At 69.5% G+C, this 56,313-nt stretch carries 51 protein-coding genes and 3 pseudogenes (2 of these 54 cut by a window edge); 30 read left to right on the top strand and 24 right to left on the bottom strand.

Going from position 1 to position 56,313, the window contains the following annotated elements:
* Positions 1 to 1,861: the 5' portion of a GMC family oxidoreductase gene (locus ACFWXC_RS14480; RefSeq protein ID WP_384478339.1), read on the bottom strand. 101 nt of this gene lie to the left of the window's left edge; the window shows 1,861 of its 1,962 coding nt (coding positions 1-1,861); its start codon is at positions 1,859 to 1,861; its stop codon lies beyond the left edge, outside the window.
* Positions 1,858 to 2,262 (bottom strand): hypothetical protein, encoded by a 405-nt coding sequence (locus ACFWXC_RS14475; protein WP_384478336.1) that lies wholly within the window; start codon positions 2,260 to 2,262, stop codon positions 1,858 to 1,860. Before ACFWXC_RS14475 ends, ACFWXC_RS14480 begins: the two co-directional genes overlap by 4 nt.
* 441 nt (positions 2,263 to 2,703) lie before the next feature.
* On the opposite strand from ACFWXC_RS14475, the gene ACFWXC_RS14470 reads away from it, so the two are divergent.
* Together ACFWXC_RS14470 and ACFWXC_RS14465 are read left to right on the top strand one after the other, a co-directional pair.
* Positions 2,704 to 3,330, top strand: a complete 627-nt coding sequence (locus ACFWXC_RS14470) for a lasso peptide biosynthesis B2 protein (protein ID WP_384478333.1) — start codon at positions 2,704 to 2,706, stop codon at positions 3,328 to 3,330.
* A 1-nt stretch (position 3,331) separates the two neighbouring features.
* A complete protein-coding gene (locus tag ACFWXC_RS14465; RefSeq protein ID WP_384478330.1) occupies positions 3,332 to 5,149 on the top strand; it encodes an asparagine synthase-related protein in 1,818 nt (605 codons plus the stop codon).
* Between the two features lie 3 nt (positions 5,150 to 5,152).
* Here ACFWXC_RS14465 and ACFWXC_RS14460 read toward each other — a convergent pair whose 3' ends face one another.
* From ACFWXC_RS14460 to ACFWXC_RS14450, 3 genes are all read right to left on the bottom strand, one after another.
* Positions 5,153 to 6,463 (bottom strand): hypothetical protein, encoded by a 1,311-nt coding sequence (locus ACFWXC_RS14460; protein ID WP_384478327.1) that lies wholly within the window; start codon positions 6,461 to 6,463, stop codon positions 5,153 to 5,155.
* Positions 6,464 to 6,840: 377 nt separating this feature from the next.
* Positions 6,841 to 7,725: a hypothetical protein gene (locus ACFWXC_RS14455; protein WP_384478324.1), complete on the bottom strand. Its 885-nt coding sequence runs from the start codon at positions 7,723 to 7,725 to the stop codon at positions 6,841 to 6,843.
* A gap of 243 nt (positions 7,726 to 7,968) precedes the next feature.
* Entirely contained in the window at positions 7,969 to 9,843 is a 1,875-nt protein-coding gene (locus ACFWXC_RS14450) for a DNA/RNA non-specific endonuclease (protein ID WP_384478321.1), read from the bottom strand.
* A gap of 597 nt (positions 9,844 to 10,440) precedes the next feature.
* Between ACFWXC_RS14450 and ACFWXC_RS14445 the strand changes: the two genes are divergently transcribed.
* Positions 10,441 to 10,629, top strand: coding sequence for a hypothetical protein (locus ACFWXC_RS14445; protein WP_384478319.1), 189 nt, complete (start codon positions 10,441 to 10,443; stop codon positions 10,627 to 10,629).
* A 28-nt stretch (positions 10,630 to 10,657) separates the two neighbouring features.
* On the opposite strand, the gene ACFWXC_RS14440 is transcribed toward ACFWXC_RS14445, so the two are convergent.
* On the bottom strand, positions 10,658 to 11,947 hold the full coding sequence (locus tag ACFWXC_RS14440) for a wax ester/triacylglycerol synthase domain-containing protein (RefSeq protein ID WP_384478316.1): 1,290 nt from the start codon (positions 11,945 to 11,947) through the stop codon (positions 10,658 to 10,660).
* 61 nt (positions 11,948 to 12,008) lie between these two features.
* Here ACFWXC_RS14440 and ACFWXC_RS14435 point away from each other — a divergent pair, with 61 nt between their 5' ends.
* The 5 genes from ACFWXC_RS14435 to ACFWXC_RS14415 are packed head-to-tail and all read left to right on the top strand — an operon-like array spanning position 12,009 to position 17,093.
* A complete protein-coding gene (locus ACFWXC_RS14435) occupies positions 12,009 to 12,791 on the top strand; it encodes a PEMT/PEM2 family methyltransferase (RefSeq protein ID WP_384478313.1) in 783 nt (260 codons plus the stop codon).
* Positions 12,770 to 13,672 carry a phosphatase PAP2 family protein gene (locus tag ACFWXC_RS14430; RefSeq protein WP_384478310.1) on the top strand — a complete coding sequence of 301 codons (903 nt, stop codon included), beginning with the start codon at positions 12,770 to 12,772 and terminating at the stop codon, positions 13,670 to 13,672. Before ACFWXC_RS14435 ends, ACFWXC_RS14430 begins: the two co-directional genes overlap by 22 nt.
* The gene (locus ACFWXC_RS14425; protein WP_384478307.1) at positions 13,647 to 14,945 is read left to right on the top strand and encodes an aminotransferase class I/II-fold pyridoxal phosphate-dependent enzyme; all 1,299 of its coding nucleotides are present in this window, start codon (positions 13,647 to 13,649) and stop codon (positions 14,943 to 14,945) included. The genes ACFWXC_RS14430 and ACFWXC_RS14425 overlap by 26 nt, the downstream gene beginning before the upstream one ends.
* Positions 14,946 to 14,991: 46 nt before the next feature.
* Positions 14,992 to 16,119, top strand: a complete 1,128-nt coding sequence (locus ACFWXC_RS14420) for a GNAT family N-acetyltransferase (protein ID WP_384478304.1) — start codon at positions 14,992 to 14,994, stop codon at positions 16,117 to 16,119.
* Positions 16,120 to 16,127: 8 nt separating this feature from the next.
* Positions 16,128 to 17,093, top strand: coding sequence for an NAD-dependent epimerase/dehydratase family protein (locus tag ACFWXC_RS14415; protein WP_384478301.1), 966 nt, complete (start codon positions 16,128 to 16,130; stop codon positions 17,091 to 17,093).
* Here the strand turns inward: ACFWXC_RS14415 and ACFWXC_RS14410 are convergent.
* From ACFWXC_RS14410 to ACFWXC_RS14390, 5 genes are all read right to left on the bottom strand, one after another.
* Entirely contained in the window at positions 17,074 to 18,324 is a 1,251-nt protein-coding gene (locus ACFWXC_RS14410) for a beta-ketoacyl-[acyl-carrier-protein] synthase family protein (protein WP_384478298.1), read from the bottom strand. The two genes, ACFWXC_RS14415 and ACFWXC_RS14410, sit on opposite strands and share 20 nt — an antisense overlap.
* Positions 18,324 to 18,608, bottom strand: a complete 285-nt coding sequence (locus ACFWXC_RS14405) for an acyl carrier protein (RefSeq protein WP_384478295.1) — start codon at positions 18,606 to 18,608, stop codon at positions 18,324 to 18,326. Before ACFWXC_RS14405 ends, ACFWXC_RS14410 begins: the two co-directional genes overlap by 1 nt.
* 156 nt (positions 18,609 to 18,764) lie before the next feature.
* Positions 18,765 to 19,562 carry an ABC transporter permease gene (locus ACFWXC_RS14400; RefSeq protein WP_384478292.1) on the bottom strand — a complete coding sequence of 266 codons (798 nt, stop codon included), beginning with the start codon at positions 19,560 to 19,562 and terminating at the stop codon, positions 18,765 to 18,767.
* Between the two features lie 29 nt (positions 19,563 to 19,591).
* A complete protein-coding gene (locus ACFWXC_RS14395; protein WP_384478290.1) occupies positions 19,592 to 20,287 on the bottom strand; it encodes an ABC transporter ATP-binding protein in 696 nt (231 codons plus the stop codon).
* 323 nt (positions 20,288 to 20,610) lie between these two features.
* Positions 20,611 to 21,222, bottom strand: coding sequence for a TetR/AcrR family transcriptional regulator (locus tag ACFWXC_RS14390; protein WP_384478288.1), 612 nt, complete (start codon positions 21,220 to 21,222; stop codon positions 20,611 to 20,613).
* A 146-nt stretch (positions 21,223 to 21,368) separates the two neighbouring features.
* Between ACFWXC_RS14390 and ACFWXC_RS14385 the strand changes: the two genes are divergently transcribed.
* Entirely contained in the window at positions 21,369 to 21,956 is a 588-nt protein-coding gene (locus ACFWXC_RS14385) for an ester cyclase (protein WP_384478285.1), read from the top strand.
* Positions 21,957 to 22,284: 328 nt separating this feature from the next.
* Here ACFWXC_RS14385 and ACFWXC_RS14380 read toward each other — a convergent pair.
* The 3 genes and pseudogenes from ACFWXC_RS14380 to ACFWXC_RS14370 form a co-directional block, all read right to left on the bottom strand.
* Positions 22,285 to 22,796, bottom strand: a pseudogene (locus tag ACFWXC_RS14380) (phospholipid carrier-dependent glycosyltransferase); the annotation flags it as partial.
* Positions 22,797 to 22,913: 117 nt separating this feature from the next.
* Positions 22,914 to 23,543, bottom strand: coding sequence for an HAD-IA family hydrolase (locus tag ACFWXC_RS14375; RefSeq protein WP_384478282.1), 630 nt, complete (start codon positions 23,541 to 23,543; stop codon positions 22,914 to 22,916).
* Positions 23,544 to 23,736: 193 nt separating this feature from the next.
* Positions 23,737 to 24,327: a TetR/AcrR family transcriptional regulator gene (locus tag ACFWXC_RS14370; RefSeq protein ID WP_384478280.1), complete on the bottom strand. Its 591-nt coding sequence runs from the start codon at positions 24,325 to 24,327 to the stop codon at positions 23,737 to 23,739.
* A gap of 139 nt (positions 24,328 to 24,466) precedes the next feature.
* On the opposite strand from ACFWXC_RS14370, the gene ACFWXC_RS14365 reads away from it, so the two are divergent.
* From ACFWXC_RS14365 to ACFWXC_RS14325, 9 genes are all read left to right on the top strand, one after another.
* Positions 24,467 to 25,129: an isochorismatase family cysteine hydrolase gene (locus ACFWXC_RS14365; RefSeq protein ID WP_384478277.1), complete on the top strand. Its 663-nt coding sequence runs from the start codon at positions 24,467 to 24,469 to the stop codon at positions 25,127 to 25,129.
* Positions 25,126 to 26,709 carry an aldehyde dehydrogenase (NADP(+)) gene (locus ACFWXC_RS14360; RefSeq protein WP_384478274.1) on the top strand — a complete coding sequence of 528 codons (1,584 nt, stop codon included), beginning with the start codon at positions 25,126 to 25,128 and terminating at the stop codon, positions 26,707 to 26,709. The genes ACFWXC_RS14365 and ACFWXC_RS14360 overlap by 4 nt, the downstream gene beginning before the upstream one ends.
* Before the next feature lie 73 nt (positions 26,710 to 26,782).
* Positions 26,783 to 27,268: a lipocalin-like domain-containing protein gene (locus ACFWXC_RS14355; RefSeq protein WP_384478271.1), complete on the top strand. Its 486-nt coding sequence runs from the start codon at positions 26,783 to 26,785 to the stop codon at positions 27,266 to 27,268.
* On the top strand, positions 27,250 to 27,426 hold the full coding sequence (locus ACFWXC_RS14350; RefSeq protein WP_384478268.1) for a hypothetical protein: 177 nt from the start codon (positions 27,250 to 27,252) through the stop codon (positions 27,424 to 27,426). The genes ACFWXC_RS14355 and ACFWXC_RS14350 overlap by 19 nt, the downstream gene beginning before the upstream one ends.
* A 583-nt stretch (positions 27,427 to 28,009) precedes the next feature.
* Entirely contained in the window at positions 28,010 to 29,572 is a 1,563-nt protein-coding gene (locus tag ACFWXC_RS14345) for an ABC transporter substrate-binding protein (RefSeq protein ID WP_384478265.1), read from the top strand.
* 42 nt (positions 29,573 to 29,614) lie between these two features.
* Positions 29,615 to 30,538, top strand: coding sequence for an ABC transporter permease (locus ACFWXC_RS14340; RefSeq protein WP_384478520.1), 924 nt, complete (start codon positions 29,615 to 29,617; stop codon positions 30,536 to 30,538).
* A gap of 17 nt (positions 30,539 to 30,555) precedes the next feature.
* Positions 30,556 to 32,544, top strand: coding sequence for a dipeptide/oligopeptide/nickel ABC transporter permease/ATP-binding protein (locus ACFWXC_RS14335; protein WP_384478262.1), 1,989 nt, complete (start codon positions 30,556 to 30,558; stop codon positions 32,542 to 32,544).
* Positions 32,541 to 33,356 (top strand): ATP-binding cassette domain-containing protein, encoded by an 816-nt coding sequence (locus tag ACFWXC_RS14330; protein ID WP_384478259.1) that lies wholly within the window; start codon positions 32,541 to 32,543, stop codon positions 33,354 to 33,356. Before ACFWXC_RS14335 ends, ACFWXC_RS14330 begins: the two co-directional genes overlap by 4 nt.
* Positions 33,357 to 33,396: 40 nt before the next feature.
* Positions 33,397 to 34,650, top strand: coding sequence for a serine hydrolase domain-containing protein (locus tag ACFWXC_RS14325; RefSeq protein ID WP_384478255.1), 1,254 nt, complete (start codon positions 33,397 to 33,399; stop codon positions 34,648 to 34,650).
* A 33-nt stretch (positions 34,651 to 34,683) separates the two neighbouring features.
* Here the strand turns inward: ACFWXC_RS14325 and ACFWXC_RS14320 are convergent, their stop codons facing one another.
* Complete coding sequence (locus tag ACFWXC_RS14320; RefSeq protein ID WP_384478252.1) at positions 34,684 to 35,937, bottom strand: ROK family transcriptional regulator; 1,254 nt, start codon at positions 35,935 to 35,937, stop codon at positions 34,684 to 34,686.
* Positions 35,938 to 36,076: 139 nt separating this feature from the next.
* On the opposite strand from ACFWXC_RS14320, the gene ACFWXC_RS14315 reads away from it, so the two are divergent.
* Entirely contained in the window at positions 36,077 to 37,363 is a 1,287-nt protein-coding gene (locus ACFWXC_RS14315; RefSeq protein ID WP_384478249.1) for an MFS transporter, read from the top strand.
* A gap of 13 nt (positions 37,364 to 37,376) precedes the next feature.
* Entirely contained in the window at positions 37,377 to 38,825 is a 1,449-nt protein-coding gene (locus ACFWXC_RS14310) for a carboxylesterase/lipase family protein (protein ID WP_384478246.1), read from the top strand.
* A 165-nt stretch (positions 38,826 to 38,990) separates the two neighbouring features.
* Here the strand turns inward: ACFWXC_RS14310 and ACFWXC_RS14305 are convergent, their stop codons facing one another.
* Complete coding sequence (locus tag ACFWXC_RS14305; RefSeq protein ID WP_384478243.1) at positions 38,991 to 39,266, bottom strand: ester cyclase; 276 nt, start codon at positions 39,264 to 39,266, stop codon at positions 38,991 to 38,993.
* Between the two features lie 91 nt (positions 39,267 to 39,357).
* Positions 39,358 to 39,909 (bottom strand): hypothetical protein, encoded by a 552-nt coding sequence (locus tag ACFWXC_RS14300; RefSeq protein ID WP_384478240.1) that lies wholly within the window; start codon positions 39,907 to 39,909, stop codon positions 39,358 to 39,360.
* Between the two features lie 14 nt (positions 39,910 to 39,923).
* Here ACFWXC_RS14300 and ACFWXC_RS14295 point away from each other — a divergent pair.
* Positions 39,924 to 40,133 (top strand): annotated as a pseudogene (locus ACFWXC_RS14295) (transposase); the annotation flags it as partial.
* A 66-nt stretch (positions 40,134 to 40,199) separates the two neighbouring features.
* Here the strand turns inward: ACFWXC_RS14295 and ACFWXC_RS14290 are convergent.
* Complete coding sequence (locus ACFWXC_RS14290; RefSeq protein WP_384478237.1) at positions 40,200 to 41,654, bottom strand: RNB domain-containing ribonuclease; 1,455 nt, start codon at positions 41,652 to 41,654, stop codon at positions 40,200 to 40,202.
* 343 nt (positions 41,655 to 41,997) lie between these two features.
* On the opposite strand from ACFWXC_RS14290, the gene ACFWXC_RS14285 reads away from it, so the two are divergent.
* On the top strand, positions 41,998 to 42,987 hold the full coding sequence (locus ACFWXC_RS14285) for a helix-turn-helix domain-containing protein (RefSeq protein WP_384478234.1): 990 nt from the start codon (positions 41,998 to 42,000) through the stop codon (positions 42,985 to 42,987).
* A 147-nt stretch (positions 42,988 to 43,134) separates the two neighbouring features.
* Here the strand turns inward: ACFWXC_RS14285 and ACFWXC_RS14280 are convergent, their stop codons facing one another.
* The 3 genes from ACFWXC_RS14280 to ACFWXC_RS14270 are packed head-to-tail and all read right to left on the bottom strand — an operon-like array spanning position 43,135 to position 45,892.
* Positions 43,135 to 44,553 (bottom strand): DHA2 family efflux MFS transporter permease subunit, encoded by a 1,419-nt coding sequence (locus ACFWXC_RS14280; protein WP_384478231.1) that lies wholly within the window; start codon positions 44,551 to 44,553, stop codon positions 43,135 to 43,137.
* 17 nt (positions 44,554 to 44,570) lie between these two features.
* On the bottom strand, positions 44,571 to 45,377 hold the full coding sequence (locus tag ACFWXC_RS14275; protein WP_384478228.1) for an alpha/beta fold hydrolase: 807 nt from the start codon (positions 45,375 to 45,377) through the stop codon (positions 44,571 to 44,573).
* Between the two features lie 56 nt (positions 45,378 to 45,433).
* The gene (locus ACFWXC_RS14270; RefSeq protein WP_384478226.1) at positions 45,434 to 45,892 is read right to left on the bottom strand and encodes a cupin domain-containing protein; all 459 of its coding nucleotides are present in this window, start codon (positions 45,890 to 45,892) and stop codon (positions 45,434 to 45,436) included.
* Between the two features lie 168 nt (positions 45,893 to 46,060).
* Here ACFWXC_RS14270 and ACFWXC_RS14265 point away from each other — a divergent pair, with 168 nt between their 5' ends.
* Together ACFWXC_RS14265 and ACFWXC_RS14260 are read left to right on the top strand one after the other, a co-directional pair.
* Positions 46,061 to 46,681 carry a TetR/AcrR family transcriptional regulator gene (locus tag ACFWXC_RS14265; protein ID WP_384478223.1) on the top strand — a complete coding sequence of 207 codons (621 nt, stop codon included), beginning with the start codon at positions 46,061 to 46,063 and terminating at the stop codon, positions 46,679 to 46,681.
* A gap of 413 nt (positions 46,682 to 47,094) precedes the next feature.
* The gene (locus ACFWXC_RS14260) at positions 47,095 to 48,048 is read left to right on the top strand and encodes an alpha/beta hydrolase family protein (protein ID WP_384478220.1); all 954 of its coding nucleotides are present in this window, start codon (positions 47,095 to 47,097) and stop codon (positions 48,046 to 48,048) included.
* A 267-nt stretch (positions 48,049 to 48,315) separates the two neighbouring features.
* Here ACFWXC_RS14260 and ACFWXC_RS14255 read toward each other — a convergent pair whose 3' ends face one another.
* Entirely contained in the window at positions 48,316 to 49,236 is a 921-nt protein-coding gene (locus tag ACFWXC_RS14255; protein ID WP_384478517.1) for a LysR family transcriptional regulator, read from the bottom strand.
* Between the two features lie 137 nt (positions 49,237 to 49,373).
* Here ACFWXC_RS14255 and ACFWXC_RS14250 point away from each other — a divergent pair, with 137 nt between their 5' ends.
* The 5 genes and pseudogenes from ACFWXC_RS14250 to ACFWXC_RS14230 all read left to right on the top strand — a co-directional run bounded on the left by ACFWXC_RS14250 (position 49,374) and on the right by ACFWXC_RS14230 (position 53,139).
* Positions 49,374 to 49,457, top strand: coding sequence for a putative leader peptide (locus tag ACFWXC_RS14250; RefSeq protein ID WP_350760414.1), 84 nt, complete (start codon positions 49,374 to 49,376; stop codon positions 49,455 to 49,457).
* 138 nt (positions 49,458 to 49,595) lie between these two features.
* Positions 49,596 to 50,155, top strand: a pseudogene (locus tag ACFWXC_RS14245) (LLM class flavin-dependent oxidoreductase).
* Positions 50,156 to 50,217: 62 nt separating this feature from the next.
* Positions 50,218 to 50,772: an NADPH-dependent FMN reductase gene (gene ssuE / locus ACFWXC_RS14240; RefSeq protein WP_384478217.1), complete on the top strand. Its 555-nt coding sequence runs from the start codon at positions 50,218 to 50,220 to the stop codon at positions 50,770 to 50,772.
* A 4-nt stretch (positions 50,773 to 50,776) separates the two neighbouring features.
* Positions 50,777 to 51,961, top strand: a complete 1,185-nt coding sequence (locus ACFWXC_RS14235; RefSeq protein ID WP_384478214.1) for an SfnB family sulfur acquisition oxidoreductase — start codon at positions 50,777 to 50,779, stop codon at positions 51,959 to 51,961.
* A 35-nt stretch (positions 51,962 to 51,996) separates the two neighbouring features.
* Positions 51,997 to 53,139 (top strand): LLM class flavin-dependent oxidoreductase, encoded by a 1,143-nt coding sequence (locus tag ACFWXC_RS14230; RefSeq protein ID WP_384478211.1) that lies wholly within the window; start codon positions 51,997 to 51,999, stop codon positions 53,137 to 53,139.
* A 13-nt stretch (positions 53,140 to 53,152) separates the two neighbouring features.
* On the opposite strand, the gene ACFWXC_RS14225 is transcribed toward ACFWXC_RS14230, so the two are convergent.
* Together ACFWXC_RS14225 and ACFWXC_RS14220 are read right to left on the bottom strand one after the other, a co-directional pair.
* Positions 53,153 to 54,043 carry a YncE family protein gene (locus tag ACFWXC_RS14225; protein ID WP_384478208.1) on the bottom strand — a complete coding sequence of 297 codons (891 nt, stop codon included), beginning with the start codon at positions 54,041 to 54,043 and terminating at the stop codon, positions 53,153 to 53,155.
* Positions 54,043 to 55,032 (bottom strand): 3-hydroxyacyl-CoA dehydrogenase NAD-binding domain-containing protein, encoded by a 990-nt coding sequence (locus ACFWXC_RS14220; protein WP_384478205.1) that lies wholly within the window; start codon positions 55,030 to 55,032, stop codon positions 54,043 to 54,045. The genes ACFWXC_RS14225 and ACFWXC_RS14220 overlap by 1 nt, the downstream gene beginning before the upstream one ends.
* A gap of 263 nt (positions 55,033 to 55,295) precedes the next feature.
* Between ACFWXC_RS14220 and ACFWXC_RS14215 the strand changes: the two genes are divergently transcribed.
* On the top strand, positions 55,296 to 56,313 hold the 5' portion of the coding sequence (locus ACFWXC_RS14215) for an acyl-CoA dehydrogenase family protein (RefSeq protein ID WP_384478202.1). 260 nt of this gene lie beyond the right edge of the window; 1,018 of the gene's 1,278 nt are visible here — the first part of the coding sequence; the start codon lies at positions 55,296 to 55,298; its stop codon lies beyond the right edge, outside the window.

Genomic DNA, 56,313 nt, shown 5'->3' with positions numbered 1-56,313 from the left:
CCATGTAGATGGGGGCGGCGACGAAGAATCCGGGAATGCGGGGGAAGACCGAGGCGTCGACGATCCGCAGGCGGTCCACTCCGCGCACCCGGAACTCGCTGTCGACGACGGCCGAGGGATCGTCCGGACGTCCCATCCGGCAGGTGCAGGACGCGTGGTGGCCCCAGGCCTCGTCCTGCACGAAACGGCGGATGCCGTCACGGCCGTCGATCTCCTTGCCGGGCCACAGCTCCTCCAGGATCACGGAGCCGGCCTTGCGGTTCATCCGGCGCACGAACTCGACGGCACCGGCCATGGCGTCGAGATCCACGGCGTCCTTGTCCGTGCCCTCGCCGAAGTAGTGGAAGTTCACCAGTGGGGTGTCACGGGGGTCGGTGGAGCGCAGCCGCACCCGGCCCCCGGTGTTGTGGGTGCGGCTCTTGAGGATGGCCCAGGTGAAACGGTCCTTGTGGAGTGTCAGGTCGAGCGAGTAGCCGGGCCGGTAGCCCCGGAAGTCGAAGGGGCCGCCGAAGATGAACAGGTCGGGTGCGTCCAGCTCCGGACGGGACTTGCGGGTGACACCGACGACGGCGCCGTTGGTGGTGTACAGACCTTCGCCGCGCCGCCAGGCCCGGTAGCAGTGGTCCGGTTCGGTCCCGGGTCGCGGCGCGTGGAAGTCGCAGTCCTTGAGGACCGGGAACTCGCGGTCCATCCGGCTGACCACGCCGACCTCGTACCGGTCCTGGAGATTCGCGCCCACACCCTGGAGGTCGACCCGTACGGGGATGCCGTGCCGCCGCAGCTCCTCACGGGGTCCGATGCCCGAAAGCATCAGCAGCTGGGGAGTGTTGAAGGCACCCGCGGCCAGGATCACCTCACGGGAGGCGAGGACCCTGCGCAGGACCGGTGGCCCGGCGTCCGGCCGGCTCGCGGGGTCGGCCCGGTAGGCGTGCGCCCCGTCCAGATAGTCGACGCCGGCCGCGGTTCCGTTCCCGTCCAGTACGACCCGGGCCGCCAGAGCGTTCGTCCGGACCACCAGGCTGCCCGGATGGCTTCGCTGTACGGCCCGGACCCGCTCGCGTACGGCGCTGCGCCGCCCGTCCGCGGTGGAGAGGGGGATCTGCCACAGCCCTTGCAGGGCACGCGTCTGAGCCCGCCAGTCGTTGGGGTCGACGAAGGAGCCGAACCCCTCCAGCGGGGACAGCGGCCGGTCGAGGAAGTCGGCCAGCGTGTCCTCCGCCGCCGAGAGGATGACCTTCAGCAACTGCTCGTCCTGGACGGCCAGTTCGGGGTCCGCGAGGGCGGTCGGCAGCCAGCCGTCGAATCCGTGGCGTGCGTCGTTGCGGTACCGGGCGCCCGTGACGGGCAGGATCTTCAGCAGCGCGGCCAGCAGCGGGCCGGCGGGCGGCTTCTTGGGTCTCGGCCGGTAGGTGCAGCGTTCCAGCCGCTCGAAGTACCGGCGCATGGCCGTGCTGTGCCACGTCGCGTCGCCGGTCTCCTCCGCGATCGCGTCCCAGTCGCGGTTGTACGGATAGACGGTGATCAGCGCGTGGTGCGCGGTACAGCCGCCGACCGTCCCGGCACGCGGGTAGAGGATGCCCCGGTCCGGGACGAGTTTGCTGTCGCGCTGTTGCTGCGGCTCGTCGGCGTAGTGCCGTACGAAGTAGTTCCAGCACTGGACGGGGTCCTCGGAGGCGTCCGCGTGGAAGGCGGGCACCAGGTAGTTGTCGTTCTCCGGGGCGCCGCCCGCGTCGAGCAGCAGGGTGCGCATGCCCGCGACGGCGAGGTTGGCCGCGAGCGGCCCGCCGCCCGCCCCCGCGCCGACGACGACGTAGTCGAAACCCGTCTCGGCCGGGGAGTCGGCACCGGGCCCTCCCGTCACTTCCGCTTCCCCTTCACCGAGTTGGCGAGCGAGGCGGCGGCCAGGACCGTGTTGGCGGCCGAGATGAGCGTGGTCAGCGCGGCGGTACGGGGTGGCAGCCGGCCGCTCAGACCCAGCGTGGCCGCCGTCGCGGTGTCACTGCCGTGGATCAGGACGCCGTCGCGCAGGTCCTCCCGCAACCGCTCGTCGCGGTTGGTCAGCAGATCGAGGCCGAGCAGGATCGTACGGATCCCGAAGAGCCGGAACGCGTACACCGCCGCCGGACTGGGCGGCTCACGATCGGGGTCGAGACGCCGGATGAGCAGGCCGGGGGCGAACAGCCCGGCGACCCCGTTGAAGAGCCGGATGCCGGCGAGTGCGTAGACCGGGACAGCGCGAGAGCGGGTTTTCTGGGTGGCCATCAGGTCTCCTGACGGTGCGGTGATTCTTGCGGTGACGGGAACTACCGCCGAACCCCCCGACGAGGGAGAAGACACCCCGAAAACAGTCCAATTGTTACATTACGGGAATCATGGCCCCCTTGCATCTCGAGCCCCAGGGTTTCACCGGGGACGACCACGTCTGTCTCGGGTACTACGCGGCGGTACCACCGGCGGCGGACCTGGCTGCGTTCCCGCCGGCAGTCCGGTTGCGGGCCATTCGTTGCGGCGTAGCTTGGAGCTGATCGGTCCTGCCTGGCTCCGGAGGTGGCGATGTTTCTTCGATTCCTGCGGCGTCGTAAGCCGCGCCGGCTGGTTGTTCTCGGCAACGGCCGTCTGATCCGGGGTTTCAGCGGCGGACTCTACGACGGTCACGGTTACCAGTCCTGACACCCGTTCGCGGAGGATTCTGGAGGAGGTGCGGTGGCGGAGGACGTCGACGACCTGGCAGCCATGGCGAGGATGCTGTCGCCGTACTGCCGTGTCAGCCGGATGTCCGACGGAGCGCTGATCGCCGACTGGAAGCGGACGCGTTTTCTCGGGATGGCGGCCGCGGACGTCCGCAAGTTCGCTGAGGGAAGCCCTGAGGAACGCTCCGAGCTCGTCACCGTTCTTGTGCGGGCCGGATGCGCCCCGGGTCGCCGAAAGAAGCACGCTGACACCGGCGCCGTAGGCCTGTGGCTGCGTGGAGTGCACCTGCTCATCCGGACCCTGGGATTCGGGCGGGTCCTCCGGCTGCTGTCCTTGGCTGCCCCGGGTTACGCGCGTGCCGACCTCCCCTCCGTCCAGGAGCTGGAACACCTGAAACGAGCAGTGCAGAGACACAGCCGCCGCAGCTGGTTCGTCAATGGCGACTGCAAGTCCGAGGCCGTGACGGCCTTCCTGTTGCTGCGGCGGCGCGGCCTGAAGGCCGTACTCCACGTCGGTGTCCGCGAACACCCCTTCGCCCTGCACGCCTGGACGGCGTCGGCCGACGTGTGCATCCCGGATGCCGATCCGCGAGGGCACGCCTTCACCTCGGTGCTCGCGATCGACTGCGGGGGACGGTGACATGGATGCGCTCCGCCTCGAGTGGGCCGACGGCGCGCCGAGGTTCCGGACCTCCGACGTCATGGAGCGCCAGGGACTCGTGACGACGGTCTCCTCGCCGGCCGGCACCGCGGGCGTCGTCGGCTGGGTCGGGTCGGCCCGCGACCGCCGGGCGGGGGCACACGGCCTCCTCGACGTTTTCGGCCGGAAGGGAGCCGTCCCGCCGCTGCCGGTCGGCGACTACGCGGCCGTTCTGGTGTGCCGCGACCGCATCCTTCTGCTGCGCGACGGACAGGCACGCATCCCCCTGTTCTTCCGGGTGTCGGGCGGCCTCGTGAATGCCGTGAGCACCTCCGCACGCAGCCTGGGGAACGCCAAAGAGCTGGATCCCCGCTACTTCTGCCGGTACCTCACCGGCAACATGGCGCAACCGCACACGGACCTCACGCCGTTCGCCGGGGTACACCGCGTGCTCGGCGGAGAGGCGGTGGAACTGTCCCTCACCGGGCAGCTGCGCCGCCGTACGCCGCGACCCGTCCGACGGACCACGGACCCGCCCACGCCGCCGGCTGACGGCCCCCACCCCGGCGAGGCCGCGCAGCAGCTGCGCCTGGCGCTCGAGAACGCCGTCGGACGCCGTATGGGCACGACGACCGCATGCCATGTCTCCGGCGGCACCGATTCGACCAGCGTCGCGCTGCTCGCCGCACGTCTGCTGGCCGAGAGGCGCGTCGGCCCGGGGAACCTCGTCCTGATCGCCGGGCGTTTCTCCCGCGGCGAGCTGGCGGCGGAGCAGCCGTACCTCGACATCGCGCTGGAGGAGATCCGCCGGCACACACCCGCGGCGCGCCCGGTCGTCGTCGATGCCGACGACGTCGCCGACTTCGACGACTTCCAGCACCACGCGGGAGACGCGGACGAGCCTTCTCCGCACGCGTTCCGTGCCCCGTTCTGGAGCAGACTCCACTCCGAGGCCGCGGAACTCGGCTGTGACACCCTCCTGACCGGTTGCGGCGCCGATCCCGTCGCCGACGCCAATCCGTTCCACCTGCACAGACTCGCCCGCACGGGCCGGCTGCGGCAGATGACCCAGCAGGCACGTGCCTGGGCCGTCGGGAGCGAGCGGGGCCTGCGGGACATCGTCCACGCCTACGTGGTCCAGCCGGCCTTTCCGCTCGTGGCCGAACGGTTCACCGCACCGGTCCGAGGCAGGACGGTGCTCGGCGGTCTCGGCACCTTCAACCGCCCCCCATGGCTGCGCTCGGGATTCGCACGGGCTCACGGCTACCGGCAGGCTGGCATCGCCGAGAGCCGCTTCGCGTTCGGGCACCGGCCGGAACAGTCGCTGTACGACGCCGCCAATTACGTCGCCGCGCCCGACCTGTTGTCCTGGCACCGCGCGTCACGGGACGGGTTCTTCCTCTCGCACCCTTTCCTCGACCCGGACGTCATCGCCACGATGAGCTGCCTGCCGGCCGCGGTCACGTTCCGGCCGGGCCGTCCGAAGGCCGTCCTGCGTGCGGCCATGGCGGGCCTGCTCCCCGCCCCGATCAGCGACAGGGTGGCCAAGGTCCCCTTCGACGACCTCTACGCACGCGGCCTGCGGACGCACGGCGACGAACTCGTCTCCCTGTGCCGCTCCGCCCGCCATCCGCTGATCGCGGAGATGTTCGACGTCGAGACGCTGTGCCGGGCGGTGCGGGAGGCTCAGCTCGGCATCGGGGACGCGCACGCATGGGACCGTCTGAACAGCTCGCTCGCCCTGGTGGCCTGGCTGGAGCGGCTGGAGCGGCTGGAGCGGCTGGAGCAGCCCGCGCCGGCGCGACCGGTGCGGCACTGACCGTCAGTGCTGGCTCTTGATGTCCCACAGGTTCCGCACGTGAGCACCCGTCACGAGGTCGACAAGGCCGTACCGACTGGTCACCTCGCGTTGTTCCGAAGTAGTGGTCCTGCGGCCCTCCTCGCCGTCGCGCGTGATGGACGTCGCCACCGACGCGCCGTGTTTGCCGAACCTCCAGTAGACGGTGACGAAACGCGCATCCCTCGTGTATTTGTCGATCGCGTTGTTCTCGTGCACCCTGGCACGGTAGACGAGGAAGTCGCTTTCATTTGTCTGTTGTTTCTTCACCCATGCGGGAACCTTTTTCCCGCCCCAAGAATTCGTCAGGTACCGGAGTGGTGGCTCCAGTTCGAGCCGGTCCTTACGCGCAAGGCTCGCAGTGGCATAGAACGTCACTTGGTCGTAGGACGTGTTGATGGGTAGTTGTACTACCAGTCGCGTGGTGAAATTGTCGGTCGACTCGATCCAGTGGCCGAAGGGCATCCACGGTTGTGCCGTCAGCAAGTCGCCCTCCTGATGCATCTCCTTGCGGGAGAGCGGGTTCACTTCCGTGACTTTGGGCCACTTCTCGGCATCGAGTCGCCACTGCTGGCGGAGCCGATCCTCTCGGCTGAGCGGCACCTTTTGCGCCATCGCGTGGAATTCGGAGCCGAGCACATAGAAACCTCTCGTACCGGGATTCTGGATGGTGACGTCGACCGGTACGGCGAAGGCCTTACGGTCCTGGCTCAGCACCGCTTTCCCCATGGACAAGGTGATGACGGGGATGGTTTCACGCTCGTACGGCTGATAAAGGTTCTGGTAGCCGAAATTGGCGACCGCGATGACCGAGGGAATGATTACCGCGACGGCCACCCGCCTGGGAGTGGGGACCATGACCGACGTCCGCCACACCGTGAAGGCGGCCACTGCCGAACCTGCCGCGAGCACGCCGAACAATGCGTTGTAGAGCAGGGAATCGCCGTCCTTGCACGTCGTGACCAGGAGCATGACGTTGGCCAGCAGGGCGGTGAACGCGCCGAACAGCGCGACCAGGCCGGAGTACGGGAAGGTGTGCCGGATCCAGTGGTCCAGGACGGCGGCGGCGCCCACCAGCGTGGTGAGCGAGACCGTGAGGAGAACGGCACCGGTGAACCGGCCCGGGAAGGTCAGGGCGTGGAGGAAGTCCTCGATGCCGAACCGGGCCAGCAGCACCGTCGTCGTGAGAAGGACCAGCTCGATCAGTACCAGGGCCACCCGTGACCGCCAGGTCTTGAGCGAGGGCCGTCGCACCTTGGGGCGCAAGCCCGCATGAGGCTTGGGGGGAGTCGGCACCTGGTCACCTCCTGAGGTCGCCGGTCGTGTCGTGCACAGACACACATATGCGGCGCGGCCGGAGGAGATCCGCTGCCGCGCCGGAGGTTTCGAGCATCATCGTCCCCGGTCATCGACCGACTCTCCGTCGGGACGCGCCCGGACGTGGCACTTTTCCGGTGCCTGTGCGTTCACCGGCCGGACCGTCGCGGGGTACCGGGCGGCCAAGCAGTGCAAGCCACCTGCGGCAGAGCCTTTTGAACCACACCCGGTGCCCCTGGGCGGGCGAACCATATGAAGGGCTCACCGCCTCGTGAGGGTCGCGACGGCCCGTTTCTGACATGCGGCGGGGCGGTGGCACCCATGAGACGGTCAGAAGAGTCCGCAGCGGTGTGTGGTCATGGGCCGGCCGTCGCAGTGGAACGCACGCCGGGCGTCGGAGAGGCGGACGGCGGCGGATAACTCGGGTGCAGTGAGGGGGACAGCGGAGCCAGTGACTCGCACAGCGAGGACGGGAAGCCGGGCTCCTTGCGCTGCACGTCCCGGCAGCCTCCGGCCGAAGTCCGGATGATCGACTCCCAGCCCGGCTTCTTCGCCCGGAAGAACCAGCGGTCGCCCAGCCGGGAAGAGCAGGCAGGGTCCGTCGAGTCGCCGCAGGCCGGTCCCGTGCGCCAGGAGAAGTCCAGCACCAGCCACTTCCCGTCGCAGTTCTCCGAGTCCAGGTACGTGTGCTCGGGCGCGCCGACCGCCATCAACGCCTGATCGTAGGAGGCGGTGGTGCAGCCGGTGGCCGGCGGTGTGCAGCCCAGCTTTCCGCACAACCGCAGCGCGGGCGGCTTGGCACCCTGCGCGGTGAAGCGTGTGTAGTGGTCGACGATCACGTCCCGGTCGCCCAGCGGCTCGGGCAGCCTGACCTTTGCCGTGGCCGTGCTCTCCTTGGTGCACCCGGAAGCCCTGTCCATGGACGGCGAGGTGTAGGTGACCTGTACCCACACGAGGTCCGTCATCGGCTCGGTGAGCACTGCCTTGAGCTTGCGCACGCACGCGTGAGCGCCACTGGGCACCTGCGTGTCGAGGAGCAGCGTGCGCCGGTCCTCGCTGAGATGGACTCCGGTGACCGCGGAAGGCTGCATCGTGGTCCACGGGATCGGCTCGCTTGCCGCCGGTGAGGGTGACCTCTCGTCTCCCTGACCGGCCACCTGTGTCCCGCACGCGGCGAGGAACAGCACGGCAACGGCGCCGAGCAGGGCGGCCGCTCGACGCGTTCTGCCTGATCGTCGCAAGAGTGCTCAATCCCCCCGGCACGCACGGACGTTTCCCACGCCAATATAGGACCGTGGCCGGGAAGGCTCACCAGTTGGGTGGGTGGGCTACCGGGCCGACGCTCTGTGGCAGGCCGCATTGTGCTGTGAGAGAGCAGGGCGGGGGCTGCGCACCACTCCCGCGCCCGGCAAACCCGCCGTACGCGAGGAGCTGGCGTGTCCCACGCGCTGTTGCTCGACGGGACACGCCGGCGGGCCGTCCGGTCAGTCCCAGTGGATGTCGGCCAGGTCATCCAATGGCCTGCGCTCAGCCACCGCCTCCGGCACGAGCAGGTGGTCGCCCTTGTGAAGGGCGGTGGGGAAGCGGATGTGGGCTCGCTCCTCTATCTCGTCGAGGGTGACCTGGAAGACGCGGAACTCGTCGAGGTCCAGGGCTTCGAGCTGGTCCAGGTTCTGCGTGAGCAAGAACGCCTTGGCCTTCAACTCACCTCGCTCGACGAAGGCGATGACCTTCCAGAACTCACGGGGGACCTTCACGTCCCGGTAGACGCGGTCGTCGTCCTGGAGGACAGGTCCTCCGAACACACTCACCTTGAGGTCGTCGACGTCGACGTCGGCGAAGACGGCGTCCTCCAGCTCGCCCCACAGGCCCCTCTTGGAGCTCTGGTTGAAGTCGTCCATCTGCGGGGTGATGTTGGTGTAGAAGAACGAATCGGTGTTCGCCTTCTGAGCCTCGGGCATGCTGCCCCAGATCAGGTCCGCACGGCGGGCGATGTGGCCTCGGTCGAGCCGGTTGGCCTCATACAGTTCGTTCCCGACCTGCGTGTTCGCGGGAAGCCGCGGATCCTTGGTGAAGGGTATGCCGGACCGGCTGAGCTTCTTGAGGCTCCCACCGTCGATGTTCCAGCCCACCCAGAAGGGGAAATGCCGCTTCTTGCTGAGGGTCAGCGAGAAGTGCGTGTACGGGATGACCTCGGAGCCACCGAGGCGTATGGCCTCCCCGCCGATCTCTGCGGTCAGCTGCGGTATGTCGATCTGCTCGCTGAGGAAGTCCGGGTTGTAGCCCTGCAGGGGCAGTACATCCTCGGGAGAGGGCTGCTGCAGGGTGATGTCGAGCTTCTCGAAGACGGAGCCGGCGAGGCAGGCCAGCGCGTGGTCGTCGGGGTCGCCGGCGCCTTCGCCGCCGAAGTGCAGTCCGGCGATGACCTTGCTTATCCGGCCGTTCTGCTTGAACAGCCAGACCGCACCCGAGTCGCCGCCGCTGCTGATCTGCTTGTCTGCCGCCGGATGCTCGTTGTCGGGCCCGATCTCGAAACAGCCGATGATTTTCTCACCGACATCGCCACCGTAGTCGATCTTGGCCATCGTGTGGATGCGGCGGACGATCCCGTGGGTGACGCCCGTGGTCCGTCCACTCTTGACGACCTTGTCTCCCAGGGCCGCCTCACCCAACTCCTGGGGTGCCACGTCAAGGTCCAGGATCTTGGGATCGAAGGTCCGACCCTCTTCGATGGTGGCCACGGCGCAGTCGCCGGCCGGGCCGAGGTGGGACCGCTTCAGGACGCCGAGGCGGTTGTGGGAGATCTGGTTGTCGTCGAACGGGCCGGGCTGGACGACTTCCTCGCCCAGCTGACCGTCCGGGCCCTGCAGTACGTGCCAGTTGCTGAGCACGTACGGGGTGCCGTCAGTTCTGTCGAACACGATGCAGCCGATGCTGCCGGCCGTGACCGTCTCACCGCCGACACTGGCCCCGGGGACGATGGGGTTGAGACGGGTCTTCCGCTGCGGCGTCTCGGCCTCCGCGACCACGCGGAACTGGGGCTGGTAGCTGCGTTCGATGACGTCGGTCGGCACCTCCACCCCGTCCACCGTGACGGTCTCCGGGATCCGGGTCGTGCCCAGCGCCTCGAGGGCTTCCGGCTCGGCCTTCCTGTTGACCGTGAACTGCAGTGCGATCTGTTTCCCGCGGGTGCCGTTCTTGAGCTTGTGACCGATCCCGACGGACGACACGTTGGGGTCTGCGAGCAGGTCCGGACCGCGCGTGCGGATGTACTGCTTCAAGGACTCGATCAGCTTGTCCTGGGAGGACGCCGATTTCTTCGGCGCCGACGCAGTGCGGGTCTTGTTGTTGGTGGGCATGAAAGGGAGACGTCCCTTCGCGGAGGAGGGAGAACGGCTCGCGCAATGCACCGCGGACCAGCCAGAGCGAGTGCGGCGTCGCTGCGAGCGTCCGCTGGCCATCACTCATCGAAACAGGGACACGGGGGATGTGTCTCGATATATTGACCCAAAAGGGGCACGGTCTGGAGGCCCCTCGTGGGCAGGGCCTCGGGGGAGCGGGGTGAACAGCGGAGCGTCGTGGTTTCGAACCGCATCAACCAAACAGGGAGCGAGTGCTCGATGCCCGTCCGCGTGCCCCTGGGCCGGCTGCTGGGTGCTCAGCTCTCCCTATCATCGGACGGAGGCCGGCCCGCGATCCTCTGGCGCTAGCTGCCGCCCGGTCTCACTTCAGCCGCGACTTTGGGGCGTTCATCTCCCGCACAGTGCGTCAACGCACATCTGCCGCAATCGAACCTGGTCCGCCCGGGTCGGGGCGCTGAGGCTCCCTGGCATGAACATCGCCGACGTGCTCCTGGTCAACGGGGCCGACCTCCTGATCGGCATCGACAACCGCACCCGCGCGGAGGGGCTGCGCAACCAGGCCGGACCGTCCGGGGCCAGGTCTCGGAGGCCCTCTTGCGTGAACTGCGCGAGGACGGCAAGTGCCGGGCCCGGCCCTATTTGGGGATCCGGGTCACCGGCTGGAGCGGCGAACTGGTCAGCACGCTGTTCTTCGGTATCTGGCCGGCCATTGAGTCGCTCGACCTCTGCACGGCCGCCGCGCAGGTGCTGGGTGAGAACTCCTGCCAGGAACCCTGGAATTGAAACCCGTCAGGTCCTCTCCTTCGGATGCCTAGGAAGGCCGCACCGCCATCGTCTCCAGTTCCGACCTGATCGCGTCCGCCAGGGTCCGGGCGGTGCCGGGCGCTGCGTGGCTGACGACGGTGAGTGTCGTGGTCTGGCCGTGGGAGGTTGCCAGGAAATTCACGGTGCCTGGTTTGTGTAGCGGTGGTAGCCCGGCGATCCGGAGCAGAGGCCGGTGGTGCAGGGAGGGGCGCGGGTACTTCCATTTGAGTGCCGTCATTCCGACTGCCGCGTAGGTGGGTGAGTAACCGCGTGACGCGACGAAGCTCAGGGTCCAGGGCCTCAAGTGGCCTGCTGCTTCGAGGGCGCGGACGATCTCGCATTGATCGGCGATCTGCGGGCCGACGCCCGCGAGCAGTTGTCGGCAAGCCCTGAGCCGGGCAAGCGGGGCCGATTCGTGCAAGGGCAGCGGGACGCGGACGGACCCGACGAGGTTGCCCAGCTGACGGGCAGTCTGTCCGGTGCGCAGATTCACGGGAATCGTGGCTTGGAGCGGTGGCTTGCCACGCCGGGCTGCCTCATCGTCGAGGTTGTAGGTTCTCCGAAGGGCTCCGGTGGCGCAGCACATGAGCAGTTGGCCGGTGGTCGCTCCTGCGTCGTCCGGCAGCCTGCGTGCGGCGCGCACGTTCTGCTGATCCAGGACGCACACGGAGACTTCCGGGGTGGCGCCTTCGCGCGGGCCGGGGAGGGGGCTTCCGGGACGAAGTTCGGCGCGCAGGCTCCGGGTCAGCCGAGCCCAGTTGATCGGTCGCCTCGGAGTCCTGTCCTGCGAGCTCGGAGGGCGGCCGGCCGTCGGTCTGGTGGAGTCGTCCATCAGCTGTCGGAGCAGTTCACCCGCCGAGGTGCCGTCGAAGAGAGCGTGGTGGGCGAGGAGAACGAGGGTGAATTCGCTGTCCTGTGGGGTGCGCAGGGTCAGCAGGCGCCATGGCGGCAGGCCGGTGGGCATCGGCCTGCGCAGTTGCCGGGCGAGCCACTCGTCGAGGTTGCGCACGGGGTCCTCTTCGCCCGGGCCGGCGGCTCCGGTGACGGACCGCACATGCTCGGCCGGATCGAAGCTGTGCGTCAGGGTCCAGCGTGGGTGCCCGGTCAGGCGCCGCAGCGGCGGCTGAAGGACCAGGCGCAGCCGGGTTTCACCGCCCAGCCGTTCGGCGACTCTCTCTCGCAGCGTCTCGATGGCGGGAGGGTCTCCGGCGAAGAAGGCGACAGCGCCTATCGTTTCGGCCAGCCCGTTGCGGGCGAGCACCTCATCCGCCACCGTAAGTCCGATGTGATTATCCATTGATACTTAATTTCCTCGGATTTTGCGGCTGTGCGATCAGTCCATAATGTAGCTCAGCGTCATGGGAGAATTTTCAGAAACGAAGTTTCGGCCGAACTTTGCGTACACCCTTGTCGGTACGCTCGGACTGCGGCTCGACAAGCCCGAGGGGCGACGCACCAGAGCTGTGGCATGGCTGGGAATGGTGACGGTCTACTACCTGGTCGACCTGGTCTTAATTCGCTCTCCAGGGTCAGTCTCGGGGGAATCCGGAACAACGCTGCGCGAAGTTTCCATGTGGTATGTACTGGTGGTCTGGCTTGTTTACTACGGCGGGATCATCACTATTCTGGGGACACCGATCAAGCGTCGTATTGCTGACCGTCTCGGAGAAGAGCGTGCCTATCTGGCATATGAGGCTGTTCTCGGAGTGGTCTTTCTCAATCAGGGCTTTTCTCAGGCCGTTCTGATGTACGCGTTCGGCAGCAGTTTCCCCGCTGCTGTACCGGTCTGGCTCACCTGGTCGGTCGGTGCCGTTCTCATCGTGCTCGGCACCACGTTCAAACTGTGGTCGGCCCATCTGACGGGGCTCGACACGTTCTACTGCCGGGACATGTTCCTGGACCGTCGTACGGACCATGCCGACAGCGGCGGACTGGTCACCTCCGGTCCGTACCGGTTCTTCCGGAACCCGATGTACGGCATCGGGACGGTGCACGCGTACGGGTTCGCGCTGTGGTGCCGGTCGGTCGAAGGGCTGGCCGTCGCGGCCCTCTTCCAGTGCAGCATCTACCTGTTCTACGCGGTGGCCGAGCGTCCGTTCATCAACCGGGTCTATGCGCCGTGCGCCCGCTCGACCGACTGACCCTGGGCTATCTGGCCGTGGCGGTCGTGGTGGTGGCGGCGGGTCCTGGGCCGGTCCAGGACCGGGGCTCGCTGCTCATCGGATTCTCCGGATGCGCTGTCCTGGTTCTTCTCTGCGCCGGACTGGCCCGGCGCAGCCCCGCGAGCCGGCCGGCCGCCTGCGCTGCTGTGACCTATCCACTGGTGTTGCCGTTCTTCCTGTATCCGGCGGTCGGGCGTTACGCATTGGTGCTGCGGGGGCGGTTCCTGGACAGCGAGGTGAACGCCTGGGAGGCGCGGGTGTTCGGTGTTCATCCGAACCTGGCGCTGGACGCTGTTGCCCGGCCGGCACTGACCGAGTTCATGATGGCCGTCTACTTCTCCTTCTATCTGTTCGCTGCGCTGCCGCCACTTTGGCTCGTATTCCGGGGTCGCCTGAAAGATGCGGAGAGATATCTTTTCTGTCAGATGCTCGCCGTGTACATGTGCTATCTGGGCTTTCTCCTGGTGCCTTTGCGGGGACCGATGTTCGCCTTGCGGGATCACTTCGAGCCCTCCGGCCTCAGCGGCTATGCCATGACCAGGCTTCAGGCTCACATCATGACTCGCGATCCGGCAGGCACATGCTTCCCTTCCGCGCACGTGGCCACGGCCTGGTCCGGCCTTCTTGCGATGCGCCGGACCATGCGTCCCAAGGTTTCCCTTTTCTTTCTGCCGCTCATCCTGTGCATCACAGCTTCCGTCGTCTACAACCGCTATCACTATGCGAGTGACGCGCTCGCCGGAATGGCCGTCGCACTGGCCGCCGCCTTCCTCTCCGCCGCGCTCCAGTCGTGGTCCGCTCTTCCTGTTTCCTCTCGTTCTCGGAGTGTGCGTCGTGGATATCTTCGAAAAGTGCCGTGATTTCGCGTCGACCGGTTTCTACGAGTCGTACGGACACCGGGTCTACCTGCGGCCTCTTCGGCCGTCCGCCCATCCGGGTGAAGTGCTGATCAACGGCCGGTCGGTGGTGATGGCCGGATCGAACGACTATCTCGGGCTGGCCCGTGACCCCCGGCTGGCGGAAGCAGCGGTCAGGGCCACCCGCCTGGACGGCACGGGATGCTCCGGATCGAGGACGCTGTGCGGCACCCGTGACATCCATGAGCAGCTGGAGGACGCGTGCGCAGCGTTCCTCGGCCGAGAGGCTGCCGTTCTGGCCCCGTCCGGGTTTCAGACCAACCTGCTGCTCGCCGGGCTGCTGGGCAAGGACGACGTGGTCCTGGGTGACCGGCACAACCACGCTTCCCTGGTCGACGCCGTGCGCCTGGCCGGTGCCCGCTACCACCGCTACCGCCGCGACGGCGTGGCACGTGCGGAGCGGTTGCTGAGTGAGGCGCCGCCCGGCGCCGGACGGGTCATCGTCACGGACGGGCTGTTCTCCATGGAGGGCGACCTGTGCGACCTGCCCGCCATCACGGCACTGGCGGACCGCTGCCGGGCCCGGGTGGTGGTCGACAGCGCGCACGACCTCGGCCTGCTGGGCGCGACGGGCCGCGGTGTGCCCGAGCACTTCGGCCTGGAAGACCGTGTCGACCTGGTGACAGCGACCTTCTCCAAGAGCCTCGGGTCGGCCGGCGGGGTGTTGGCGGGTCCGGCGGAGGTGATCAATTTCGTCAGGTGCCGGGCCAGGGCGACGGTGTTCACCGCCGGCATGGCACCGTCCGTCGCGGCAGCGGCGCTGGCGGCGCTGGACATCGTCCGTACCGAACCCGAGCGACGCACCCGTGCCCTGGAGGTGGCGGAACGCATGCACAACGGGCTACGGGCGCTGGGCTACGACACCGGGAACTCCGTCAGCGCCATCATCCCGATCCCCATCGGGGACAAGGTCCGCTGCCTGGAGCTGTGGCAGCGGCTCCTCGATGCCGGCGTGTACGTCAACCCCGTCATCGCCCCCGGCCGCCCCGAGGGACAGGAGATGCTCCGGATCTCCTTCACCCCGGTCCACAGCGACGCGCAACTCGAGCGCGCACTCGAGGCTTTCGCCGCAGCCGGCCGGGCCACAGGCGTCATCCCCCGTACGCCGCCCGGCTCCTTCACTCCGGTGCGCATCGCGCGCCCACCCGCCCTTGCGCAAGAGACCGCCCGGCCACGGTCCGCCGCCGTGCCGGTCAGCACGGCGACGGTCCGCTGAGCTCGCCCATGTCCTCCTCTCCTCTCCTCACAGGCCAGGTACCGCCATGCCACCCGTAGTCGAATCCGTCACCGTCCTCCCGGCACAGGGCCGCAAGAGCCTGACCGCCTTCATCCGGCTGCCTCACCGCCTCTACGCGGGCAACCCGCACTGGACACCTCCGCTGGAGACTGCCGCCCGGGCCCTGCTGGATCCGGCCCGGCGGCACCCGTTCCATGACACCGCGACCGTCCAGCCGTTCCTGGCCCACCGCGGCCGGCAGGTGGTGGGCCGGATCCTCGCTGTCGACGACCCACGGCAGGACGAGGGCGGGTTCGGGTTTTTCGAATGCGAGTCGGAAGCCGAGGTCAGCGGCCCCTTGTTCGCGGCTGCCGCCGACTGGCTGCGGGCCCGCGGCCGGGACACCATGCTGGGGCCGCTGAACCCGTCCACCAACCACGAGTGCGGGCTGCTCGTCGACGGCTTCGACACACCGCCGGTGCTGCTCATGCCGTACAACCCGGCCTCCTACCCGTCTCTGTTCGAGGCAGCCGGGCTCAAGCCCGTCAAGGACCTCTGGAGCTGGACGATCGACCTCACCGCTCCCCTCCCCGACCGCATCGCCCGCCTGGGAGAACGGGTGTCCCGGCGCCAGACCTGCGTACTGCGTCCCCTCGACCTGAACCGACTGGACACCGAAGCGGAGACGCTGCGCCGGATGTACAACGACGCCTGGCAGGGCAGCTGGGGCTTCGTCCCGATGAGCGAGAAAGAGTTCCGCCACGCGGCACACGAGATGAAACAGCTGCTGCGCCACGGCGTTTGCCTGGTGGCCGAGATCGACGGGACACCAGCCGCATTCGGCATGATCCTTCCGGACGCCGCCCCGGCACTGCGCGCCGTGCGCGGCCGGCTATGGCGCTACGGGCTCCCGCTGGGCGCCTTGGACATGGTCCGCACGCTTCGCCGGGCGGAGGCCGGGCGGGCCCTGCTGATCGGCGTACTCGCCGAGTACCGAGGCCAGGGCCTTGATGTACTGCTGCGACTCGCTGGGCTGGACCACGTCCGTGCCCTGGGCTGGCGAACGCTCCACGCCTCCTGGACGCTGGAGGACAACACCGCGTCCAACCGGGGCATCGTTGCCATGGGCGGACACCGAAGCGTCACCCATCGCCTCTACCAACTCGCACTGTGAGGCGGGGCATGCGCATCCTGCTCACCGGTGCCACCGGCTTCGTCGGCCGCCGCCTGGCTCCGTACCTGCTCGACCGCGGCCACCACGTGACCGCACTCGTCCGCCCCGCCACCAGCCCGGCCGCCGTGCGGCAACTGCAGGCCCGCGGAGTCGAACCCATCGGCGAACCGACGGCCGCACTGGGGGAGGCGGATGCGGTGGTCCACCTCGCGGCCGCCACCCGGGCACGTACCGCGCAGGACTTCCGGCGGGCGAACGTGGAGGGCACGCGTGCCCTGCTGACCGCTGCCGCGGCCCTCGACACTCCGCCCACCGTCGTCCTGTGTTCCTCCCTGGCCGCAGCGGGTCCGTCCACCCCGGGCCGGCCCCGTACCGAGGCCGATCCGCCGGCGCCCGTATCGGATTACGGGCGCAGCAAGCTCGGTGCCGAGACCGTCGTACGAGGATTCGCGGAGCGGGTGCCCGCTGTCATCGTCCGTCCGCCCGTCGTCTACGGGCCGGGCGACACCGCCTTTCTGCCGACGCTGACGGCCATGGTCCGGGCAGGCGTCGGCGTACGCCCGGCAGGACGTGCCGCCTACTGTCTGATCCATGTGGACGATCTCTGTGCCGCACTCACGCTGGCGCTGACCGCGGGCCACCGCGTGTCCCCGCACAACCCGGTCCCAGGTGTGTACCACGCGTGCGACGGCACACCGCGGACCTGGCCGGAGATCTGCCGACACCTTGCCTCCGCGCTGGGCCGCCGAGCACCGCTGCTTCTTCCGCTGCCCAGGCCCGTGCTGCACACCGCCGCGGCGCTCTGCGAGCTGGCCGTCCGGCCGTGGGGCGGTCAGGCACTGCTGAACCGGGACAAGGCGCGCGAACTCGGCCAAGCCTCCTGGACCTGCTCCTCCGACCGGGCCCACACCGAACTGGACTTCGTGCCGCAGCGAGTGCAGCTCGGTGCGGAGTTCAGTGCCGCACTCGGCTGAGGCCGCCTTCCACGGGGGCCAGCAGCAGGGACACGTTGTGGCCGCCGAAGGCGAAGCTGTTGCTGAGCACGGGGCCGGCCGGCAACTTACGGGGTGAGCCGGTGACCACGTCCAGCTCGCACCGGGGGTCCAGTCGGGTCAGGTTGGCCGTGGGCGGGGCCATGCCCCTGGCGACGGACAGCGCCGCGACCACCGCCTCGATGGCGCCGGCCGCACCGATGCCGTGACCGGTCACCGACTTGGGTGCGGTGACCGGCACCTCCCCGGCGCCGAAGAGTGCCGTGACCGCCCGGGCCTCGGTCAGGTCGTTCAGTTCGGTGCCGGTGCCATGCGCGTTGACATGCACCACCTCCGCGGCCGCCACGCCGGCGTCGGCCAGGGCCGCGGCCATACAGGCGCGTGCACCGGCCCCTTCCGGATGCGGCGCCGTCAGGTGATGGGCGTCCGAGTTGCGCCCGTAGCCGATCAGTTCGGCATAGATCCGCGCCCCGCGCGCCTGCGCCGTCTGAAGCCGTTCCAGCACCACGAATCCGGCGCCCTCCGCCATCACGAATCCCTTGCGGGTCGCGTCGAACGGTCGGCAGGAGGTGGAGGGGTCGTCGAAGCCGGTGGCCAGGGCCCCCAGCCGATACATGGCCATCATCTCCGTAGGGGTCAGCGGAGCGTCGTGCCCGCCGGCCACCACCACGTCGGCGCTCCCGGCCCGGACCAGCTGGGCGCCCTCGCCCACCGCGTGACTGCCCGAGGCACAGGCGGTGGAGAAGGTGAGGCTCGGCCCGCCGATGCCGTACGCCATGCTGATCAGGGCGGCGCCGGCATTCGACATCATCATCGGCGTGTGCAGGGCCCGCGGCCGCGGCACTCCGCCGCTCTGCCGCAACAAGGCGTGCTCCTGGGTGGCCAGCCCTCCGTACGCACACCCCGTCACCACCGCACGCCGGCCCGACTCGGCCATCAGGCCACCCGCATCGGCGATTGCGTCAGCCGCCGCGCAGAAGGCCAACTGCGATGAGCGGTCGGCCCGCGCCGCCTGCTTCGGCACCAGGTATCCGGCTGGATCGAATCCGCTGATCTCGCAGGCCACGGCTACCGGAAGTCCCGTCGCATCGAACGAACGCACCGGTCCCGCGGCAGGCCGTGACTGGGCCAGTGCCGTCCACAAGCCGTCCGGCGTATCCCCGGCAGGGGTCCGTACTCCCAGCCCGGTGATCGCCACGCGGACAGCACTCATCAGGCCACCTCAGCGCCGCGGTCGGTCATGCGGGCCACCACCAGGTCCGTCACGTCCCCGAAGGTCACCGCCCGCGTCACCGTGTCATCGCCGTCCAGCTTCAGACCGAACACGTCCTCCAAGGCCGCCTCCATCTCCGCGAAGTCGAGACTGTCGGCCTCGAGATCGGCCACCAGCCGAGCCTGCGGCACCAGCTCCTCCTCCGGAACGGACAACACCCGCGCGCACAACTGCCGTAGCTGACCCAGAACTTCCTCGGACCCCATGCCGTGCTCCTCCTCCATCGGAAAATACGGAAGGCACCGTACCGATTACCTGAAGTGGTGAAATGCCGTGTTTGGCGACACGGCCGGGAAAGGCCCCCGTAGTGCCGCTCCTGCGAAGACGGCGCGAGTGGACGACTGTCACTCCGCCGTGTGACAGGCAGCGGTGATCGACCCTCACCCGCCCGTGAACTCTGCCGCGCCAGCAGCGGACGGGTCGGCGGTAACCGGGGTGACCGTCGGTTGCGTCCTGGGATAGCCGCGCGTACGGAACCAGAAGACCGTGAGCCCCACCGCGCTCGTCACCGCGAACCACCCCATACCCGGCAGCAGATACGTCCAGGCAGGAGACGAGGCGAAACCGGCGGCGAGCGAAGCCTGCATCGGCCCGTACAGCGGCAGACAGGCGAGCAGTTGCTGGTCCGAGAGGGGATTCATCGTCGGGTTCTGCACGCCGAGGTCGATGATGCTGGCCATCACCACGAGGAACACCCCCTCGAGTTCACCGTGGAGCAGCGCTCCGAGGAGGATGCCGAGCCCGCCGTACACAAGCGCCGTCGTGAAGATCGCCGGAAGCATCGCCCATGTGTGCCGCACGGGCCACCACCAGCACAGGTTCGCCACCGCGTAAGCCGCCACCAGTGCGCCGATCAACAGCAGGGCTACGACTTTGGCCAGCATCAGCTGGGTGCGGGGGTATCCGGCCAGCACCAGACGCCGGTCGATGTCGGCGGACTTGAACGTCGACATGAACATCGTGAATCCCATGAGGACCGTCACCGCGTTCATCGCCCCGACGAGCTGGCTGACGTGGTTGCTGTTGGCCACGACGTCGCCATCGGCGGCCGGCACGTGGAAGTGCAGGTCGACCACCTGGGTGTAAAAACGCATCAGACAGATCCACAGCGGAATGAAGGCCACGGCGAGGAACAGGGCCAGTCGGTTCCGGGCATGCCCGACGAGCGCGAACCGCAAGGCGGTGACGAACGCCTGCCACGACCGGCTCACTTCGCCCTCGCACTCGCGGAAGGCGCCGCGTCTGCCTCGTCCGTCCGGGGCTGACGGTCCGGGTGGATCATTCCGTTCTCCAGGCGTTTGACCATGTCGAAGCGATCGTTGTCATGGGCCAGGTGGGAGACGACGAGGACGCACCGCCCCTGGTCCCGCAGTTGCCGGGAAAGAGTCCAGAACCGCTGGTAGGTGTCGTAGTCGAACCCCTGGTAGGGCTCGTCCAGGACCAGCAGGGGCGGATCGTGCATGAGGGCGAGCGTCAGGTTCAGCTTCTGCTGCGTCCCGCCGCTCAGATCCCCCGTGCGCTCATTCCGGAACTGGGCGAAGTTCAGCAACTCCATCAGTTCCTGCGCCCGTACACGGGTGGGCAGCCCGTAGGCGACCTGGAAGAACCGCAGGTGCTGCTCGACGGTCAGGGTCTCGTGGAGCACCACCCGCTGCGGGCAGTACCCCAGGCGCCCGAAACGCGTCACCGTCCCGCCGTCGGGCGCGAGCTGCCCGCAGATGATCCGCAGCAGGGTGCTCTTCCCAGCGCCGTTCTCCCCGACCACGCACACCAGCGAACCCAATGGCACCTCGAGCGAGGCATCTCGCAGCACCTGCCGTCGGCCGTACGCCTTGCGCACGCTCTCAACCCGCAGCCCGAGCCGGTGTCTTCCGGGCTGATCCGACTTACCGATCTTCGTCACCTGCTGACCAACGAGAGCCCGGTGGCTACGTCACCGTGTTCGCAACGCGTCTCTCGGAGGTGGCCGGCGGGCTCTCGCCGCGCGGAGTCGACGTACGGCGCCGGACCGGCAGCCGCCGAGGTCGAAGGAGGCGGCGGGTATCGGCGTGCCGTCGAAGACAAGCGAGAGGGTGCAGAGCGCCTGGTTTCGGCTTCGGCAGATGTGCCAGAGGTGAGAAAAACCAGTGTTGCGGCCGGTGTTGAGACAGAGGGCTGCCCCCGTGGGGGTATCTCCGGTCTACGCTCCGAGTATTGGCGCCGCGGAGCCGTTCCTTGATGCCGATGTCAGTACATCGTGGCGACCGCGGTCCGGTACAGGAAGTCCTCGGCCCGGTCCCACGACCAGCCGTTCTCGACCACCAATATGCGCCAACCGCTGGGGCCGAACCAGAACCACAGCAGGTCTGACGCCTCGTCGACCGAACAGCGCGGGGGCGGTGTCAGAGTGTGGAGGTGACGCGCCGCGGCGTGAAGGGCGTCACGGTAGTCCGCAGTCGCCCGTTCCCACAGTGCCTCGCCGTGCTCGTGTGAGGGCAGGGCCTTGCGGATCGCCTCGTGCACGGTGAACTGCCCCTCGTTGCCCTTCCGTGTGCCGCGAGCGAGCGCTTCTAGCACCGCCTCGGGCGTCCGCTGGGCGATCAGGTGTGCCATGGCCTGCTCGTAGCCCGAAGCGGCGACGCCTTCGTCGACGATCCGGTCCAGGATGTCCCGCTTGCTGCCCACGCTGGCGAAGACGGTCTTCGGCGCGACCTCGGCCGCCGCTGCGATGTCCGCAACGGTCACCCGTCCGTAACCGCGGTCCGCGAACAGTTCGGTGGCCTGCTGCAGGATCAGTTCACGCGTCTGAGCTGCGGCCTTCTCGCGCAAGGGAGAGCTGTAAGCGCGCTTGGATGCCATGGCCCCATGCTACCGATGGCCGTTTGACGTATTGATTAGGTGCTCTATAACCTCAAATTGCTCCAGCCAGGCGCGCCTCAGGCCGCCACGGCTGCCGAGCACTGGTTTGTCGCGGCAACGGACCGCGCAGCGGAGAGGTGACGACGTTGACCTTGGAAAACGCCGAACTGGCCCACGGGCTCTTCCGGATACTCGAGACGGGTGACCCGTCGCTCGCTGCCGACGTCGTGGGCGCGGACAACCACAACCGCGAGGCCGCCGTCGCACCGCCGGCCTGTGCCATCCCTGGTCCGGCGGGCGCCCTGGCATCGGGCGCGTGGCTGCGGTCGGCCTTCAGCGACCTGCGCTTTCCCGTCCTCGGCGTTGCCCACAACGACGATCAGGTCTGGATACGGCTGCGCATGCAGGGTCGGCACACCGGCCCGTTCGTGCGTTTCCGGGACGGCAAGCTCGACCAGGCCGTCCCTCCGACCGGACGTGAGATCGACGTCGAGCAGATTCACCTGCTCGACGTCCGCGACGGGAAGGTGGTCCGGCACGAAGCCGTCCGGGACGACATCACCATGCTCGGCCAGCTCGGCGTCTTCCCGCCGGCTCCGGCCACCGCCTTGCGCATGCTCGCCTGGCGGGTGTCCGGACGAGCTGCCCGTGCGGCCGCCGAGGTCGCGAAGCTGGCCGCCGACGCCGCCGGCACCCTGGCGGACAGCTCACGTTCGTCGGCACGGAGTCACTGAAGAGCTGTCCGGCCGGAGGTCCCGGCCGCTCCACCCGTCGAACGATAACGTGCGGCCATGAAACCGGCATGGACTGGCCCTGGGCCGGGACACTCGACCGCGCCACGTGTCCAGCCCCCATGCCGTGACTCTGCCGGTGGTGTCGGGTAGGTCATGCGGTGGCTGAGCACGGTCCGCGGAAATGCGTGGCCCGGAGTCGTGTCCTGGGCGCGGTGTCGATCCAGTCGGCGACGCGGGCGGGCCGTGGTGCAGGCCGTTGCGGTGAGGACGTGTTGGACGCGGTCCGGGCCAGGTCGCGGTAGCGGGAACGTCGCAGCCCATTCGCCTGCAGGAGAGCGGAGCGGCTCATCACCATGGGGAGACCGTCCATCGCCATCAGGGCTCCGGCCGGGCAGCCCAGCGCCGTCGACCGGAACAGGCGACGGCCTATTCGGCACCGCATGAGGACCGACAGGGTGCCCAGGAGCGCGGTCGTGAAGCGCCAGCCGGACGGGGTGAAGGGCCGAACATGCCCTCGCCGAGGGCGATCCCCCACTTGCCCGTCGGCGGGTGGGCGAGGATCTGCGGGTCGGCGATCTTACGGTCCGGTCAGGTGCCCTCGTAGCCGAGGCGCAGCAGCGATCAGGCGTTCTTGGTGCAGTAGGTCGCGTCGAAGACGAGGTCCTGCGGTTGCCCGAGGTGCCAGAGGCGGATCTCTCCGGCTATGACGGCGACGAGCACCGGCCCCAGCCAGTCCATCGCCTTCGCGACGCGGTACGCCCGCGCCGGAGTGGCGCCGGTGAGCTCCCTCAATGCACAGAAACTTCTTGATCGTTCCTGTGGTGCATCAGCAGAGCTCATCGGGGCTCTGCCGTCGTTCGGTGTGCGGGCGGCTCCGGCACTGGTGGAGGAACCGGCGCGTCTCGGTGGCGAGTTGGGTCTGGACTCGGATCCGGTTGTGTATCGGCAGGTTGCGGTTCAGGCCTCTTCGGTCAGGGATATCCCGAGTAGGTCCTCGAGCTGGGGAATCGTCTGCTGGGGCGCCTTCGCGTGGACCGTCGCGAAGCCGAGGTCGGCAGCTGCCGGGAGGTAACCAGCGGTGTCGTCGACGAAGACACACTGCTCGGCGGGCAGTTCCAGAAGTTTCAGCGCGGCCTGGAAGAACTCCGGGTCGGGCTTGCGCATCCCGAGGCGCTCGGAGATCAGCACGGCGTCGTACAGCGCGTCGAGGTCGTATCCGTCGTAGAGGTTCCAGGGCGCGAGTCCGACGGAGTTGGACAGGATGCCGACCTTGATCCCTGCTCGTCGTGCCGCGGCCGCCGCGTTGATCATCAGCGGCTCGGGGCGCAGGTCGGCGAAGATCCTGCCCATCAGGTTGCCCGGAGCGATCCCGAGTCGTGCCGCCGCGGCCTCGTTCCACCGGTCTTGGGTGATCGCGCCGCGCTCCAGGTCGTGGGTGCGGCGGGTTCCTTCCTCGTCCAGGTACAGCGCTGTGATGCACGCGCCCTCGGCCAGTCCCTCGCGCTTCTCGAAATTGAGCACGGCGGGCAGCAGTGGTGTGGTGAGCACCCCGCCGAAGTCGAGGACGAGACCGGCGCGGTAGGACATGTGGGAACTCCCGTGGTGATGAGGCTCATGTGTCGATCTGGGAAAGCGGGCCGAGCCGCGGCATCGAACCGTGCCCGGTGTCGGCGAGGCGCATACACCCGCTGGTCGTGGTGCCGGAGGATCGGATCACGTTGGGCCGGCCGAGGCCCGGACTCTTACCGGACCCACCGGACCAGGGGCCGGGGGCCGGGGGTCAGGCGGTGGGGGACGAAGTTCCTGACGCGTATCGCTTGAGTTGCTCGGAGACCGTCTTCAGCAGTTCGTCGGAGAAGTCCTTGTCGGCCACGGCCCGGGACATGAGTACGGCGCCGACCAGGGCGCTGAGGGTGAGCATCGCCTCGGCCCGGGCGTCTTCGGCATCGTCGTCCAGGCCTGCGATCAGTTCCAGGTACGTGCGGACCTGCTTCTCGTAGGCCTCTTTGAAGTGCTGGTCACCGCGTCCCGCGGCGGCACCGAGCGGGACCAGCGCGCAGCCGGTGGCCGGCGCGTCGCGGTGCTGTTTCGCGAGGTAGGCGTCGACGAGACCGGCCCGTGCATCCTGTTCGTTCTTCCGTGCGGCGCGTTCCATCTTCGCCGAGCCCTCGGCCAGGGCGATGGCGGCGGCCTGGGTGATCAGGTCATCACGTGAGTCGAAGTGCTTGTAGAAACCGCCGTGCGTCAGTCCGGCTTCCTTCATCAGTTCCGCGACGCCGGGGCGGGTGACGCCTTCGGCGCGGATCTTGCGGGACGCGATCCGCAGCACCCTTTCGCGGGTCGCGGCCTTCTCCGCCTGCGAGTGGCCCATGTCAGCCCTGCCTTTCGTGGGGCGGCGCAGTGTAGCCACCGCGCCATTGGATGACGGACATCATACTCCCATTGGCGTCTGGGCAGCTCCGGCGGCATTTATTTGACTTTCAGGATGATGTGTATAATCTAGAAACTGCATGACAGTCATCATCCAGATCGGAGCAGGAACCGTGTCCCAGACCTATGACCCCCGCCGTACGGCCGTTTTGCTGGTCGACCCCTACAACGACTTTCTGTCCGAGGGAGGCAAGATCTGGCCGCACCTGGAGCCCATGGCGGAGGCGGTGGGCCTACTGGACCACCTGCGCTCTGTGATCGCCTCCGCCCGTGAGGCCAGTGTCCGCGTGGTGTTCGTTCCGCACCGTCGCTGGGAGGCGGGGGACTACGAGACGTGGGATCACCCCAACCCCACCCAGCGGACCATCATGGAGCGGCACAGTTTCGCCCGTGGAACCTGGGGCGGGGAGTTCCACGGCGACTTCCAGCCGCAGCCCGGCGACGTCGTCGTCCAGGAGCACTGGGCGCAGAGCGGCTTCGCCAACACCGACCTGAACTTCCAGCTCAAGCAGCACGGCATCACCCACGTCGTGCTCGTCGGCCTGCTGGCCAACACCTGCATCGAGTCCACCGGCCGTTACGCCATGGAACTCGGCTACCACGTGACCCTCGTCCGGGACGCCACCGCGGCGTTCCTCCCCGAGATGATGCACGCCGCTCACGAGCTGAACGGCCCCACCTACGCCCACGCCATCACCACCACGGACGAGCTCACCGCCGCATTCGAGGGAGCACACGCATGACCATGGAACTGACCGGAGAACTGGTGATCGGAGCGGCCCGCGTGCCCGCCACGACGGGGACCATGAAGGCGTTCAACCCCGCCACCGGTGAGTCCATCGAACCCGAGTTCGCCTTCGGCGGCGCGGCCGACGTCGACCATGCCGTCCGCCTCGCCGACGAGGCCTTCGACAGCTACAGCCACACCGGGCCGGCCGAGCGGGCCGTGTTCCTCGACCTCATCGCGGACAAGCTCGAGGCGGTCAAGGACGAACTCGCCGCACGTACCGCCCTGGAGACCGGCTTGCCGGCTCCCCAGTTCGAGGGCGAGGCAGTGCGGACCGCCGCGGTGTTCCGCAAGTTCGCCACCGTCGTCCGTCAGGGCCGCTTCCTCCAGCCGGCCATCGACCCCGCGCAGCCGGACCGTCTGCCTGCGCCGCGCATGGATCACCGGCTGCAGAAGGTGGCCCTGGGCCCCGTGGTGATCTTCGGCGCCAGCAACTTCCCGATCTCTTACTCAGTGGCGGGCGGCGACACCGCCTCGGCGCTGGCGGCCGGCTGCCCCGTCATCGTCAAGGCCCACAACGCACACCCCGGTGCTTCCGAGATCCAGGGCCGTGTCATCCAGCAGGCCGTCGCCGAGGCAGGACTGCACGAAGGCGTCTTCTCCCTCGTCCGGGGTGCCGGCAACGAGATCGGTGAGGCGCTGGTGGACCATCCTCTGGTCCGGGCGGTCACCTTCACCGGCTCCGAGGCCGGCGGCATGGCCCTCTACCGCCGGGGCCAGCAGCGTCCCGATCCCATCCCCGTGTTCACCGAGATGACCAGCGTCAACCCGACCTTCGTACTGCCTGCCGCGCTGGCGGCCCGCGGTGCCGAGATAGGCGGAGGCCTGGTCCAGCGTGCCATGTACAACGTCGGTCAGGCCTGCCTGAAGCCCGCCATCCTCCTCGCCGTCGACGGACCCGGCTTCCGGGAACTGCGTGACGCGGCGACGGCCGAGGTGGAGAAGGTGGCCGCACGGACCATGCTCACCCCCGGCATCCACGACTCCTACACCCGCAACGCGCAGCGGATGGAGAACGACGGCGCCGGCCTGATCGGCGCAGGCTCAGCCCCGGCGCACGCGGGAGACGGCCAGGCCCTGCTGTACGAGGTCACCGGTGAGCAACTGCTGGCTGAACCGGCCCTCCGTGAGGAGGTCTTCGGCCCCGCCATCCTGCTGGTCAGGCTGACCGGCACGGATCAACTGCTCGACGTGGCCCGCGCCTTCCGCGGACAGCTCTCGGCCACGATGCACGCCGAGGCCGCCGACCGCACCGCCGCCGAACGACTCCTGCCGATCCTGGAGCGCCGCACCGGACGCATCGTGTTCAACGCCTTCTCGATCCCCCAGGAGGTCTCCTACGCCGCCACCCACGGCGGCCCGTTCCCGGCCACCTCCGACAGCCGCTTCACCTCCGTGGGCATGGGCGCGATCGAGCGGTTCGTACGTCCGGTCACCTACCAGAACTTCCCCGACGAACTCCTGCCGGAGCCACTGCGCGAGGCGAACCCGCTGCACCTGTGGCGGCTCGTCGACGGCGAACTCACCCGGCACTGACCGTTGCCGTGGGCCCCGTTCGCTCTTCCGAACGGGGCCCGCTCGCTCTCCCGGAATGAAAGAAGTCCCTTCTATGACCACCACGGACCACACCGCCGCGGGGAACGAACGCGAGGCCCGCGAAGAGATCCGCGGGAAGCTGCTCGGCGCATGGCACCTCGTGTCCTACACCGCCACGAGCACGGACGGGGAGGTCATCCATCCCCTCGGCCCCACCCCGTACGGCCTGATCGTCTACACGCCTCAGGGATACATGTCCGCCCAGCTGGGGCGTGGTGACCGCCCACCCATGAGATCGGCACGTCTCGAGGACGCGGCGGCCGGTGAACTTGCCCGGGCCGCTGCGGGCTACGTCGCCTACGGCGGGCCGTTCGAGGTCGTCGACCCCGCGACCGTCGAACACCACGTCACGACCAGCCTCTTCCCGAACTGGATCGGACGGTCCCAGGTGCGGAAGGTGAGTTTCGAAGGCTCGCTCCTCAGACTCGGCCTCGCCACTCCCACCCGACTGTGGGGCGCGCAACGCACCGCCGAACTCACGTGGAGCAGGCCGGCCTGACCACGGCCTGCGCCGCTGACCGATGGAGCACGCGCAACGTCAATGTCCTGTCCTTCACGTCGGCACTGCTCGCCTTCGTGCTGTTCTCTGTCGCGGCGGCGGACGACATCTGTGGCGCGGAGGGTTCGGGCGGCCTGCTACCTGTTCCTGCTACCTGAGCGTCGCCCGTACATCCGCCCGCCGGACATGGCGGGCCGGCGCATCACCAGAACCGTCACCGCGATGAGCGAGGGACGTCGAAACTGATTTGGCCTGCGGTCCGCTCAGCGGACTCCCTCGGTTCGGGGATCGGACCGGTCGACCGAATAATGAGCCAACTCGATTTCAGGGGCTCCGCTGAGAGGCGGTTTCATGCGTCATACCGCCGCGAAAGCACCGACCGCACCCGTCGCGCCCCACGCCTTACTCAGGCCGACCTCCACAAGAGTCGACTGAACAGCATCCTCGCAGAACTGGGTGCAGTACCACGAACACCGGCCTCAGAAGCCCGGCATCTACTCAACGTGCCGCGTCCACGCCACCCGTCGGCGGAGGCAATCCACACAACCACGGCTCGGGTGTTCCGCATTCTGCCGGAACATGCCTGCGGCTTTCCGGACACCCACCCACTCAGAGACCGTCCTGCCGTCCCCAACCTCGCGCGGACCCACACCACGGAGCATCCACCACGACGGTGGCCTCCTTCCCCACGCCCGGTGAACCCCGCGTTCCCATTCGATGCCTCAAACGCCGGAGGTTCAGATGACACGCTCGCGTCTTACTCTCACAGTCACGGCCGGTGCCGCCGGGCTCGCGCTCCTGACCACCGCATGCGGTGGCGGAAACAGCGCTTCGTCCGGCACCGCGAAGGCCCAGGACCCGAACGTCCTGACGGTCGCCTCGGCGATCGCACCCAACAGCCTCAACCCGGCTCTGGGCGGTTCCTCCGACCCGCAGCAGTACTTCTTCGAGCTGGCGTACGACACGCTGATCCGCCAGGACGCGAACGGGAAGTACACGCCCGGCCTCGCGACCAAATGGGGCTTCGTCGGCTCCGACAGCAAGACCTTCGACATCACCCTGCGGTCCGGCGTGAAGTTCAACGACGGCTCCGCACTCACCGCCGCAGGCGTGAAGAAGTCGCTTCAGTACTACGCCAAGGCCGGCGGGCCGTTGGCGGCCGACCTGGCCCCCGTGGGAGCGATCGACGTCCTGTCCGGTCTCAAACTCCGCCTTCACCTCAAGACGTCGGATCCGCTGATGCCGCTCTATCTCTCCAGACCGACGACCGGAGAGATCATCAGCCCCATCGGCCTCGACAAGACGAGCGAACTCGGGACCACCACGCACGGCGCCGGGCCGTACATGATCGACGCGTCGCAGACCGTCTCCGGCCAGACCTATACGTACGTCCCCAACCCCACGTACTACGACAAGTCGCGCGTGCACTGGAAGAAGGTCGTCGTCAAGGTCATCAAGGACGAGAACACCACGCTCAGCGCCTTCCGCTCGGGGGAGGTCGACTACGCGCTCGGCGACTCCACGACCGCCAAGGCCGCCAAGTCCGCCGGACTGCAGGTCCTGTCGAGCCCCTACTCGATCATGCAGCTGATGATCCAGGACCGGGCGGGCACCATGGTCAAGGCCCTGGGGGACCTGCGGGTACGGCAGGCCATGATGTACGGCATCAACCGGGACTCGATCGCCAAGGCCCTGTACGGCACGTACGCCAAGGGCTGGGACTATCCCGTTCTCGCCGACACGAGCGGCTACACCCAGGGCAGCGAAGGAAAGTACGCCTACGACGTCACCAAGGCCAAGAAGCTTCTGGCGGAGGCCGGTTACCCCAACGGCTTCACCCTGCCCATCACCGTGAACCTCACGGGCGTAGGGGAGTCCCAGGCCGCGGAGGCCTTCGCCGCGGAGATGGCGAACATCGGGATCAACGTCAAGATCAACGTCCCGGCGAACGTGAACGAGCTCTTCTCCACCTACGCGAAGTACGCGGGGATGATGTTCGACTACGGCGCCGGCATCGCCCCGCCGTACGCCCAGGGCAACGACCTCCTGTTCAGCTGGGGCAACCCGCTCAAGGCCAGCGACAAGCAGCTCGACACGCTGTACGGCAAGGCGGCCTCCGCACCGACCGCCCAGCTCCAGGAGCAGGGCTGGCAGAAGTTCGAACAGCGCCTGTCCGACCTGTCCTGGACGATCCCGATGGTCGCCATGGAAAAGATCGTCTACGTACGGCCCGGTCTGAAGGGTGTCGACCTCTCGACCACGAACCTCACACCGGATCTAACGTCCCTGTACGCCGCCAAGTGACCCTACCGAGAAAGGCATCACGTCATGTGGCGAACCAGCGGAATGCGGATCGTGCAGGCTGTGCCCTTGCTGCTCTTCGTCTCGGCGCTCACCTTCTTCCTCCAGCTGTTCATCCCGGGTGACGCCGCCCGGTCCATCGGAGGTCTGACCGCCTCACCCCAGGCGATCGCCGCGCTGCGGCACCGCCTCCACCTCGACCAGCCGGTCTGGGAGCGCTACTGGGCCTGGCTGAAGGACGCGGTCCACGGCGACCTCGGGCGGTCGATCAGCAGCAACGAGTCGGTGTCGGGCGCCCTCAACACCCGGCTCGGAGTGACGCTTTCCCTGGTGATCGCGACCACCCTCCTCGCGCTGGTCGTCGGAGTCGTCCTGGGTATGGCCAGCGCCCGCGGCGGCCGCGCCACGCGGCTCGCCGCGGACAGCGCGTCCATCGCCGGCATGACCATCCCCGCCTTCTGGGTCGGTCTGCTGGGCATCTGGATCTTCAACACCCGGTTCGGCCTGCTGCCCGCGAACGGATACGTGTTCTTCGGGACGTCCGCCGGCGACTGGGCGCGCTCGCTGGTACTGCCGGTGGCCGCTCTGGCCTTCGCCCTGGTCACGGTGATCGCCAAGCAGACGCGGGAGCAGTTCGCCGACGTGCTGAGCCGGGACTTCGTGCGGAACCTGCGGGCCAACGGCGTCAGCGAGCGCTCGATCCTGTTCAAGCACGCCCTGCGGCACATCTCCGTCACCGTCCTGACCGTGGCGGGCAACAACCTCATCGGACTCCTCGGATCGGCCGTGGTGATCGAGGAACTCTTCGGCCTGCCCGGCCTCGGCAGCGCGGCGGTCACGGCCGCGTCCAGCGGCGATATTCCGGTCATCCAGGGAGTGGCGGTGTACTTCACCCTCATCGTGGTCGGACTGAATCTCCTGCTCGACCTCGCGATCGGCTGGCTCAACCCTCAGGCGGTCGCCGCATGAGCACACAGGAGACATCGATGACGAAACCCGAGCGTCCCGAACAGGCGGAGAGCGCGCCGGTCTCTCTCGCCTCCGCCCCGGCGCACCCGCCGCACGAGTCCGTCGTGCGCCGCGTCCTGCGCCGGCCGCGCATCACGATTCCGGCCGTGATCCTGGTCCTGGAGCTGATCGCGTCGTTCGGTGCCCGGTGGCTCGCGCCGTACCCACCGCAGCAGGCGGACTTCACCGCGGCACTGACCGGGCCGAGCGCGAAGCACCTGCTCGGCACCGACCGGCTCGGCCGTGATGTGCTGTCGCGTCTGATGTACGGCGGCTCGGACACGTTCCGGGAGATCGCCATCGCCGTGGGCCTCACGCTGGTGATCGCGGTCCCCCTCGGCCTGGTCGCCGGCCTGCGCCGGGGCCGTGTCGACGCGGTGCTGATGCGGCTGGCCGACGTGGTGATGTCGATCCCCGGCATCATTCTGCTGCTGATCGTGCTGGCCCTGTTCTCGCAGAGCATGACCGCGGCCATGGTCGTGATCGGCCTGCTGTCGGTACCCGGCATGATGCGGGTCGTCCGGTCGGCGTCGCTGACGGTCGGCCGGGAGACCTACGTCGCCGCGGCGCGGGTGTCCGGGCTCGGTACCTGGCGGGTGGCCCGCCGGCACGTGCTGCCGCGGATCACCGGCCTGATCCTGGTGAACGCGGCGCTGGCGTGTGTGAACACCCTGCTCATCGCGTCCGGCCTGAACGCCATCGGCCTCGGCGTGAAGCCGCCCGCGCCTTCCTGGGGCGGCATGATGGCCGACGCCGCGCAGACCCTGAACGAGAGCCTCTGGCTGGCCATCCCGACCGGCGGTCTTGTCGCCGTCACGGCCGCGGCGCTGATCGTCCTCGGTGACGGGCTGCGCGACATGCTCGCCGAGCGCTGGTCCGGTGCGTCGAACGCGACGCCGACCCGGCGTCGCAAGGCATCCGCCCCGGCGGTGGCAGCCGTCGCGGTGCCGGAGTCCGACGACGCCTGGCTGCTGGCGGAGCCGGATCCGGTCGTACGGCTCACCAAGGTGACCGTGACTGCGGACACCGAGCAGGGTGAGGTCGAGCTGATCAGCGACGTGAGCCTGACCGTGGGGCAGGGCCGCACGGTGGGACTGGTCGGCGAATCAGGCTGCGGCAAGTCCATGACCGGGCTCGCGTTGCTGGGTCTGCTGCCGAGCGGGGCCCGCGTCTCCTCCGGCACCGTCGAGATCGACGGCACCGACGTCGGCCCGTTCGGTGCGCCCCAGTGGCGGGCCCTGCGCGGCGGCACCATCGCCTTCATCTCGCAGGAGCCCATGGTCGGCCTCGACCCCTTGTTCACCATCGGCCACCTGCTGCGCGAGGCGGTACGCACCCACGAGAACCTCTCCCGCAAGGAGGCCACGCTCCGGGCCCGTGAACTGCTCGCCCAGGTCCAACTCCCCGATCCGGACCGGGTGTTGAAGCTGCGTCCGTCGCAGATCTCCGGCGGCATGGCACAGCGCGTCTCCATCGCCGTCGCCCTGGCGGGACGCCCGCGCATCCTCGTCGCCGACGAACCGACCACCGCGCTCGACGTCACCGTCCAGCGCGAGATCGTCCAGCTGCTGCGCACGATCCAGCGGGACACGGGCATGGCACTGTTGATGATCAGTCACGACTGGGACGTCATCGCGGAGGCCTGCGACACCGCCCTGGTCATGTACGCGGGCCAGGTGGTGGAGGCCGGTCCGACGGAGCGCGTCATGACCGCGCCGATGCACCCGTACACCCGCAAGCTGCTCGCCGCGAACCCGCGGCTTGCGACGGTGGGCGAGCCCATCCCCACCATCCCCGGCACCGTGCCGCCCCCGGGGCAGTGGCCCCTCGGCTGTCACTTCGCCGACCGGTGTCCCGACCGCGTCTCCCGGTGCACCGAGGCGCCGATCGCCCTGACACAGCCCGACGACCAGGGTGTCGCCCGTTGCGTCCTCGCAGGCGAAGAGCTGCTGGAGGTGTCCTCGTGAACACGACCGACGTGAGCACGACCGAGCGGCCTCTGCTCGACATCCGCGACCTGTCGGTGTCGTACCACCGCCGTGGCAAGGGCACCGCGGCCATCCGGGACGTGTCCCTGGACATCCGGCCGGGCGAGACCGTCGCCCTGGTCGGGGAGTCCGGTTCCGGCAAGTCCACCCTCGGCCGTGCCGTACTCGGCCTGACGGCCGCCACACAGGGCACGATCGTCTTCGACGGCCAGGACATCACCCACGCCGGCGGCGCCCGGCGCAAGGAGCTGAGCAAGAGCATCCAGGCCGTCTTCCAGGACCCCAACGGTTCGCTCAACCCGGCGCTGACCGTGGGCCAGACCCTGGCCGAACCGCTTCTGGTGCACTCGCGCGACGAGCGGGCCGTGGTCCTGGAGCGGGTACGGGAGGTGCTGGCGCTGGTGGGGCTGCCGGCCGCGGCGGCCGATCGTTACCCGCGCCAGTTCTCCGGAGGGCAGCGGCAGCGGATCGCGATCGCCCGGGCCCTGGTGATGTCGCCGAAGCTCATCGTGTGCGACGAGCCGGTCAGCGCGCTCGACCTCTCGGTCCAGGCCCAGGTCCTGAACCTCTTCACCGATCTCCAGCGGGAGACGGGCGTCAGCTACCTGTTCATCTCCCACGACCTCGCCGTGGTCCGGCACCTCGCCCAGCGGATCGTCGTCCTGTACCGCGGTGACGTCGTGGAGCGGGGCACGACCGAGGAGGTCTACGCCGGCGCGGAACATCCCTACACCCGAAGGCTGTTGGCGGCGGCCGGTGTCGACGGGGCCCCGGCTCCTTCCGCCCGCTGACGCGGCCGGCCGTCCCCAACTCCACTACACGGAGGCACACATGCAGCAGTTCGCCGACCGTTTCGGCGTCACCAAGCCCCCGGAACAGTCCGGTTTCAGCGCGGAACGGCTGGGGCGGATCACCGAGTTCTTCGACCGGCAGACCGAACTCGGGGTCATCCCCGGATGGTCGGCGCTCGTGGCCCGCAACGGAGAACCCGTGTACGCGGGGGGCGGCGGACTCCGGGACCTCGAACTCGGCCTCCCGGTCGAGCCCGGAACCCTGTGGCGTCTGTACTCCATGACGAAGCCGGTGACGTCCGTCGCCGTCATGATGCTCGTGGAGCGGGGGCTGCTCGGACTCGACGACCCGGTCAGCGCGTACATCCCCGAGTTCGCGGACATGGCGGTGTACGACGGCGGGTCACCGGGGAGCGTGCGGGTCCGCCCGGCCGCTCACCCGGTGACCGTGGGCCATCTCCTCACGCACACCGCGGGGCTGACCCTCGGGCTGGCCCACATGAACCCGGTGGACGCGCTGTACCGCCAGGCCGGCCAGGACGTACTCCCGCTGCCGGGCACGACGCTCCAGCAGATGTGCGCCGATGTGGGCGGGCTGCCGCTGCTGTTCGAACCGGGCACCGCCTGGAACTACTCCCTCGGTGTCGACGTACTGGGCCGGATCATCGAGGTCTGCACCGGCGAGACTCTCGACAGGTTCATCGAGACCAACGTGCTCGGCCCGCTCGGGATGACCGACACGACGTTCTCGCTCCCGCCTGAGCGGGTGACGGACCTGGCCGAGGTCTACAGTCCGGAACCCGAATCGGGCCGACTTGCCGTGAACCAGGAACTGCGTCCCACCTTCCGGGAGCCGGCGGCGTTCCCGTCCGGCAGCGGTGTTCCCGGACTGGTGTCGACTCTGGAGGACTATCACCGGTTCGCCGGCATGCTCGTGCGCGGCGGCGAACTCGACGGCGAGCGGCTGCTCGGCCCCCGGACCCTCGCACTGATGACGGCCAACCACCTGCCCGGCGGCGCCGACCTGAACTCCTTCGGGCTGTACCCCGACGACGAGCACCGCGGCTGCGGGTTCGGGCTGGGCTTCTATGTCGTCACGGATCCCGTGGCCGCGGGTTCGTTCGGCAACAAGGGGGAGTTCGGCTGGTCCGGTGCGGCGAACACCCACTTCTTCGTGGACCCGGTCGACGGCGTCACGGCGGTGTTCTGCACGCAGGTCGTCACCTGGGGCAAGCACCGCCCGCCCCTGCGCCGCCAGTTGCGGAACCTCGTGTACCAGGCCATGACCACCTGAACGGCCATCGGGACGCCGCGCCCGCATGCACAGTCACCCCACCGGCCCGCCGACCTCCGCCCTCTGGGCGACCGGAACGCTGGTGGGGTCGTCGAGCAGGGCGTCCCGGCAGGTCTGGAACGCGCCGCGCAGTGTCGCCTCGCCGCCGAGGACGCCGAAGGTGATGACCGGCTGCATGTCGGGGGAGAGGGCGCGGCGTCCGGCCAGGCGCGCTTCGAGGCCGGGCCTGAACCACGCGGCCCAGGTGGCGAGGTAACCGCCGAGGATGATCTCACCGGCGTCGGTGACGCCGGACACGCCGAGGACGGCCGCTCCCAGGGCCTGCCCGGCCGTGCCGAGCGCGGCGACCGCGTCCGGATCGCCGTCGCGCAGGCGGCGGTCCAGCTCGGCCAGCGCGGCCTCACCGCCCTGCGCCCCGGCGAGCCGCTCCAGTCCGGCGGCGTCTACGAGGGGCTCGGGGCCGATGTACGTCGCCAGGCAACCCCGGGTGCCGCAACGGCATTCGGGACCGTCGAGGGCGATCGGCAGGTGGCCGATCTCGCCCGCCATGCCGTGACTTCCGCGGTGCACCCGGCCGCCCACGAGCAGCCCGCCGCCCACTCCGGTGTCGGCCTTGATGTAGGCGACGGTGTCGGGGTGCCGTACGCCGTCGGCCGCGAGGGCGTGGTACTCGGCCAGGGCCGCCATGTTGGCGTCGTTGACCACGTCGACCGGGCAGTCGAGCCCCGGGAGTTCGGCGGCCACCAGGGCGCGCAGGTCCGTGTTGCGCCAGCCGAAGTCGATCGCGGCGGCGACCAGCTGGGAGGGCCCGACGACCGGCCCGGCCATGGCCACGGCGAGGTGGGCGAGGTGGGCGTGCGGCGTCGCGTTCCGGACCGCCGCCTCGGCCGACCGCACCAGGCAGGCGATGGCCGCGGCCAGGGCGCGCGGATCGCCGTACGGCGCGTGGTGCAGGGCCGACTCGCGGTGCAGGACCTGGCCCTGGAAGTCCGCCGCCATGACGTGCACGGACTCCAGGGTCACCTGGGCGGCGAGGACGACGACGCGTTCGGGTACGAGGCGCAGCAGGCGCCGGGGGCGGCCCCGGCCGCCGGACGGCACGGAGCCCGCCTCGCGGACCAGGCCGCGGTCGATGAGTTCCGCGACCAGTGCGGTGACGGTGGCGTGCACCAGTCCGGTACCGACGGCGACCTCGGTACGGGCGCAGGGGCCGTGGGCGTCGAGGTACCGCAGCACCAGGGCCAGGTTGCGGCGTCGTACGTCGGCCGAGTCGGCGGGTGCGTTCACCCGTCGATTGTGCCTCCGGTGCGATGGGATCCGGTCAGAGTGGCCAAGAGATTTTTTTTCGAGTCTTGAAATAAATAAATGAGCGAGGTCATACTCCCGGCACTGGCAACGAAGCCGGTCCGTCCCCGTGGAGGCGTCCTTGTCCGCTTCGACCTCTTCCGCCCCCGCCACTCCCCGAACGGCCGCCCCCCTGGGCCGCTCCCAGGCCACCGGCCTGATGTGGTCGATGGGCGCGGGATTCGCCGCTCTCTACACCGCCTATGCCGGCCTGGTCGTGGTCCTGCTCCCCACCCAGATCCAGAACCTCGACGCCGCCGCGAAGGAATCGAACCTCGCGCTGGTGACGATGACCTCGTCGATCGTCACGCTCTTCGCCCAGCCGATCATCGGTGCCGTCTCGGACCGCACCCGGGGGCGCCTGGGCCGCCGCACCCCCTGGATGCTGTTCGGTGCCGTGGGTGCGACCCTCGCCCTGCTGGCCATCTCGCACGCCACCACCCTGCTCTGGCTCACGCTGCTGTGGGTCGCCGTCCAGGTGCTGCTGAACGTGATCCAGGCCCCGCTGACCGCCGTCATGGCCGACCGGGTCGCTCCCCGCCGGTTCGGCATGGTCTCCGCCTTCGTCGGCCTCGGCTCCAACCTCGGCGCCACGCTCGGCGTGATCCTCGCCGCCCGCTACGCCGGACGGCTCGGCCTGGGCTACGGCGTCATCGCCGCGATCGTCCTGGTGACCGTGTTCGCGTTCGTCCTGCTCAACCGCGACCGGACCCGCCCCGAGGCTCCGGAGCCGTTCTCCTGGCGGGAGTTCCTGACCGGCTTCTGGGTCTCACCGCGCAGGCACCCCGACTTCGCCTGGGCGTTCGTGGCCCGGATGACGTTCATCCTCGGCTACTGGGGAGTGGCCACCTACCAGCGGTACGCCCTCCAGGACTACGTGGGCCTGGACGCCGACGCCGTGGACAGCGCCCAGCAGCTGATGTCCGTACTCGCCCTGGTCGGCACCCTGGCCGGGGCTCTGCCGGCGGCGAAGATCTCCGACCGCACCGGCCGCCGCAAGATCTTCGTAGTGGGCGCTTCGGTCCTGCTGGCCCTGTCCATGGCCATCCCGCTCGCCAGCCCCACCCTGCCCGCCATGTACGCGTACGCGCTGGTCAGCGGCATGGGTTTCGGTACGTACATGTCGCTGGACATGGCCCTGATGACCGAGGTCCTGCCCAAGGGCTCGGCGGCCGGCAAGGACCTGGGCCTGCTCAACATCGCCACCAACATCCCGCAGGCACTGGGGCCGATCATCGCCTCCGTCCTCATCACCGCCTTCGCCGCGGGCAGCGACAAACTGCCGGGCTACCGCGTCCTGTTCGGCTTCGCCATGGCGGTCGTACTGATCAGCGCGCTGGCCATCCGGCCGATCAAGGGCGTCAAGTAAAGGAAGTCGTTCCGTGCCCCAGTCCGTACTCGCTGCCACGTCCCTGGGTCCCGTCCTCGGGACGTGGCAGGACACCACCGCCCGTTTCCTCGGCATCCCCTACGCCAAGCCCCCGGTCGGCGACCTCCGCTTCGCCGCCCCCGTGCCGCCCGACCCGTGGACCGAACCACTCGACGCCACCCGGTACGGGCCCACCGCGCAACGGCGCCCCTTCATCCTCGACGGCCCCACCACCATCCCCGAGCCGTCGATACCGGGCGACGGCGTGCTGAACCTCAACGTCTTCACCCCGGACCCGACACCGGGCGCGGACCTTCCGGTACTCGTCTGGATCCACGGCGGCGGATACGTCGCCGGATCGGCCGCCAGCCCCTGGTACGACGGCTCGGCCTTCGCCCGGGACGGCATCGTCCTCGTCTCCCTCGGCTACCGGCTCGGCATCGAAGGCTTCCTCCACCTCGACGACGCTCCCGACAACCGCGGTGTGCTCGACTGGATCGCCGCGCTGACCTGGATACGCGACAACATCGCCGCGTTCGGCGGCGACCCCGCGAAGGTCACCGTCGCCGGTCAGTCGGCCGGCGGCGGTGCCGCGCAGACCCTCATGGCCACGCCTTCCGCACACGGCCTCTTCCGCGCCGCGATCTCCCAGTCCGGCGCCGTCAGGTCCCCCCAGCACCGTCGCGACGCCCTCGCCGACTCGGCCCGCCTGACCGAGCGCACCGGCGTCCCCGCCCGTGCCTGCGCACTCCGCGACCTCACCGACGACGAACTGCTCGCCCTCCAGGACGCCCTTGCCACTCCCGAGGCCGGACTGACGCTGGCTCCTTTCGCGGACGGGGAGCTGATCCCCGTCCCGGTCCCCGAAGCCTTCGCCGACGGCAGCGCATCCCACGTACCACTCCTGCTCGGCTTCACCCGGCGCGAGTTCAACTCCCCGCCCGGAACCACCCCGGCACCCGCACCGCCCGACGTCGTGCGCGCCGTGCTGGCCGGCCACGGTCTGGGTCCCGAGGCCGTGACGTCGTACACCGCCCTCCACGACGAGTCGGACCCGGCGCAACGCATGGGCCAGGCCCTCACCGACGCCATCTTCCGCGGTCCCTCCCTCACCCTCGCCGAGGTCCGCGCACACCACGAACTCCCCACCTGGCTCTACCACTTCACCTGGGGCAGCGCCGCCCACTGCATCGACATCCCCTTCGCCTTCGACCTCCTGAACGCCGAACGCGTCACGGCCGCGACGGGCCCGCGTCCACCGCAGGCCCTCGCCGACGCGATGCACAGCGCCTGGGTCGCCTTCGTCCGCGACCTGGACCCGGGCCCCCACTGGCCCCGCTACACCCAAAAGCGCCGCACCACGATGACCTGGGACACCGCCCCGCACACCCTCGACGACCCCCTGAGCGCCGAACGCCGTATATGGACCACGCCTTCGACACCTCCACAGCGGCCCATGTGATCCCCACGCGGAGCGGGAGAGCCGTGCGGCGTCCGCTGGAGCGGCGGGTGATGGGCGGCCGGCCGGGAGATGCCGTGGTGCTTGCCTCGCGGCGCCCGCAGCAGCCGTGAGACGGGGTGGCCCGGGGCGGGAGATCCACGGTCGAGCGAGGGCGCCGGTCCGGCGCTACAGGCTCACCGCGTCGGCGACAGCCCAGTGCTCGGCCCCTTGCCCGTTCCGGTAGCCGACGATGTCCATCACCCTGAACTCGACCGGGTTGTCTGAGGGCGGGACACCGAACCATGCGCCCGTGTGCCGCCCTCGCAACACCTTGTGGGTGGCCACCAGATCTCCGTCGCCGACGCGGTGCAGGACCTCGACGCGCAGTTCCGAGAACGCCTCGTGCAGGGCCGCCCCGGTCTCACGCACCCCCTGCCGGTCCGCCCCCTGTCCCCTCTCCACCGTGTGATTGTCCCCGCCGTCGAAGCCCAAGGACTGTCCCGCAAAGATCTTGGCTCCGAGTATGGAGCAGCCTGAAGAGCGGGTGAGGTGCTCAGCCGGTGGTTCGTGAGGTGGCCAGGGAGTGGGCGAAGTCGGCGAGTGCGCGGAAGTCGTTCTCCCGTAGGCCGATGCGCGGGTTGACGTGGTGCAGGAGTCCGGGCCCTTGGTGGTGGGCGGTCATGTACGTCTGATCCAGCTCGCTCTGCTCGTCGTCCACCCAGGCGAAAGGACGGCCGTTGGCGTAGTTCACCAACGGTCCGGTCTTCCAGTGGACTCCATCAGGGCGTTCTTGGAGCAGGGCGTCGCCGAAGTCGACGAAGGGTAGTTCCGGAAGGCCGAGGACCGGTGCGATCCACCGGTTGGCGTTGTCCATCCATGTGGTGGCCCAGCACAGCTCGAAGCCGAGCCGCAGCAGGCTTCGTCCGTGCTCCGGGTTGGGCCAGACACGTAGGGGGCGTCGTCGGGACGAGAGTCCCCTGTCGTCCTCATGGGCGTCGTTCCGGGGAACTCTGAGTGTGGTGTAGCCGTCGGGGCGCCTCTCCGGCTGGGCCGCGTGAGGGTTGAGCGGTCCGTCCACGTCGAGGAACAGCAGCGGTTGGTTCACGGTTTCCCCCGAGTCTTGCGCACCGTCGCGACCGCGGCCGGACCGAGATCCCAGCTTGGAAAGAAGACCACAACAGGACCCACAAACAGGTCCGAGCCCGTGTCGAGCACGTCTTCGCCCGCATGAAGACCTGGAAGATCCTCCGCGACTGCCGCCTCAAAGGCGACGGCGTCCACCACGCCATGCTCGGCATCGCCCGGATGCACAACCTCGCCCTCGCCGGACAGGTCGCAGGTGGCACGATGGCCCGCCATGCCCGAGGCGGCTCCAAGATCTTTACGGGACACCCCTCAGGGCACGGTGAAGAGGATCTTGTCCTCGTCCGCGGCGGGGTCCGCCTGCTTGAGCCTGGCCCTGATGCTGGATCCGAGCTGGAGATCCAGGCCGTTGGTCGAGACGACCTTGGCCAGCACGGCGGGGTCGGCCAGGAACACTTTGCCCTCGCGCGGCCTGCCCCGCTCCGCGTCGGTGTCGATGACCGCGGCGTCGAACACCTCGCCCAGGCGGTCCTTGAGCACCGCGGCCTCGGCCAGGTCCACGGTCTGCCGGTCCGCCAGGCCGCCCTTCCCCCGTGCCGTGTCGCACGGGATGCAGGACAGGGCGTCGAGCACCCAGTTCGGCGGGGCCTTGTCCGCGCACGCCATCACGCACAGCTCACCGGTGTACCGGTCGACCAGGCGCCGCAGCGGAGCCGTGCAATGGGTGTACGGGGCCGCGATCGCTGCGTGCATCGTGTACGCCGGCTTCTGGCTGTCGCGAAAGACGGTGTACTCCGCCTTGAGCATCGTGCTCGTGGCCTCGGTGAGGAAGGCCATGTGCTGCTGGTTGTGGGGATCGAGCTTGCGGACCAGCGTGGCGTACGAGATGCCGGGCCGCCAGACGATGCCCAGGGCCTTCGCGATGTCGTGCAGGCGCTTGATCACGTTCTGATCGGCCTGCTCCTTCTGGGTCCGCAGGATGCCGGTACCCGTGTCGAGCATGATCTGGGCCGCGGACATCCCGGTCATGAGGGAGATCTGCTCGTTCCAGCCCTCGACCGGCAGCGTCGCCACGTAGCGCAGCCGGAACGATCCGTCCTCGAGGGTGACCTCCTGGTCCGGCAGATTCACCGAGATGCCGCCGCGCGCGATTTCGACGGCCTCCCGCAGCTCGCCGATCTCACGCAGCAGGGCGAGGGACTCCTCCGCCGTGCCGTTCTCGATGGCCTGCTGGGCGCCGGCGTAGTCGAGCTGGGCCCGACTTCGGATCACGGCCCGGCTCACGGACGAGTCGGTCAGATTGCCGTGGGCGTCGAGGTCGTGCTGCCACAACAGGGCGGGGCGGTCCTTGTTCGGCAGCAGGCTGGCCGCGCCCTCGGAGAGGACGGGCGGGTGCAGGGGCACCTTGAGGTCGGGGAAGTACAGCGTTTCGATCCTGTCGTGCGCCTCGATGTCCAGAGGGCTGCCCGCCCTGACGAAGGTCGCCACGTCCGCGATGGCGTAGTACACGCGGTAGCCGCCACCGGGCCGCCGTTCCAGGTGCATGGCCTGGTCGAGGTCCTTCGAGGTCGGCGGATCGATCGTGAAGAACGGCAGGTGGGTGGCGTCCTTGTCGGGCAAGCGCGCCTCACCCGCGGCCTTGTCGGCCGCTTTGAGTACGCGCTTGGGGAAGCTCAGGGGGACCTTCAGCTCCGCGCGGAGTTCCTCCAGCGCGGTGCGCAGAGCGACCTGGGCCTCGGCAGACATGTGCATCGGGCGGCGTTGCATGCCCCGAGCGTAGGGCGGCGGTCACGAACCGGCGCGGCGAGCGGGGCCGGGCGGCGGAGGGGACGGGGCGACGGCGGCCGCGCGGGGAGGGGACATCGCCGGAGGGCGCGCGACGACAGCTACGGCACCTCGCCGCGTTGTCGGATCGCCCGAATACGCCCAGTATGAGGACGACCTCCGCCTTGCGATGCACCGCATCTGACGCCGCGCGCTGATCCACCGGGGATTACGGGACAGCCCTCAGGAAGATCGACACAGCACAGGCTTGCACCTCAGCGCCATCCCGGCAGAACATCGGGGCCAGGCGGTGTCGGAGCGACGAACGCGGAGGGGGCGACCGTCGATGAACAGCACGGGAGGGAAGGCCGACGGGTCAGGCGGGGCGTTCTCCGGGGACGGCGCACTCCCGGACACCGCGCCGCGACCGTTCGACGCCTTCCGCAGCGGCTGGGAGACGGAGATCGGCGACGGCTTCCCGCTGCCGACCTTCAGCCCGGCCACGACCCGTGATTTCCGGGTCAGGAGCCGCGCCGCCAAGGTGGGTGACGTGGCGGTCACCGATCTCCACGGCGCCTCCCCCATCCGGACCGAGGGGCCCCTCGACGGCGTCGAGGACCAGGTGCGGATGTACGTCGTGCGGCGCGGCGCATGGAGGTTGGGTGCCCCGCTCGCCCGCAGCGAACAGACCGTGTCGGCCGGGCAGTTCCTGCTCCGTCACATCGGACGGCCCCTGCACTTCGAGACGGTGCCGGACACGAGGGCGAAGGTCCTCGTCCTGCCCGCCGCTGTGCTCAAACCACTGCTCGGAGTGCGGCAGAGCGTCAGCGGACCGGCGGACTCCGCCGAGGTGCGCCTGCTGGTGGCCCACTCGAACATGATCTACGAAACGGTCGCCGACCTCGGGCCCGCGGGAGTGCATGCCGCCCACAGCGCACTCATCGAGCTGGCCAAGGCGGTGGCCAGGCAGCGGGTCGACGACGCGGAACCCCAACTGGCTCCCGCCCTCGCACAGGCTGCAAAAGACCTCGCGGACAGCCACCTGGCCGACCCCGAGCTCTCCGGGACGATGCTGGCGCGTGAACTCAACGTCTCCGTACGCAACCTGCAGCGGGCATTCGCCGCGACGGGGGAGCCGGTGACCGCCTACATCCGCCGACGGCGGCTGGAAGAGGCCCGACTCGCCCTCACCGCGCCCTCCGGTCGGCTGAGCGTCTCGGAACTCGCCGCCCACTGGCAGTTCGCGGACAGCAGCCACCTCATCCGGGCCTTCAAGAAGCAGTACGGCCGAACGCCCACCGAGTACGCCCGCTCTCCCGAACCGGCGGGCGACTGAGCGGCGAACGGCACCGACGCACGAGCAGCGAGCGCCGAGCAGGCGCCCCCTCGGCGAGCCGCCGCCCGAGTCTCCACGCGGCGTCGGCCGCCGGGTCGACCACGCTCTCGGACCGGCGAGCCGCTACGGCGGCGGGACGGTTCCCGGTCAGCTCGCGTCCGGGGCGAGGCGGGGCTGCTCGGGGGTGGCACGGGCGTGCAGGTGTCCGGCGTCGGCGGGTGACCGGCGGGTGGCGGTCGTGGCGCTCAGGGCCAGGACGGCCGAGCCGCAGCCGGCGATGATCCACCAGGCAGCCGGGCGCGCCCCGGCGGCGACGGCGGCGCCGATCACGGCGATGCCGATCGAGGAGCCGACCTGCCGGCTGGTCGCCGCGAGGGAGGCGGCCACTCCCGCCTGGTCGCGCGGCAGACCGGCCACGGCCGTGTCGGTGATCGGCGCGTTGACGAAACCGAAGCCCAGACCGAACAGGGCGTAGGCCACGGCCAGCAGACCGTATGAGGGGTGCGGTGAGCGGGTGACGAACACCGCCAGCGCACCACTGGCGGTGATGCCCGCCCCCGCGAGCAGGAGCGGCCCGCGCGGGCCGCGGCTGCTCACGATCCGGCCGGACAGCGGCGCACACACCAGCGACAGCACCGCCATCGGCATCATCCGCAGCCCGGCCTCCAGCGGGCTCAGCCCCAGATCCCCTTGCAGATAGAGGGCGTTGGCGAACAGGAAGCCGCCGAGTGCGGCGAACGCGAAGACCGCGGTCAGGGTGGCCCCGCTGAAGGACGCACTGCGGAAGAGCCGAGGGTCGATCAACGGTTCGGCGCGCCGGTTCTCGTACGGTACGAGCCCGGCCAGGGCGCCCGCCGCGATGATCAGGCAGGCCACGATCAGGGGCGCGGTCCAGCCCTCCCCGGGGGCCTCGATGAGGGTGTACGTCAGCGCGCCGAGCAGGGCCATCACCAGCAGTTGCCCCACCGGGTCGGGCCGGCGGGCCCGGGCCGCGCGGGACTCGGGGACGTACAGCGCGGTGAGGACCAGGGCCACCGAGCCGATCGGCACGTTGAGCCAGAACACCGACCGCCACCCCGCCGACTGCACCAGCAGACCACCGAGCACCGGCCCGACGGCCATGCTGACCCCGACAGCACCGCCCCAGACCCCGATCGCCCGGGCTCGCTCCCGGGGCTCCGGGAAGGTGTTGGTGAGGATGGCCATGGCGACCGGGGTGAGCATGGAGCCGCCCACCGCCTGCACCATGCGGAAGGCCACGAGCCACCCCGTGCTCGGTGCCAGACTGCACAGCGCCGAGGCGCCGGTGAACAGCACCAGGCCGAGCTGGAAGATCCGCCGCCGCCCGACCCGGTCGGCGGTGGAGCCGGCCAGGGTCAGCAGCGAGGCCAGCACGACGGTGTACGCGTCCAGCGTCCACTGCAGTCCGGAAACCGAGGAGTCCAGGTCTTGCCGTATCGACGGCAGGGCGACGTTGAGGATGGTGGTGTCGAGGCTGACCAGAAGAACGCTCAGACAGCAGACGGCCAGCACCAACCGCCGTCGCCCGCGGACGGATTCGGGCACCGAAGGCTCCCCGCGGGCTAGTTGTTCGGACGGTTGGTGGCGTGGGCGTCGGCGAAGTCCCAGACCACGGGGAGGAGTTGCTCGGGGGTCTCGAGCTGGGGCATGTGGCCGGTGCGGTGCAGGAGTTCGAACCGGGCGTCCGGGATCGCTGCCGCGTAGGCCCGTCCGTAGTCGACGTCGACGACCTGGTCGCTTTCGCCCCACACGACGAGGACCGGGTGCGTGACCTTGGCCAGCCGTTCGCGCAGGCCGGGGTCGGCCATCTCGTGCGGTCCGGCGTAGACCTGCAAGGCGGCGCGGTTGGCGGCCATGACCGCGCGGGCCGCCTCGGGGAGGGTGGTCGGGTCGACGGCGAACCTCGCGGGGTCGTGGAAGGCGAGCCGCGAGAGCTCGGCGGGGGTGATCGAGGAGATGTCGGCGATGGGGTGGCCGGGCACGTGGATGCCGGCGGCATTGGCGAGGGTGACGCTGCTGATGCGGTCGCTGCCGAGCAGGGCCAGTTCGGCGGCGATCCAGCCGCCTATGGAGTTGCCGACGACTGCGACGTCCGTGAGGCCGAGGTCCTCCAGCAGCTGCGCGTAGACCCGGGCGAGGCCGGGGACGTCGGTCAGCCAGTCGGGCCGGGTGGTGCCGCCGAAACCGGGGTGGACCGGGGTGACGACCCTGGCCGGCCGCCGGTCGGCGAGCAGCCCGGCGAAGGGTGCCACGGTCTGCGGACCGCCGCCGCCGTGCAGCAGCAGGAAGGGGCGGCCCTGGCCCTGGCCGTCGACGGTGAGGTCGAGGTCGCCGGAAGGGAGGGAGAGGGTGTGAACGGTGCTGGTCATGGATGTCCTCAAGTGGTGTGTTTTGTAAGGGAGTCGGAAGGCCGGAGACCCGGCGGTCAGGCGAAGTCGGTGGCGGGAACGGTGGCGTAGCGGCTCATGACCTCGACCGTCGACTCGGGGTCGAGCTCCTGGCCGCCGGCGATCATGTCCCGCAGATCGCGGAAGTACTGCACGTACAGATCGGGCGTGAAGGTGTTGAGCAGCACCGCCGGCTCGTCGCCGAGGTTGGCGAAGGTGTGCGGGGCGCCGGGCGGGATCATCGCGAGCGAACCGGCCGGCGCGACGTGGGTGGTCTGTCCGATGGTGAAGTGCACGGTGCCGGAGACCACGTAGAAGCCCTCGTCGTGCTGGGCGTGCCGATGCTGCGGCGGGCCCTGGGTGTGCGGGGCGAGAGTGATCTCGCCGATCCCGATCCGGTGTCCGGTGGTGCTGCCGTCCTCCAGGATCCGCATCTGGGTCGGACCGAGGCGGATCGTCTCGCCGTCGTCCGGGCCGACCACGGAAACCTCGTTCATTGCTCTCCTCCTGTCTCCTCCGCCATCCCTCTTCATGAGGGTGCGCTCTCAGGAGATTAGATGGCGCGCCTTCGTTATGCAAGTGAACTCTCATAAAGAGAGGGCGCTGGTAGCATGGGGGAGGCAGGGACTCGTGGACGAGCAGGAAAGAGAGGGCGTGGCGTACCCATGGCGACGACATCGACGGACACCGGCCGCAGCAACCAGAAGAAGCGCACGCGCACGGCGATCGTCGAGGCTGCCCGCGAGCTCATGGGCACGGGCGCCGAGGTGACCATGCCCGCCATCGCCCGTGCGGCTCTGGTCTCCGAGGCCACCGCCTACCGCTACTTCCCCGACCTGCCGTCACTGATCGGCGAGGCGCTGGCCGGCGTCTGGCCCGGCCCCGCCGACGCGCTCCGGCCCGTCGAGGAATCCCGTGATCCCGTCGAACGCGTCGCCTTCGCCTGCGAGTTCCTCCTCCGTGGCATCCTCGCCCGGCAGGGCTCGGTGCGCGCGATGATCGCCGCCACCGTCACCCGACCCGAGACGGTGAGTACGAGACCCGGCATCCGCTTCGGTCTCATCGACCACGCGCTCCTGCCGTTGGAGAACACCCTGGCGGCGACGGATCCGGACGCCTTCGCCCAGCTCAAGCGGGACCTCGCGGTGGTCGTCAGTGCGGAGGCCCTGTTCACCCTCACCGACCTGTGCGGGCTCGATCCCGACGCCGCCGTCAGCAGCGCCGTACGAACGGCGACCACGTTGACCGAGGCGGCGGTCCGCGCGGGCCGGGTGACGGCCGCTTGAGAGACGCGCCGAACGTGTCGGTGACGTACGTGAGCCGGGTTGCCGGGCTTCAGTAGGGCAGCGTGGTGTGCCCGGGCTCGGCGGGATCGGTGATCCTTCAGCGGATCGGGACCCCGTGGCCGTTCCGTGCGGGGCGCGGGCGCGACGGTGCTCGAGTCGGCAAGTGGCGGTAGAACCTGCCCCGTCCGCGAGCGGATTCTCCCTCCGCTGCCCCCTCCGTTGCCGAGCTTGCTAAACGGGACAGTGTTCCGTATCGTTCCGGAACGGGGTTCCGTTTCGTCGTGATGGCGTCCACCTGGCCGCGCACGAGAAGAACGACACCCCGCCCGCCCTGCTCGGCCCGGCACTGCGGCGCCGCTGACCGCCGGACCCGCCCCGCCGGCCACCCGAAGAAGCCGAACGGAAGTACCTCCATGCCCGACTCGAAGCCCGACTCGAACATCGCGAACACGCAGGAGACCGCGAGTGCGCCCCCTGTGATCGTGTCCGCGAAGCTGGTCGTCCTGTCCGCCCCCGGCCGTGGTGAGGACCTCCAGGTCCGCGTCTCCGCGCCCGCGACAGGCGGCGAATTGCCCGTCGTCGTCTTCTCGCACGGCTTCGGCTGGTCGATGAACGGCTACGCCCCGCTGGCGGACTTCTGGGCCGCTCGCGGTTTCGTGGTCCTGCAGCCCACTCACCTCGATTCAAGGACGCTCGGCCTTCCGGCCGAGGACCCCCGTACGCCGCGGATCTGGCGCTTCCGTATCGAGGACCTCAAGCGCGTGCTGGACGGGCTTGAGGTCCTGGAAGCCTCCGTGCCGGGCCTCAGCGGGCGCGTCGACCGCAGCCGCATCGCTGTGGCCGGCCACTCCTGGGGAGCCCAGACGGCGAGCGCGCTGCTGGGCGCGCGCGTCCTCGACTCGGACGGCGTACCCGGCGAGGACATGTCCGACCCCCGTGTCAAGGCGGGTGTGCTGCTCGCCCTGACCGGCCTGGGCGACGACCTGGCCCCGTTCGCCGCCGAGAACTTCCCCTTCATGAAGCCGTCCTTCGACACCATGACGACGCCGGCTCTCATCGTCGCCGGGGACCACGACCAGTCCGCACTGTCCACGCGTGGACCGGACTGGTTCGCCGACCCCTACACCTACAGCCCGGGAAGCAAGAGCCTGCTCACGCTGTTCGGAGCAGAACACTCGCTCGGCGGCATCCCCGGGTACGAGGTGGCCGAAACGACGGACGAGAGTCCCGCGCGCGTCGCTTTGATCCAGCAGCTCACCTCGGCCTTCCTGCACAGCGCCCTCCGTCCCGAGGACAGCAGCTGGCAGGCGGCGGTCACCGCGCTGGAGGAAGACCCCAACCCGCTGGGGAAGCTGCAAAGGAAGTAAGCGCGCCTCACCAGGATTCGCCTCCGCACCACCGTCCGCCGCGAGATTGAGCAGCACCCCCCGCGTGACCACGCCGGCGGCGAACGCCGTGGTGGAAGCATTCCCGCCGGATGCGCGCCGCCTGGGACGACCGCATGCTCGGACGGCAGGGGAGGCCGGCGGCCGGGTGTCGGCACCCGCCAGGGAGAGGCTGGGCAGGGGCACATATGGCGGGGCAATGTAGTTCGGGGGCCGGCCATGGACGCTGGGACCATGCCCGCCCGCAGGTCAGGGCCGTTGCGCAACCGTCCCGCCCAGTGCGCGGGCCCGGTGTACGAACGTCTCCAGCAGATCCCGCGCCGCCTGCGGCACCGCCTCGGCCCGTCGGCGCTGGAGCGTCAGCACCACCCCGGTGGCATCCCCGGCCAGAGGCCGGCACACGATCGTCCCGGCGCGTTCCAGCGGGTCCCCGACCACACTGAAGTCCGGCAGCACCGTCGCCCCGAGCCCCTCCGCGACCATGAGCTTCCCCATCTCGGCCCCGTCGGTCGAGTACGAGAAGACGGGGGTACGGTCCGCCAGCAGCCGGTGCACATAGCGGTGCATCACATAGCCGGTGCGCATGGCGATCAGCGGCACGGTGAGCAGGTCGTCGACCGACACCTCGGCCAGGCCGGCGAGCGGACTGTCCGGCCGTACGCACACGACCGGGCGTCCGCGCAGCAACTCCGTGGCCTCGAAGCCGGCGGGCACGTCGTCGCCGTCGAGGTGGTTCACCAGCCCCAGGTCGAAACCGCCCTCGGCGAGGCCCCGGTGGATCTCCGCCTGCTGCGCGCCCACCACCTCGACCTGGGTGACCGGATGCGTGGCCCGGAAGTCCCGCAGGACCGGGACGAGCAGCGGCACGGTCGCCGCGTTGACCGTGCCGACGCGCACCATACGGCTGATGCGGTGCTGCTCGCCCGCCGCCACCCGCAGCCGGTCCACCGCCTCCAGCACCTCGACGATGCGCGGCAGCAGCTCCTGCCCGGCCGCGCTCATGGTCGCCCCGGTGCGCTTGCGCTCCAGCAGGTCGACGCCCAGCTCGCGTTCCAGGTTCCGGACGGTTTCGCTCAACGCGGGCTGCGACAGGCGCAGTTCGTCGGCCGCCCGGCGCAGTGAGCCGAGCCGGGTCACGGCCGCTATGTATTCCAGCTGTTCGGTCCGCACCCCGGCAGAATGCGCCGCCATTCGACGGGTGTTCAAGGGTTTCCCTGTCACACGTTCGTGAAATTCAATGGTCCGCGATGCGAGACCGGTCGGGTTTTCCTTGACGGTTCTCGGAACCGGCTGTCACCATCGACGGCATGAAGATGCGACTGGACCTCACGCGGCGACGCCACGTCGACCTCGCGCGCGTCTCCAGCGCCTCCTGTTGCGCTGCGGCCTGATCACCGGCCCACGATCCGCCGCGTTCGCCTTTCCTCTCCTTCCTGCCTGAATTCACCGTGCCCGCGCATTGATCGCCTTGATCGATTGTGCGCCTCCTGAATTCCGGTGTGCCCGAAAACTCGCAACAGGAGTTCCGCATGCCCGCCGCGCCCTTGAAATTCGCCTACTGGGTCCCCAATGTCAGCGGAGGACTCGTCACCAGCAAGATCGAGCAGCGCACCGACTGGGGGTACGACTACAACCGCGAACTCGCCGTGCTCGCCGAGAACAACGGTTTCGAGTACGCGCTCAGCCAGGTCCGCCACATGGCCAGTTACGGCGCCGAGTACCAGTACGAGTCCGACCGGCTTCAGCCTCGCGCTGCTGCTGGCCACCGAGCGCCTGAAGGTGATCGCCGCGGTCCACCCCGGTCTGTGGCATCCGGGCGTGCTCGCCAAAGGACCTCGTCCAGTACAACGACGGTTTCCGCACCGGGCTGATCGGCACCCCCGAGCAGATCGCCGTGGGGGTCCCCCCGGCCGAAGGCTGGGGGAGCATCGTCGCCTACAAGCAGCTCGGCGTCGACCTCTGTCTGCTCGGCTTCCTGCACTACCACGAGGAGGTCGAGTACTTCGGCAAGCGGGTGCTGCCCCTGGTCGGCGAACTGGAGGCGGGGCTCCCGGACCGCGCGCCCGAGTCCGCCCCGGCCCACGCCTGACCGTCCCCCCCCGCCGGGCGCCCGTCCCGCACGGGTACCCGGGCTCCCAGAAAGAGGCACCCATGGCCACCGTCCTCTCCGTCTCCGGCAGCCCCTCCGCCTCCTCCCGCACCGCGCGGCTGCTGCGCCATCTGGACCAGCGGCTGATCGCCCACGGACACGAGGTGATCCCCCTCGACGTCCGTACCGTCCCCGCCGAGGCGCTGCTCGGCGCGGACTTCCGGCACCCGGCGATCGTCGAGGCGACCGAGCTGTTCGCCCGCGCCGACGGTGTCGTCGTCGCCACCCCCGTCTACAAGGCGTCGTACTCCGGTGTGCTCAAGGCCCTCCTCGACCTGCTCCCGCAGTACGCGCTCACCGGCAAGACGGTGCTGCCCCTGGCCACCGGCGGTTCCACCGCGCATGTCCTCGCCATCGACTACGCGCTCCGCCCGGTGCTCAGCTCCATGGGCGCCGCCCACATAGTCCAGGGCTGGTTCACCCTCGACAAGGACATCACCGTACGCGAGGACGGCACGCTCGCCCTGGCACCGGCCACCGCCCAGGCGCTCACCCCGATCGTCGACGGGTTCTCCGCCGCGCTCGGCCGTCGGCCCGTCCTCGCCGCGGCGGGCTGAGCCGATGACCGCACATGTCATCAGCGACGAGGCGGAGGCCCTCGCCGTGGCTGCGGCCCTGGCCGAGGAGTTCCGGGCCGGGGCGGCCGAGCGGGACGCCGAACGCCGGCTGCCCCGCGCCGAGCTGGACCGGCTGTCGGCCTCGGGCCTGCTGGCCGTGACCGTCCCCGCCGAGTACGGGGGAGCGGACGTCAGCGCGCTGACCCTCGCCGAGATCTTCCGGCTGCTCGGCTCGGCCGACGCGAGCCTCGCCCAGATTCCGCAGAGCCACTTCGTGTACGTCAACGTGATACGTCGTCAGGGCACCGAAGAGCAGCGGAAGTTCTTCTTCGCCGAGCTGCTCGCCGGCAGCCGTCTCGGGAACGCGCAGTCCGAGGCGGGGACCAAGCACGTCCAGGACATCCGGACCCGGCTGGAACGCACGGCGGACGGCTCGTATGTGCTGCGGGGCGTCAAGCACTACTCGACCGGCGCCCTGTTCGCCGACTGGATCCCCGTCCTCGCCCGCGCCGAGGACGACAACCTGCACGTCGCCTACGTCCCCCGGGACGCGCCCGGCCTGACCGTCGTCGACGACTGGGACGGCATGGGGCAGCGTACGACGGCCAGCGGGACGGTCCGGCTGGACGGCGTCCCCGTGCCCGCCGACCGGGTGCTGCCTCACCATCTGACCTTCCAGGGACCTCAACTCCACGGCGCGGTGGCCCAGTTGCTGCACGCCGCGATCGACGCGGGGATCGCCGGGGCGGCGCTGGCCGAGGCGGCGGAGTTCGTGCGCACCAAGAGCCGGCCCTGGTTCGAGAGCGGGGCGGAGATCGCCGCCGAGGACCCGTTGCTGATCCAGCGGTTCGGCGAACTCGCCCTCCAGGTGAGGGCGTCCGAGGCGCTGCTGCGGGAGGGAGCCCGCGCGGTCGACGCGGCGGGCGCCCGGCTCACCGACGAGTCGGCCGCCGAGGCGTCCATCGCGGTGGCCGCCGCGAAGGTGCGGGCGGCCGAGGCGGCCGTGGCCGTCGCCGGGGCGCTCTTCGAGGTGTCCGGGACCCGCTCCGCGCTCAACTCTCTCAATCTCCACCGGTATTGGCGGGACGCCCGCACCCATACCCTGCACGATCCGACCCGCTGGAAGATCCAGCACATCGGCCGGTATGTGCTCAGCGGCACCCTGCCGCCCCGCCACGGCCTGCTGTGACGCCCTCAGGTCCCTCTCGATCGGAGAATCCCCTCGTGTCCCTCACCTTTCACTGGTTCCTGCCCACCAACGGGGACAGCCGCCACGTCGTCGGCGGCGGCCACGGCACCCCGGCGACGGTCTCCGGCCGGGACCGGCCGCCGACGGTCGCCTACCTGAGCCAGATCGCCAAGGCGGCGGAGGACCTCGGCTTCGTGGGGGCGCTCACCCCCACCGGCGCCTGGTGCGAGGACGCCTGGCTGACCACGGCCATGGTCAGCCAGCACACCGAACGGCTGAAGTTCCTGGTCGCCTTCCGGCCGGGCTTCGTCTCGCCCACGCTGGCTGCCCAGATGGCGACCACGTTCCAGCGGCAGACCGGGGGACGGCTGCTGCTGAATGTGGTGACCGGGGGCGAGAGTCACGAGCAGCGGGCCTACGGCGACTTCCTCGACAAGGACGCGCGGTACCACCGTACCGGCGAATTCCTGCAGGTCGTACGGAAGTTGTGGGAGGGCAAGACCGTCGACCTGGAAGGCGAGCACCTTCGGGTCGAGGACGCCAAGCTGGCACGGGTGCCGGACCCGGTTCCCGAGGTGTACTTCGGGGGGTCCTCGCCGGTCGCCGGGGAGGTCGCGGCCCGGTATGTGGATGTGTACCTGACCTGGGGGGAGCCGCCGGCCCAGGTCGCCGAGAAGATCGCCTGGATCCGCGGGCTGGCGGCGGAGCAGGGACGCACCCTGCGGTTCGGGATCCGGCTGCACGTCATCACCCGGGACACCTCGGAGCAGGCCTGGGCCGAGGCGAACCGGCTGCTCGACGGGTTCGACCCGGAGACCGTGCGGTCGGTGCAGACCGGGCTCGCCCGCAGTGAGTCGGCGGGGCAGCAGCGGATGCTGGCGCTGCACGGCGGCCGACGGGACGCGCTGGAGATCCATCCCAACCTCTGGGCGGGCATCGGACTGGTGCGCGGGGGCGCGGGCACCGCTCTGGTCGGCTCGCACGAGGAGGTCGCCGCGCGCATCAAAGAGTATGCGGCCCTCGGGATCGAGGAGTTCGTGCTGTCCGGGTATCCGCATCTGGAGGAGGCGTACTGGTTCGGGGAAGGGGTGCTGCCCCGCCTGGCCGCGGAGGGGCTGTGGCGGCATCCCTTCGGGAGGAACGACGCCCCCTCGGCACAGGTGCCGTTCGCGTCCTGACGGTCCGCGCGGGCTAGGTGTGCTGCACGGCGCGGGCGATGCCCGTGAGGTTGCCCTGTGCGGCGAGGATCTCCTTCCGGTCCGATCCGTCGAGACCGGCCGCGTAGACGCTCCCGGCCAGGTCGGTCACGTACATGTGGTCGCCGTCCGGGTCGAGGGCGATGCCGATGCCTTCCATGAGGTGGGTCAGCAGGATCTCGGACGTCCACCGCCCGTCCGGCGGATCGAGCGGGGAACGGTTGACGGTGTTGCCCTTCGGCGGGTCCCCGCGGTCCGTCCAGTACAACGTCCGCTCGTTGAGGTCGACTTCGAGGTCGATCGGTTCGGGCAGGTCCTCGAACAGCACCTCGATGTCGGTGCGCCGGGCCGCCGTCTCCCCGGCGGGCACGGCGAGTCCGGCCCGCAGGATCCTGCCGAGTCCGGCGTCGCTGGGACCCTTCTGGGACCAGTAGAGGTTGCCGCCGACGGGATCGACGGCTACGCCCACGCACCACTTGGTCTCGTCGCGGCTGTCCTCCTCGCCCTGCCCGGTCTGTACGAGGGTCTCGATGTGCGAGCCGTCGAGGTCGCAGCGCATCACCCGCATGCCCTCGCGGTCACCCCAGTACAGCTTCCCCTCCGCGGCCTCCAGATGGAGCTGCTTCGGCGTGTGCGTGGCGCCCTCGGGGACGACCGTCGTCCGGTTGCCGCCGTCCAGGTCCACGCGCTCGATCGAACCGTCGTTCTCCGACGGCACACCCATGTTCGTCCAGTAGATGTGGCCGGCCGACATGTCCACGGCGACGCCGTCGGGGATCCGGCACCCGGTGACGAGTACCTCCTTGTCGGAGCCGTCGGGGTTCACGGAGAACAGCCGGCCGCCGCCGCTCGCCTCCAGCACGAACAGCCTTTCCCTGTCGCCCATCACGTTCCCTCCTTCGTCTCCGGAGCGGTCGCCGTGCCGGTCGGGCCGGACGGGTCGTGCTGCGCGCGCACGGCCAGCAGGGCCGAGAGCATGGCGTCACGCCGGGTGGCCAGGTCGTCGACCGAGTGGCCGTCCGCCTCCTTGAGGACACCGCTCACGATGGTCTCCTCGAGTTCGGGCGTGAACTCGGGGGTGCCCAGCTTGTTCCAGGAGTCGACCATGACCGGCATGAGGGTCTCCATGAAGTGCTGGATACCGCCCTCTCCACCACCGAGGTGCCACAGCAGATGGGGGCCCATGACACCCCAGCGCAGCCCCGGCCCCCAGGACACCGCGTCGTCGGAGTCCGCCACATCGAGCACGCCCTCCTGGACCAGGTACACGACCTCGCGGTACAGCGCGGCCTGGATGCGGTTGGCGACGTGCCCGGGCAACTCCTTCTTCAGGTGGATCGGTTTCTTGCCGATCGAGGCATAGAACTCCATGGCGTCCCCGACCGTCTCCGGAGCGGTCCTCGTGCCGCCGACGACCTCGACCAGCGGGACGACGTGCGGGGGGTTGAAGGGGTGGCCGATGACGGTCCGTTCCGGGTGCCGGCACTCGGCCTGCATGACGCTCACGGTGATCGTCGACGAACTCGACGCGATGACGGCGTCCGGCGGTGCGGCGGCGTCCATGTCGGCGAACAACTTGACCTTGAGCTCCGGGCGTTCGGGGGCGTTCTCCTGCACGAAGTCGGCGTCCGCGAGGGCTTGACCCATGTCCGGGGTGAAACGGAGGCGTTCGGGGGAGGCGCCGGGCGCGAGTCCGATCGAGGCCGCCGTGTCCCACGCGTCTTCCACGTACGACCGCAGGGCCGCCTCCGCGGTCGGGGACGGGTCGGTCGCCGTGACGTCGAAACCGCGGACGAGATAGTGCGTCGCCCAGCTCGCGCCGATCGTCCCGGTCCCGACGATCGCCACACGGTGGACGGGCCTGTGCGTTGCCATGAGTGATCACTGCTCCTGAGGGTCCGAGAAGTGCGCGGTGTCCATGGGGCAACCCTCGGCCGCCGGGAGGGCCGGCACATCGGGCCGCGCGCCCAGGATTCGGATGCTTCCTTGGTACCGCGGCACAGGGCGTGCTCCGCGTTGGTACCCGGACACCAAATCGGTGGGCAACGTGGTGTTCCGCGCCCAGTGGCTGTGCCTGCGCTCCCTCCTAGCGTCGTTCGTACTGACTCCATCGGATCCGCGATCGGAAGGAACAGCAGATGAAGGCGACACACGGCGCACCGGTCGGCCAGGGCCAGGCTCTCCCGAGCCCCAACGGAAACTCGTCCGGGGTCGAGCCGCCTGTGCTGGGCGGACCGGAGTACTCCGACTACTTCCTTCTCGACAACCTGCTCACGGACGACCAGCGGGCTCTCAAGCAGAAGGTCCGCGAATTCATGGACCAGGAGGTCATCCCGGTCATCAACCCCTACTGGGAACGTGCGGAGTTCCCCTTCGAACTGGTCCCCAAGCTGGGGCAGCTGGACATCGCGGGCTTCCAGATCTCCGGTTACGACTGCCCGGGGATGAGCAATGTGACGGCCGGCCTGGTGATCCTCGAACTGGCCCGGGGCGATCTGAGCATCTCGACCATGATGGGCGTCCACTCGGCGCTGGCCATGACGTCGATCGCGCTGCTGGGCTCCGAGGAGCAGAAGCAGCGCTTCCTGCCGGCGATGGCTCGCATGGAGAAGCTCGGCGCCTTCGGCCTGACGGAGCCCACGCACGGCTCGGACGTGGTCAAGCTGGAGACGACCGCACACCAGGACGGCGACTCCTATGTCATCAACGGTCACAAGAGGTGGATCGGCAACGCGACCTTCGCCGACTACTCGATCATCTGGGCCCGGGGCGACGACGGGCATGTGGGCGGCTATGTGGTCGAGAAGGGCACGCCCGGGTTCGACGCGCAGGTCATCAAGGGCAAGACGGCGCTGCGCTGTGTCCAGAACGCACAGATCTCCCTCACCGACGTCCGGGTGCCGGCCGAGAACCGGCTGGCGAACGTCCACACCTTCCGCGACACCGAGAAGGTCCTGCTGGCCTCGCGCTTCTGCGTCGCCTGGGAGTCGATCGGGGCCGCCGTCGCCGGCTACGAGACGGCCCTGGCCTACGCCAAGCAGCGCAAGCAGTTCGGGATGCCGCTGGCCGCGTTCCAGCTCATCCAGTACCGGCTCTCCCGGATGCTCGCGGACATCACCGACATGCTGTGCATGCAGTTCCGGCTGAGCCAGCTCC

The sequence above is a fragment of the Streptomyces sp. NPDC058683 genome (assembly GCF_042716195.1).
Lineage (GTDB): Bacteria > Actinomycetota > Actinomycetes > Streptomycetales > Streptomycetaceae > Streptomyces.
This window is presented reverse-complemented; position numbering and strand designations above follow the sequence as displayed.

Bases quoted from the DNA above. Each gene is read 5' to 3' on its own strand.
- ACFWXC_RS14475 (WP_384478336.1), bottom strand. From the start codon at position 2,262: ATGGCCACCCAGAAAACCCGCTCTCGCGCTGTCCCGGTCTACGCACTC.
- ACFWXC_RS14465 (WP_384478330.1), top strand. From the start codon at position 3,332: ATGGATGCGCTCCGCCTCGAGTGGGCCGACGGCGCGCCGAGGTTCCGG.
- ACFWXC_RS14450 (WP_384478321.1), bottom strand. From the start codon at position 9,843: ATGCCCACCAACAACAAGACCCGCACTGCGTCGGCGCCGAAGAAATCG.
- ACFWXC_RS14440 (WP_384478316.1), bottom strand. From the start codon at position 11,947: ATGGATAATCACATCGGACTTACGGTGGCGGATGAGGTGCTCGCCCGC.
- ACFWXC_RS14435 (WP_384478313.1), top strand. From the start codon at position 12,009: ATGGGAGAATTTTCAGAAACGAAGTTTCGGCCGAACTTTGCGTACACC.
- ACFWXC_RS14420 (WP_384478304.1), top strand. From the start codon at position 14,992: ATGCCACCCGTAGTCGAATCCGTCACCGTCCTCCCGGCACAGGGCCGC.
- ACFWXC_RS14415 (WP_384478301.1), top strand. From the start codon at position 16,128: ATGCGCATCCTGCTCACCGGTGCCACCGGCTTCGTCGGCCGCCGCCTG.
- ACFWXC_RS14410 (WP_384478298.1), bottom strand. From the start codon at position 18,324: ATGAGTGCTGTCCGCGTGGCGATCACCGGGCTGGGAGTACGGACCCCT.
- ACFWXC_RS14405 (WP_384478295.1), bottom strand. From the start codon at position 18,608: ATGGAGGAGGAGCACGGCATGGGGTCCGAGGAAGTTCTGGGTCAGCTA.
- ACFWXC_RS14390 (WP_384478288.1), bottom strand. From the start codon at position 21,222: ATGGCATCCAAGCGCGCTTACAGCTCTCCCTTGCGCGAGAAGGCCGCA.
- ACFWXC_RS14375 (WP_384478282.1), bottom strand. From the start codon at position 23,543: ATGTCCTACCGCGCCGGTCTCGTCCTCGACTTCGGCGGGGTGCTCACC.
- ACFWXC_RS14370 (WP_384478280.1), bottom strand. From the start codon at position 24,327: ATGGGCCACTCGCAGGCGGAGAAGGCCGCGACCCGCGAAAGGGTGCTG.
- ACFWXC_RS14365 (WP_384478277.1), top strand. From the start codon at position 24,467: ATGACAGTCATCATCCAGATCGGAGCAGGAACCGTGTCCCAGACCTAT.
- ACFWXC_RS14360 (WP_384478274.1), top strand. From the start codon at position 25,126: ATGACCATGGAACTGACCGGAGAACTGGTGATCGGAGCGGCCCGCGTG.
- ACFWXC_RS14355 (WP_384478271.1), top strand. From the start codon at position 26,783: ATGACCACCACGGACCACACCGCCGCGGGGAACGAACGCGAGGCCCGC.
- ACFWXC_RS14345 (WP_384478265.1), top strand. From the start codon at position 28,010: ATGACACGCTCGCGTCTTACTCTCACAGTCACGGCCGGTGCCGCCGGG.
- ACFWXC_RS14340 (WP_384478520.1), top strand. From the start codon at position 29,615: ATGCGGATCGTGCAGGCTGTGCCCTTGCTGCTCTTCGTCTCGGCGCTC.
- ACFWXC_RS14335 (WP_384478262.1), top strand. From the start codon at position 30,556: ATGACGAAACCCGAGCGTCCCGAACAGGCGGAGAGCGCGCCGGTCTCT.
- ACFWXC_RS14325 (WP_384478255.1), top strand. From the start codon at position 33,397: ATGCAGCAGTTCGCCGACCGTTTCGGCGTCACCAAGCCCCCGGAACAG.
- ACFWXC_RS14290 (WP_384478237.1), bottom strand. From the start codon at position 41,654: ATGCAACGCCGCCCGATGCACATGTCTGCCGAGGCCCAGGTCGCTCTG.
- ACFWXC_RS14285 (WP_384478234.1), top strand. From the start codon at position 41,998: ATGAACAGCACGGGAGGGAAGGCCGACGGGTCAGGCGGGGCGTTCTCC.
- ACFWXC_RS14275 (WP_384478228.1), bottom strand. From the start codon at position 45,377: ATGACCAGCACCGTTCACACCCTCTCCCTCCCTTCCGGCGACCTCGAC.
- ACFWXC_RS14270 (WP_384478226.1), bottom strand. From the start codon at position 45,892: ATGAACGAGGTTTCCGTGGTCGGCCCGGACGACGGCGAGACGATCCGC.
- ACFWXC_RS14265 (WP_384478223.1), top strand. From the start codon at position 46,061: ATGGCGACGACATCGACGGACACCGGCCGCAGCAACCAGAAGAAGCGC.
- ACFWXC_RS14260 (WP_384478220.1), top strand. From the start codon at position 47,095: ATGCCCGACTCGAAGCCCGACTCGAACATCGCGAACACGCAGGAGACC.
- ACFWXC_RS14250 (WP_350760414.1), top strand. From the start codon at position 49,374: ATGAAGATGCGACTGGACCTCACGCGGCGACGCCACGTCGACCTCGCG.
- ssuE (WP_384478217.1), top strand. From the start codon at position 50,218: ATGGCCACCGTCCTCTCCGTCTCCGGCAGCCCCTCCGCCTCCTCCCGC.
- ACFWXC_RS14235 (WP_384478214.1), top strand. From the start codon at position 50,777: ATGACCGCACATGTCATCAGCGACGAGGCGGAGGCCCTCGCCGTGGCT.
- ACFWXC_RS14225 (WP_384478208.1), bottom strand. From the start codon at position 54,043: ATGGGCGACAGGGAAAGGCTGTTCGTGCTGGAGGCGAGCGGCGGCGGC.
- ACFWXC_RS14220 (WP_384478205.1), bottom strand. From the start codon at position 55,032: ATGGCAACGCACAGGCCCGTCCACCGTGTGGCGATCGTCGGGACCGGG.